At 64.3% G+C, this 52,723-nt stretch carries 62 protein-coding genes and 1 riboswitch (2 of these 63 cut by a window edge); of the genes, 31 read left to right on the plus strand and 31 right to left on the minus strand.

The window, feature by feature from the left end:
* The 6 genes from XH89_RS07935 to XH89_RS07960 all read left to right on the plus strand — a co-directional run.
* Positions 1–40 carry the 3' portion of an ABC transporter permease gene (locus XH89_RS07935; RefSeq protein ID WP_194466535.1) on the plus strand. Its footprint begins 836 nt before the window's first position, so 40 of the gene's 876 nt are visible here — the last part of the coding sequence; its start codon lies beyond the left edge, outside the window; its stop codon occupies positions 38–40.
* Between the two features lie 52 nt (positions 41–92).
* Positions 93–1,421 (plus strand): FAD-binding oxidoreductase, encoded by a 1,329-nt coding sequence (locus XH89_RS07940; RefSeq protein ID WP_194466536.1) that lies wholly within the window; start codon positions 93–95, stop codon positions 1,419–1,421.
* 9 nt (positions 1,422–1,430) lie between these two features.
* Positions 1,431–2,357, plus strand: a complete 927-nt coding sequence (locus XH89_RS07945) for a glyoxylate/hydroxypyruvate reductase A (protein ID WP_194466537.1) — start codon at positions 1,431–1,433, stop codon at positions 2,355–2,357.
* 9 nt (positions 2,358–2,366) lie between these two features.
* Complete coding sequence (locus tag XH89_RS07950) at positions 2,367–4,235, plus strand: ABC transporter ATP-binding protein (protein ID WP_194466538.1); 1,869 nt, start codon at positions 2,367–2,369, stop codon at positions 4,233–4,235.
* Positions 4,236–4,569: 334 nt separating this feature from the next.
* Positions 4,570–5,085 (plus strand): hypothetical protein, encoded by a 516-nt coding sequence (locus XH89_RS07955; RefSeq protein WP_194466539.1) that lies wholly within the window; start codon positions 4,570–4,572, stop codon positions 5,083–5,085.
* A gap of 313 nt (positions 5,086–5,398) precedes the next feature.
* A complete protein-coding gene (locus XH89_RS07960; protein ID WP_194466540.1) occupies positions 5,399–8,728 on the plus strand; it encodes an adenylate/guanylate cyclase domain-containing protein in 3,330 nt (1,109 codons plus the stop codon).
* A gap of 48 nt (positions 8,729–8,776) precedes the next feature.
* Here XH89_RS07960 and XH89_RS07965 read toward each other — a convergent pair whose 3' ends face one another.
* Positions 8,777–10,000, minus strand: a complete 1,224-nt coding sequence (locus tag XH89_RS07965; protein ID WP_194466541.1) for a polyhydroxyalkanoate depolymerase — start codon at positions 9,998–10,000, stop codon at positions 8,777–8,779.
* A 121-nt stretch (positions 10,001–10,121) separates the two neighbouring features.
* On the opposite strand from XH89_RS07965, the gene XH89_RS07970 reads away from it, so the two are divergent.
* Positions 10,122–10,778 carry a glutathione S-transferase family protein gene (locus XH89_RS07970; protein WP_194466542.1) on the plus strand — a complete coding sequence of 219 codons (657 nt, stop codon included), beginning with the start codon at positions 10,122–10,124 and terminating at the stop codon, positions 10,776–10,778.
* A gap of 281 nt (positions 10,779–11,059) precedes the next feature.
* Here the strand turns inward: XH89_RS07970 and XH89_RS07975 are convergent, their stop codons facing one another.
* Positions 11,060–11,284: a hypothetical protein gene (locus tag XH89_RS07975; protein ID WP_194466543.1), complete on the minus strand. Its 225-nt coding sequence runs from the start codon at positions 11,282–11,284 to the stop codon at positions 11,060–11,062.
* Positions 11,285–11,479: 195 nt separating this feature from the next.
* Between XH89_RS07975 and XH89_RS07980 the strand changes: the two genes are divergently transcribed.
* The 5 genes from XH89_RS07980 to XH89_RS08000 all read left to right on the plus strand — a co-directional run bounded on the left by XH89_RS07980 (position 11,480) and on the right by XH89_RS08000 (position 16,389).
* Complete coding sequence (locus tag XH89_RS07980) at positions 11,480–11,830, plus strand: hypothetical protein (RefSeq protein WP_194466544.1); 351 nt, start codon at positions 11,480–11,482, stop codon at positions 11,828–11,830.
* A 221-nt stretch (positions 11,831–12,051) separates the two neighbouring features.
* A complete protein-coding gene (locus XH89_RS07985) occupies positions 12,052–12,897 on the plus strand; it encodes an AraC family transcriptional regulator (RefSeq protein WP_194466545.1) in 846 nt (281 codons plus the stop codon).
* A 131-nt stretch (positions 12,898–13,028) separates the two neighbouring features.
* Positions 13,029–13,955 (plus strand): SMP-30/gluconolactonase/LRE family protein, encoded by a 927-nt coding sequence (locus XH89_RS07990; protein ID WP_194466546.1) that lies wholly within the window; start codon positions 13,029–13,031, stop codon positions 13,953–13,955.
* Between the two features lie 177 nt (positions 13,956–14,132).
* Complete coding sequence (locus XH89_RS07995; RefSeq protein WP_194466547.1) at positions 14,133–14,726, plus strand: GNAT family N-acetyltransferase; 594 nt, start codon at positions 14,133–14,135, stop codon at positions 14,724–14,726.
* Positions 14,727–14,742: 16 nt separating this feature from the next.
* Positions 14,743–16,389: a GMC family oxidoreductase gene (locus tag XH89_RS08000; RefSeq protein ID WP_194466548.1), complete on the plus strand. Its 1,647-nt coding sequence runs from the start codon at positions 14,743–14,745 to the stop codon at positions 16,387–16,389.
* A gap of 1,072 nt (positions 16,390–17,461) precedes the next feature.
* On the opposite strand, the gene XH89_RS08005 is transcribed toward XH89_RS08000, so the two are convergent.
* Positions 17,462–18,304 (minus strand): MoxR family ATPase, encoded by an 843-nt coding sequence (locus tag XH89_RS08005; protein WP_018641030.1) that lies wholly within the window; start codon positions 18,302–18,304, stop codon positions 17,462–17,464.
* 105 nt (positions 18,305–18,409) lie between these two features.
* Entirely contained in the window at positions 18,410–18,655 is a 246-nt protein-coding gene (locus tag XH89_RS08010) for a GlsB/YeaQ/YmgE family stress response membrane protein (protein WP_194466549.1), read from the minus strand.
* A 123-nt stretch (positions 18,656–18,778) separates the two neighbouring features.
* Between XH89_RS08010 and XH89_RS08015 the strand changes: the two genes are divergently transcribed.
* The 3 genes from XH89_RS08015 (at position 18,779) to sseA (ending at position 21,612) form a co-directional block, all read left to right on the plus strand.
* Positions 18,779–19,954: a VWA domain-containing protein gene (locus tag XH89_RS08015; protein WP_194466550.1), complete on the plus strand. Its 1,176-nt coding sequence runs from the start codon at positions 18,779–18,781 to the stop codon at positions 19,952–19,954.
* A 217-nt stretch (positions 19,955–20,171) separates the two neighbouring features.
* On the plus strand, positions 20,172–20,585 hold the full coding sequence (locus XH89_RS08020) for a rhodanese-like domain-containing protein (RefSeq protein ID WP_092297737.1): 414 nt from the start codon (positions 20,172–20,174) through the stop codon (positions 20,583–20,585).
* A 172-nt stretch (positions 20,586–20,757) separates the two neighbouring features.
* The gene (sseA, locus tag XH89_RS08025; RefSeq protein ID WP_194466551.1) at positions 20,758–21,612 is read left to right on the plus strand and encodes a 3-mercaptopyruvate sulfurtransferase; all 855 of its coding nucleotides are present in this window, start codon (positions 20,758–20,760) and stop codon (positions 21,610–21,612) included.
* A gap of 2 nt (positions 21,613–21,614) precedes the next feature.
* On the opposite strand, the gene XH89_RS08030 is transcribed toward sseA, so the two are convergent.
* Entirely contained in the window at positions 21,615–22,397 is a 783-nt protein-coding gene (locus XH89_RS08030; protein WP_194466552.1) for a hypothetical protein, read from the minus strand.
* A gap of 368 nt (positions 22,398–22,765) precedes the next feature.
* Between XH89_RS08030 and XH89_RS08035 the strand changes: the two genes are divergently transcribed.
* Positions 22,766–23,962, plus strand: coding sequence for a L,D-transpeptidase (locus XH89_RS08035; RefSeq protein WP_194466553.1), 1,197 nt, complete (start codon positions 22,766–22,768; stop codon positions 23,960–23,962).
* A gap of 58 nt (positions 23,963–24,020) precedes the next feature.
* On the opposite strand, the gene XH89_RS08040 is transcribed toward XH89_RS08035, so the two are convergent.
* A complete protein-coding gene (locus tag XH89_RS08040; protein WP_194466554.1) occupies positions 24,021–24,983 on the minus strand; it encodes a D-2-hydroxyacid dehydrogenase family protein in 963 nt (320 codons plus the stop codon).
* Positions 24,984–25,131: 148 nt separating this feature from the next.
* Positions 25,132–25,341 carry a hypothetical protein gene (locus XH89_RS08045; RefSeq protein ID WP_194466555.1) on the minus strand — a complete coding sequence of 70 codons (210 nt, stop codon included), beginning with the start codon at positions 25,339–25,341 and terminating at the stop codon, positions 25,132–25,134.
* 234 nt (positions 25,342–25,575) lie between these two features.
* On the opposite strand from XH89_RS08045, the gene ettA reads away from it, so the two are divergent.
* Both ettA and XH89_RS08055 read left to right on the plus strand, forming a co-directional pair.
* The gene (gene ettA, locus XH89_RS08050; protein ID WP_194466556.1) at positions 25,576–27,225 is read left to right on the plus strand and encodes an energy-dependent translational throttle protein EttA; all 1,650 of its coding nucleotides are present in this window, start codon (positions 25,576–25,578) and stop codon (positions 27,223–27,225) included.
* 7 nt (positions 27,226–27,232) lie between these two features.
* Entirely contained in the window at positions 27,233–28,459 is a 1,227-nt protein-coding gene (locus XH89_RS08055; protein ID WP_194466557.1) for a lytic murein transglycosylase, read from the plus strand.
* Positions 28,460–28,541: 82 nt separating this feature from the next.
* Here XH89_RS08055 and XH89_RS08060 read toward each other — a convergent pair whose 3' ends face one another.
* Both XH89_RS08060 and XH89_RS08065 read right to left on the minus strand, forming a co-directional pair.
* Entirely contained in the window at positions 28,542–28,826 is a 285-nt protein-coding gene (locus XH89_RS08060) for a hypothetical protein (RefSeq protein ID WP_188108359.1), read from the minus strand.
* A gap of 241 nt (positions 28,827–29,067) precedes the next feature.
* Positions 29,068–29,391 carry a hypothetical protein gene (locus XH89_RS08065; protein ID WP_194466558.1) on the minus strand — a complete coding sequence of 108 codons (324 nt, stop codon included), beginning with the start codon at positions 29,389–29,391 and terminating at the stop codon, positions 29,068–29,070.
* A gap of 137 nt (positions 29,392–29,528) precedes the next feature.
* Between XH89_RS08065 and XH89_RS08070 the strand changes: the two genes are divergently transcribed.
* Positions 29,529–29,825 (plus strand): hypothetical protein, encoded by a 297-nt coding sequence (locus XH89_RS08070; protein WP_194466559.1) that lies wholly within the window; start codon positions 29,529–29,531, stop codon positions 29,823–29,825.
* Between the two features lie 4 nt (positions 29,826–29,829).
* Here XH89_RS08070 and XH89_RS08075 read toward each other — a convergent pair whose 3' ends face one another.
* Positions 29,830–29,994, minus strand: a complete 165-nt coding sequence (locus tag XH89_RS08075) for a hypothetical protein (RefSeq protein WP_194466560.1) — start codon at positions 29,992–29,994, stop codon at positions 29,830–29,832.
* On the opposite strand from XH89_RS08075, the gene XH89_RS08080 reads away from it, so the two are divergent.
* Together XH89_RS08080 and bfr are read left to right on the plus strand one after the other, a co-directional pair.
* Entirely contained in the window at positions 29,993–30,265 is a 273-nt protein-coding gene (locus XH89_RS08080) for a bacterioferritin-associated ferredoxin (protein WP_194466561.1), read from the plus strand. The genes XH89_RS08075 and XH89_RS08080 overlap by 2 nt on opposite strands.
* 132 nt (positions 30,266–30,397) lie before the next feature.
* Positions 30,398–30,886, plus strand: coding sequence for a bacterioferritin (gene bfr / locus XH89_RS08085; protein WP_011089420.1), 489 nt, complete (start codon positions 30,398–30,400; stop codon positions 30,884–30,886).
* 165 nt (positions 30,887–31,051) lie between these two features.
* Here the strand turns inward: bfr and XH89_RS08090 are convergent, their stop codons facing one another.
* Positions 31,052–32,113, minus strand: coding sequence for an alpha/beta fold hydrolase (locus tag XH89_RS08090; protein WP_194466562.1), 1,062 nt, complete (start codon positions 32,111–32,113; stop codon positions 31,052–31,054).
* A gap of 169 nt (positions 32,114–32,282) precedes the next feature.
* Entirely contained in the window at positions 32,283–32,690 is a 408-nt protein-coding gene (locus XH89_RS08095) for a nuclear transport factor 2 family protein (protein WP_194466563.1), read from the minus strand.
* A 141-nt stretch (positions 32,691–32,831) separates the two neighbouring features.
* Between XH89_RS08095 and XH89_RS08100 the strand changes: the two genes are divergently transcribed.
* The 3 genes from XH89_RS08100 (at position 32,832) to XH89_RS08110 (ending at position 34,203) form a co-directional block, all read left to right on the plus strand.
* On the plus strand, positions 32,832–33,524 hold the full coding sequence (locus XH89_RS08100) for a helix-turn-helix transcriptional regulator (RefSeq protein ID WP_194466564.1): 693 nt from the start codon (positions 32,832–32,834) through the stop codon (positions 33,522–33,524).
* 99 nt (positions 33,525–33,623) lie between these two features.
* Complete coding sequence (locus XH89_RS08105) at positions 33,624–33,890, plus strand: DUF2277 domain-containing protein (protein ID WP_194466565.1); 267 nt, start codon at positions 33,624–33,626, stop codon at positions 33,888–33,890.
* Positions 33,891–33,978: 88 nt separating this feature from the next.
* A complete protein-coding gene (locus XH89_RS08110; RefSeq protein ID WP_194466566.1) occupies positions 33,979–34,203 on the plus strand; it encodes a hypothetical protein in 225 nt (74 codons plus the stop codon).
* On the opposite strand, the gene XH89_RS08115 is transcribed toward XH89_RS08110, so the two are convergent.
* Entirely contained in the window at positions 34,200–34,736 is a 537-nt protein-coding gene (locus XH89_RS08115; RefSeq protein WP_194466567.1) for a collagen-like protein, read from the minus strand. The two genes, XH89_RS08110 and XH89_RS08115, sit on opposite strands and share 4 nt — an antisense overlap.
* 156 nt (positions 34,737–34,892) lie before the next feature.
* On the opposite strand from XH89_RS08115, the gene XH89_RS08120 reads away from it, so the two are divergent.
* On the plus strand, positions 34,893–35,168 hold the full coding sequence (locus XH89_RS08120) for a hypothetical protein (protein WP_194466568.1): 276 nt from the start codon (positions 34,893–34,895) through the stop codon (positions 35,166–35,168).
* Here the strand turns inward: XH89_RS08120 and XH89_RS08125 are convergent.
* A complete protein-coding gene (locus XH89_RS08125) occupies positions 35,165–35,413 on the minus strand; it encodes a helix-turn-helix domain-containing protein (RefSeq protein WP_194466569.1) in 249 nt (82 codons plus the stop codon). The two genes, XH89_RS08120 and XH89_RS08125, sit on opposite strands and share 4 nt — an antisense overlap.
* Before the next feature lie 211 nt (positions 35,414–35,624).
* Entirely contained in the window at positions 35,625–36,392 is a 768-nt protein-coding gene (locus XH89_RS08130; protein ID WP_194466570.1) for an SDR family NAD(P)-dependent oxidoreductase, read from the minus strand.
* Between the two features lie 111 nt (positions 36,393–36,503).
* Between XH89_RS08130 and XH89_RS08135 the strand changes: the two genes are divergently transcribed.
* Positions 36,504–36,989 carry a J domain-containing protein gene (locus tag XH89_RS08135; RefSeq protein WP_194466571.1) on the plus strand — a complete coding sequence of 162 codons (486 nt, stop codon included), beginning with the start codon at positions 36,504–36,506 and terminating at the stop codon, positions 36,987–36,989.
* A gap of 6 nt (positions 36,990–36,995) precedes the next feature.
* Here the strand turns inward: XH89_RS08135 and XH89_RS08140 are convergent, their stop codons facing one another.
* The 4 genes from XH89_RS08140 to XH89_RS08155 form a co-directional block, all read right to left on the minus strand.
* Positions 36,996–37,628, minus strand: coding sequence for a hypothetical protein (locus tag XH89_RS08140; RefSeq protein ID WP_194466572.1), 633 nt, complete (start codon positions 37,626–37,628; stop codon positions 36,996–36,998).
* Between the two features lie 93 nt (positions 37,629–37,721).
* Entirely contained in the window at positions 37,722–37,973 is a 252-nt protein-coding gene (locus tag XH89_RS08145; RefSeq protein WP_188107460.1) for a hypothetical protein, read from the minus strand.
* 245 nt (positions 37,974–38,218) lie between these two features.
* On the minus strand, positions 38,219–38,479 hold the full coding sequence (locus XH89_RS08150; protein WP_194466573.1) for a hypothetical protein: 261 nt from the start codon (positions 38,477–38,479) through the stop codon (positions 38,219–38,221).
* A 143-nt stretch (positions 38,480–38,622) separates the two neighbouring features.
* Entirely contained in the window at positions 38,623–39,006 is a 384-nt protein-coding gene (locus tag XH89_RS08155) for a RidA family protein (RefSeq protein ID WP_194466574.1), read from the minus strand.
* 472 nt (positions 39,007–39,478) lie between these two features.
* Between XH89_RS08155 and XH89_RS08160 the strand changes: the two genes are divergently transcribed.
* Complete coding sequence (locus XH89_RS08160) at positions 39,479–39,913, plus strand: hypothetical protein (protein WP_194466575.1); 435 nt, start codon at positions 39,479–39,481, stop codon at positions 39,911–39,913.
* A 175-nt stretch (positions 39,914–40,088) separates the two neighbouring features.
* Here XH89_RS08160 and XH89_RS08165 read toward each other — a convergent pair whose 3' ends face one another.
* Positions 40,089–40,481, minus strand: coding sequence for a hypothetical protein (locus XH89_RS08165; protein ID WP_194466576.1), 393 nt, complete (start codon positions 40,479–40,481; stop codon positions 40,089–40,091).
* A 178-nt stretch (positions 40,482–40,659) separates the two neighbouring features.
* On the minus strand, positions 40,660–41,160 hold the full coding sequence (locus tag XH89_RS08170; protein ID WP_194466577.1) for a hypothetical protein: 501 nt from the start codon (positions 41,158–41,160) through the stop codon (positions 40,660–40,662).
* Between the two features lie 233 nt (positions 41,161–41,393).
* On the opposite strand from XH89_RS08170, the gene XH89_RS08175 reads away from it, so the two are divergent.
* Both XH89_RS08175 and XH89_RS08180 read left to right on the plus strand, forming a co-directional pair.
* The gene (locus tag XH89_RS08175) at positions 41,394–41,831 is read left to right on the plus strand and encodes a VOC family protein (RefSeq protein ID WP_194466578.1); all 438 of its coding nucleotides are present in this window, start codon (positions 41,394–41,396) and stop codon (positions 41,829–41,831) included.
* 267 nt (positions 41,832–42,098) lie between these two features.
* Positions 42,099–42,827, plus strand: coding sequence for an SDR family oxidoreductase (locus XH89_RS08180; RefSeq protein ID WP_194466579.1), 729 nt, complete (start codon positions 42,099–42,101; stop codon positions 42,825–42,827).
* Between the two features lie 108 nt (positions 42,828–42,935).
* On the opposite strand, the gene XH89_RS08185 is transcribed toward XH89_RS08180, so the two are convergent.
* Both XH89_RS08185 and XH89_RS08190 read right to left on the minus strand, forming a co-directional pair.
* The gene (locus XH89_RS08185; protein ID WP_194466580.1) at positions 42,936–43,583 is read right to left on the minus strand and encodes a glutathione S-transferase family protein; all 648 of its coding nucleotides are present in this window, start codon (positions 43,581–43,583) and stop codon (positions 42,936–42,938) included.
* Between the two features lie 376 nt (positions 43,584–43,959).
* The gene (locus XH89_RS08190) at positions 43,960–44,493 is read right to left on the minus strand and encodes a mismatch-specific DNA-glycosylase (RefSeq protein ID WP_194466581.1); all 534 of its coding nucleotides are present in this window, start codon (positions 44,491–44,493) and stop codon (positions 43,960–43,962) included.
* 107 nt (positions 44,494–44,600) lie between these two features.
* On the opposite strand from XH89_RS08190, the gene XH89_RS08195 reads away from it, so the two are divergent.
* Together XH89_RS08195 and XH89_RS08200 are read left to right on the plus strand one after the other, a co-directional pair.
* The gene (locus tag XH89_RS08195; protein ID WP_194466582.1) at positions 44,601–45,050 is read left to right on the plus strand and encodes a hypothetical protein; all 450 of its coding nucleotides are present in this window, start codon (positions 44,601–44,603) and stop codon (positions 45,048–45,050) included.
* 48 nt (positions 45,051–45,098) lie between these two features.
* On the plus strand, positions 45,099–45,644 hold the full coding sequence (locus XH89_RS08200; protein WP_194466583.1) for a phosphohydrolase: 546 nt from the start codon (positions 45,099–45,101) through the stop codon (positions 45,642–45,644).
* Positions 45,645–45,982: 338 nt separating this feature from the next.
* Here the strand turns inward: XH89_RS08200 and XH89_RS08205 are convergent, their stop codons facing one another.
* The 8 genes from XH89_RS08205 to XH89_RS08240 form a co-directional block, all read right to left on the minus strand.
* Positions 45,983–46,495: a mismatch-specific DNA-glycosylase gene (locus XH89_RS08205; protein WP_194466584.1), complete on the minus strand. Its 513-nt coding sequence runs from the start codon at positions 46,493–46,495 to the stop codon at positions 45,983–45,985.
* A 76-nt stretch (positions 46,496–46,571) separates the two neighbouring features.
* Complete coding sequence (locus XH89_RS08210; protein WP_194466585.1) at positions 46,572–47,138, minus strand: hypothetical protein; 567 nt, start codon at positions 47,136–47,138, stop codon at positions 46,572–46,574.
* Positions 47,139–47,340: 202 nt separating this feature from the next.
* A complete protein-coding gene (gene thiC, locus XH89_RS08215; protein ID WP_194466586.1) occupies positions 47,341–49,239 on the minus strand; it encodes a phosphomethylpyrimidine synthase ThiC in 1,899 nt (632 codons plus the stop codon).
* Between the two features lie 171 nt (positions 49,240–49,410).
* Positions 49,411–50,019, minus strand: coding sequence for a thiamine phosphate synthase (locus XH89_RS08220; protein WP_194466587.1), 609 nt, complete (start codon positions 50,017–50,019; stop codon positions 49,411–49,413).
* Positions 50,006–50,788: a thiazole synthase gene (locus XH89_RS08225; RefSeq protein WP_194468404.1), complete on the minus strand. Its 783-nt coding sequence runs from the start codon at positions 50,786–50,788 to the stop codon at positions 50,006–50,008. The genes XH89_RS08220 and XH89_RS08225 overlap by 14 nt, the downstream gene beginning before the upstream one ends.
* 155 nt (positions 50,789–50,943) lie before the next feature.
* Positions 50,944–51,141 carry a sulfur carrier protein ThiS gene (gene thiS, locus XH89_RS08230; protein WP_194466588.1) on the minus strand — a complete coding sequence of 66 codons (198 nt, stop codon included), beginning with the start codon at positions 51,139–51,141 and terminating at the stop codon, positions 50,944–50,946.
* On the minus strand, positions 51,132–52,142 hold the full coding sequence (locus XH89_RS08235; protein ID WP_194466589.1) for an FAD-dependent oxidoreductase: 1,011 nt from the start codon (positions 52,140–52,142) through the stop codon (positions 51,132–51,134). Before XH89_RS08235 ends, thiS begins: the two co-directional genes overlap by 10 nt.
* Positions 52,130–52,258, minus strand: a riboswitch (TPP riboswitch). (Overlaps the previous gene by 13 nt.)
* A gap of 27 nt (positions 52,259–52,285) precedes the next feature.
* A protein-coding gene (locus XH89_RS08240; RefSeq protein WP_194466590.1) for a lytic transglycosylase domain-containing protein crosses the window boundary here: on the minus strand, positions 52,286–52,723 show its 3' portion. It continues 102 nt past the right edge of the window; 438 of the gene's 540 nt are visible here — the last part of the coding sequence; the start codon falls outside the window, past its right edge; its stop codon occupies positions 52,286–52,288.

The following is a 52,723-nucleotide window of genomic DNA, read 5'->3' on the forward strand; positions in this document are numbered from 1 at the left end:
CCTGCGCGATGCGCTCGATCCGCGGATGAACATCCCATGAAACAACCGATGACGAGCAAGGTCTCGATCGAACCGAAGTCCAGGAGTGTCCCATGTCCCCGCCGCTCAACCGTATAAACAGCGACGAACGGCTGCCGGCGCAGGCCGATGTCGTCGTCATCGGCGGCGGCGTCATCGGTGTCTCTGCGGCCTATCATCTGGCGAAGAAGGGCTTGTCCGTCGCGCTGGTCGAGAAAGGCCATGTCGGTGGCGAGCAGTCGAGCCGCAATTGGGGCTGGTGCCGCCAGCAGGGCCGTGCACGCGAGGAGATTCCGCTGGCGCGCGAGGCGCTGCGGCTGTGGGAAGACATGCAGAACGACGCCGGCGTCGATGCCGGCTTCCGCCGCACCGGCGTGCTGTTCCTGACCAAGAGCAAGGACGAACTCGCCGGCTGGGAACGCTGGGCCGCGGTGGCGCGCGAGATGCAGGTGCACTCGACCGTGCTGACGCCGGCCGAGGTCGCCGAGCGCATGCCCGGGAATACCGATGAATGGGTCGGCGGCCTGCATACGCCGAGCGACGGCCGCGCCGAGCCGTCGATGGCGGTACCGGCGCTTGCGACGGCCGCGCGGAAGCACGGCGTCACCATTCACCAGGGCTGCGCCGCGCGCGGGCTGGAGACGACGGGCGGGCGCGTCAGTGCCGTCGTCACCGAGAAGGGCACCGTCAGAACCCAAGCGGTGCTGCTGGCGGGCGGCGCGTGGTCGTCGCTGTTCTGTCGCCGCCATGGCATCGAGCTGCCGATCGGCCTCGTCAACGCCACTGCCTGCCGGACCACGCCGGCACCGGAGATCACCTCAGGCGCGCTCGGCACCGATCTCTACTGCATCCGCCGCCGCCTCGACGGCGGCTTCACGCTGGCGCTGCGCAACCGCGGCACGGTCGAGCTGTCGCCCGACCTGTTCCGTTACGCCCGCACCTTCTGGCCGACCTATCAGCATCGCAAGAATGGATTGAAGCTGTCGTTCGGCAAATCGTTCTTCGACCAGATCATGCGCGGCACCAGCTGGAGCTTTGACAAGCCGTCGCCGTTCGAGACCGAACGCGTGCGCGATCCCGCGCCCGACATGTCGCTGGTCGGCGCGGCGCTGGCCTCCCTGATCAAGGCCAACCCGGAATTGAAAGACATCGAGATCGCGGAAGCCTGGGGCGGCACCATCGACTGCACGCCGGATACGATCCCGGTGATCTCGCCGGTCGACGCGTTGCCGGGCTTTTTCCTCGCCACCGGCTTCTCCGGCCATGGCTTTGGCATCGGCCCGGCCGCCGGCAAGCTCGCCGCCGACATCGTCACCAATGCAACGCCGCTGGTCGATCCTGCCGCCTACAGCCACAAGCGCATGATCGACGGCCGGAGGCTTGCGCCGGTCAGCCCGTTCTAAAGGCGCGGCATGACGGTTCTCTACAAGGCCAACATGGCGCGCGGCGCGGAATGGGCGCGCCTCTTCGCGGAGCGCGCGCCTGACGTGCCGTTCCGGCTGTGGCCCGACATCGGGAGTCCCGCTGAGGTTCGCTATCTCGTGGCGTGGGTGCCGCCGGACGATATCGCAACGACCTTTCCAAATCTCGAGCTGGTGTTCTCGGTCGGCGCCGGTGTCGATCAGTTCGACATCACGAAGCTGCCGCCGCATGTTCCGCTGGTCCGCATGATGGAGCCGGGCATCACGGATCGCATGGTCGAATATGCCTGCATGTCGGTGCTCGCATTGCATCGCGATCTCGTTCAGTTCATCGGCCAGCAGCGTGAGCAAGTCTGGCGCGAGCTGCCCGCGACCTACACGAGCGAGCGGCGTGTCGGCGTGATGGGGCTGGGCCTGCTCGGCCAGGCCGTGCTCGAACGGCTCAAGGCGTTCGGCTTCCCGCTGCTCGGTTGGAATCGTTCACTGCGCAGCATCGCGGGCGTCACCTGCTATGCGGGCGCGAAAGGCTTGCAGGATTTCCTCGGGCAGGCCGACATTCTCGTCTGCCTGCTGCCGCTGACATCGGAGACGCGCGGCATTCTCAACGCAGATCTGTTCGGGCGGCTGCCGCGCGGTGCGCGGCTGCTTAATGTCGGGCGGGGCGGGCACCTGGTCGAGGCCGACCTCATCGCGGCGCTCGATAGCGGGGGGCTGTCGGCCGCCGTGCTCGATGTCGCCGAGCCGGAGCCGCTGCCGGCGGGCCATCCGTTCTGGAGCCATCCGCGCATCCTGCTGACGCCGCACATCGCCAGCACGACGAAGCCGGAGACCGCGGTCGACTACGTGCTCGACACCATCGCGCGCCACGGCCGTGGCGAGGAATTGCCGGGGCGTGTCGACCGTGACCGCGGCTACTAGGGTTCTTGCATGAGCATAAGCGCAAGCAGTCCTGACCGAGTCGCCGCCGACGCGCAGGCGCCGGTGCTGTCGGTCGAGGGCCTGACCACGTCCTTCATGCTCGAACGCCAATGGATTCCCGTCGTCCGCAACGTCTCCTTCGCCATCGCGCCACGCGAGACCGTGGCGATTGTCGGCGAATCCGGTTCGGGCAAGAGCGTCACCGCGCTGTCGATCATGCGGCTCATCCCGAAAGAGATTGGCCGCATCGAGGGCCGCATCACGCTCGCCGGCCGTGATCTGCTGGCGCTCCCTGAAACGGGCATGACGGACATCCGCGGCAATGAGGTCGCGATGATCTTCCAGGAGCCGATGACGAGCCTCAATCCGGTGCTCACGATCGGTTTCCAGATCGCGGAAGCGCTGATCCAGCATCGCGGCCTGTCGCGCGCCGCGGCCGAGGCCGAGACCATCCGTCTGCTCGATCGCGTCCGCATTCCCGCGGCCAAGTCGCGCTTCCACGAGCATCCGCACCGTTTCTCCGGCGGCATGCGCCAGCGCGTGATGATCGCGACGGCGCTGGCCTGCAAGCCAAAGCTCCTGATCGCGGACGAGCCGACCACCGCGCTCGACGTCACCATCCAGGCGCAGATCCTGGAGCTCTTGAAGGAGCTTCAGCAGGAGGAGGGGATGTCCATCCTCTTCATCACGCACGACATGGGCGTGGTCGCGGAGATCGCCGACCGCACTGTCGTGATGTATGGCGGGCAGGCGGTCGAGACGGATGGGACCGCGCGCATCTTCGCGGCGCCCTCGCATCCCTATACCCGCGCGCTGCTGGCGGCCGTGCCGCGGCTCGGCTCGATGGATGGCCGTCCGCGCCCGATGCGTTTTCCGATCGTCGACAAGGTCACGGGCACCTCGGACGAACCGGCCGAGACGCCCGACACGGTCTCGACCGCGGAGCGGCCGTTGCTGGAAGTGTCGAACCTCACCACGCGCTTTCCGATCCGCTCGGGTCTGTTCGGCAAGGTCTCGGGCCGCGTCCATGCGGTCGAAAACATCTCCTTCACCTTGCGCGCCGGCGAGACGCTGGCGCTGGTCGGCGAGTCCGGTTGCGGCAAGTCGACCACGGGCCGCTCCATCCTCAAGCTGACCGAGCCCGACAGCGGCACGGTTCTGATCGACGGCCAGGACGTGCTCGCCATGAACGGCCGCACCTTGCGTGAGTTCCGCAAGCACATGCAGATCGTGTTTCAGGATCCGTTCGCCAGCCTCAATCCGCGCATGTCGGTGGGCACGGCGATCGCAGCTCCGCTGCTCGCCAACGGCCTCGCGACGGCACCGCAGGCGCGCGACAAGGTCGCCGATCTCCTGGTGCGCGTCGGCCTCACTGCCGACATGGCCGCGCGCTTCCCCCACGAATTCTCTGGCGGCCAGCGCCAGCGCATCTGCATCGCACGCGCTCTCGCGCTCGGACCAAAGCTGATCGTGGCGGACGAGGCGGTTTCGGCGCTCGACGTCTCCGTCAAGGCGCAGGTCGTCAATCTGATGCTCGACCTTCAGGCCAGCATGGGCCTCGCCTATCTGTTTATTTCCCACGACATCGCGGTAGTCGAGCGCATGAGCCACCGCGTCGCCGTGATGTATCTCGGCGAGATCGTCGAGACCGGCCCGCGCGCAGCCGTGTTCGGCAACCCCCAGCATCCCTATACGAAGAAGCTGATGGCCGCCGTGCCGGTGCCGGATCCGTTGCGCCGCGGCGCGAGGCGCAACGTCGCCAACGACGAGATCAGAAGCCCGGTGCGCGCGCCGGACTACCAGCCGCCGGTGCGACAATATCGCGAAGTCTCGCCGGGGCATGTCGTGCAGGTCTGGGGCGAGGAGTGGTCGGTCTGACTGCGAGCTTCACACGTCCTCCGGAGATTGTGACCGGATGGAGAGGCAGAGAACAGCAATCTGTGAACCGCTTCATAGTCCTTCCGTCGCGTTTTGAACTACCACTCCCGCAAGAAATTGCCGCACCCGGCGCTAGCTGACAGACACGGGTGAGTTGCAATGTCTGCGCAGCCGCGTGCTCGCAGCTTTGGATTGGCTCTCGTCTTCGCGAGCAAGTCAGTCCCATCACTCAGCACAGATCTTTCTGAACCTGGAAGGGCATCGAGAACCGCGTCCCGGCAGATTCTATTTGGGGTCGGCCAGTAGGCTGCCAATTACTCAGAAGGAGCCCCTCATGAAGGTAAGCAGCACAATTTCCAGCGCATTTTCCCTCACACGGTACGTGGGCGGTCTTCGGATCGCCCGCTCCAGTCTGATCAAGTCGGCCCATATCCTTGAAAGAATCGGGCTGGCGGCCGTAGGAGCGTCCTGCGGCCTCTATGTGGGTGCGACCCTGTTGCGTCAGAAGGACGGACTGTTTGAAAGCGGCTGGATCGTGCTGATAACAATGCTGTACGGCGCTCTGAGCTATTACGTCGGGATAGACCTCTGCGGCAATGTCGCACGGCGGCCGAAGTTGGGTATCTCGGAAGAATGGAACGGTTCCGAGCCGGCTGAAATTATGAGTGCGGCCGGAACGTTCGGCGCGGCGATTGCCGCAGCTCTGTCCGTCAGTATTCTTGTCCTTGATCAGGATCTATCGAACGCTCTGACAGGTTTTGTTGCGGGCTGTTGGGCAGTCGGCTCTTCGCTTCAGGTTGCGGCGGGCACTATGGCTCGCAGCCATGAAGCACCGACAAACGAGCAATGAAGGTATTGCGCGCACGAAAGATGGTCGCGTGGCGTTGTATGCGACCAAAAGCCAGCAGCGCTGATCGGCTTCAGATCTGGAGTGAGGTCGTGACGAATTGCCGCAACCCCCGCCGTCAAACGCTGCGCGCCAACAATGTTGGACGCGCAGCCGTTCGCATCGAGCCGCGTCTCGACGGAAACGTCATCGGTAACGAGTAACCTAATTTTCGCAAAACAAAACAAGGCGTGCCATCATAGTGCCGTTGGCATATTGTCTCGGCGCGGCCGTGGTCCAAGTGTCTGCTAATTGCCAGCCATGAGATGGGTGAGCCATGCAGATTGCGGAGTGGCTCGGGAAGCTCGGGCTTGGGCAATACGCGGAGCGTTTTGCCCAGAACGGGATCGATGTGGACGTCCTCCCCGAGCTGATGGACGAGGACTTTGACAAGCTTGGAGTCCTGCTCGGTCATCGCCGCAAAATGCTGCGTGCCATCGCCGATCTCGATCCGGCCGCATTGATTGCATCGCCGGCTCCCGCTCACGACGCCGAGCGGCGCCACCTCACCATCATGTTCTGCGATCTGGTCGGCTCGACTGCACTCTCGGCGCGTCTCGATCCCGAGGATATGTGGGAGGTGATCCGGACCTACCGCGCTGCGTGCGCGCGCGTCATTGCCGCTTACGACGGAAGGATAGTCAGGTTCGTCGGTGACGGAATACTGGTCTATTTCGGCTATCCGCGAGCCCACGAAGACGATGCGGAGCGCGCAGTGCGCACCGGTCTCGACATTATCTCCGCAATTCGTCAGCTCAAGATAGGCGCCGGCGAACGGGTTGAGCTGCGGATTGCAATTGCGACCGGGCTGGTGGTGGTCGGCGATCTCATCAGCGGAGATGCGTCAGAGGAGAACGCGACCATCGGCGACACGCCAAACCTCGCTGCCCGGCTTCAGAGCCTTGCCGAGCCGGGGGTGGTCGTCGTTGCGTCATCCACTCGCCGGCTGCTTGGGGATCTCTTCGCTTTTCGCAATCTAGGCCGCCGTGAAGTCAAGGGGATAGGCGAGCCCATCGCGGTGTGGGCGGTGGAGGGAGCGACCGCATCCGAGAGCCGCTTCGAAGCGGTCCGTGCCGCGCGCTCGATCGGCTTTGTCGGCCGCAAGGATGAGATCGAATTCATTCTCTCGCGCCAGCGGAAGGCATGGCAGGGCCAGGGCCAGATCGTATTGATTTCCGGCGAAGCAGGCATCGGCAAGTCGCGCATCGTCGCAACGCTGTCCGAAAGTCCCTCGTTGGGGACGCATCGTCGGGTTCGGTATCAGTGTTCGCCTTACCATACAAACAGCGCGCTTCACCCGTTCGTCGCGCAGCTCGAACGCGCCGCCGGAATCCGCTCGCACGATACGCCGGAACAAAGGCTCGACAAGCTCGAGGCCATGCTGGCGCTTGGAACCCAGCAGGTCGCTCGGGCGACACCGCTCATTGCGGCTCTGCTTTCGATTCCAACCGGCGACCGTTGCCCGCCCCTTGGCTTAAGTCCGGCGCAGCAGCGGCGACAGACATTTGCCGCCCTTCTCGATCAGCTTGAAGGGTTGGCGCGAGGTCAGCCTCTGCTTATCATCTGCGAGGATTTGCATTGGGCCGATGCCACGACTCTCGAGCTGTTTGATCTCGCGGTCGATCGGATCAGGGCGTTGCCGATCCTCGTGCTCATGACATCCCGGCCGGAATTCGAGCCTTCCTGGTCGGGCCTTGCCAATGTCAGCCTGTTGCGGCTCGACCGGCTCGATCGGCAGGACACTCGCGCGCTGGTGGAACAGGTGGTTGTCGGCCGCCAGCTGCCACGCGAGATGATGAAGCAGATCATCGACAGGACGGATGGCGTCCCGCTTTTCGTCGAGGAACTGACCAAGATGGTGCTGGAGTCCGGCCTGCTGGTCGAAGATGCCGGGCGCTATCGCCTGAATAGTCCGCTCCCGCCGCTCGCTATTCCCGCCACGCTACAAGATTCGCTGATGGCGCGGCTCGACCGGCTCGCTCCAGTCAAGGAGGTGGCGCAGATCGGCGCCGCCATCGGCCGCGACTTTTCATACGCGCTGTTGAAATACGTGGCGGGACGCGATGATCTGACGCTGAGTGCCGCGCTGGAACAACTTGAAGAGGCCGAACTGCTGCTGCGCCGTGGAGCTCCGCCCGACGCAAACTATAGTTTCAAGCATGCCCTTGTTCAGGAAGCGGCCTACGAGAGTCTGCTCAAGAGCAAGCGGCAGCTGCTTCACACGAGAATTGGCGAGGTCCTGCGTGAGAGGTTTCCCGTCGTGGCGGAGACCGAGCCGGAAGTTCTGGCGCGTCACTTCAGTGAAGCGGGGGTGAGCGAGGTCGCCCTCGAATGGTGGCGCAGGGCGGGCCAGCAGGCGCTGAAGCGCTCTGCCTATTCCGAGGCGGTCGCACATCTAGGCAAGGCCGTTGCGATCGCTGACGAACTGCCTGACGAGCCCCGCCGGATGATGACCAGGCTACATCTTCAAATCTCATATGGCCGTGCACTGAGGGGGAGCCTCGGGCACAGCGCTCCCGAAACGATCTCGGCATGGACGCGTGCGCGCCAGTTCGCCGCCGACATTGATGATCCCGTTGAACTTGCGCCGGTTCATTCGGGCCTCTTCAATGCCTGCCTGACGCATGGCGAATTCGCTCCGATGCGGGAGCTGGTGGATACCATCAGGAGCGCCGCTGACCGACGACCGGACTCGTCGGTGGCGGCTGTGGTTGCCCATTGGACGGACGGCGTCACCTGCTGGTTCGGCGGCGAATACGTGAATGCGCGAACGCATCTTGAGCAGGCGCTGGCCATCTATGGTGCCGAACCGGATCCCGCGACATTCCGAGCCTCGGCGTTGGATCTGCCGTTTGTGATCATGAGATTCCTTGCCCTGGTGCTCTGGCCGCTCGGAATTACCGCTCGCGCACGCAAGCTCGCCGCCGAAGCGGTGGGTGCCCCGGGGGAGACCCGGGCGCTCTCCCGGGCCAATGCGCTGGTTCATCGCGCCGTGTTCGATGGGGTCTGCGGCGGCATGTTGCAGCAAACAGAGACGATCCTGGCGCTCGGTCTCGCGCGCGACCACACGATGCCGCTGTATGTGGCCGCGGGCACCTACCTGAATGGCCTCGCCAAGTGGCGTGCAGGCGACCGAATGGCCGGACTGGCGGACATGCGGCACGGCTGGACTTTGCTGCACGAGAACGATTGTTATCTCTGCGAACCATTTTGGGGGATGCACGTCGCCGTGGCGAATGCAGAGGTGGGCGAGGTCGGAACGGCGCTGGAAATCCTGAACGACGTGATCGCCCGGACCGCACAGTCCGGCCAGCATTGGCTTGATGCCGAGCTGCATCGTGTCCGCGGAAGACTTTTGTTGCGCTATGGTTCTTCGGACGAATCCAGTGCCGAAGACGACCTCAAGCGATCGATCGAGATCGCGCGACACCAGCAGACGAAGACCTTCGAGCTGCGCAGTGCCCTTGGACTTGCCCGCCTGCACAAGGCAAATGGCCGGGCAGGTGCGGTATCCGAAGTGCTCGCGCCCGTGCTCGCTCAATTCGAAGCGCAGCATGGCCTTCCTGAGCTCGTGGAAGCGAAAGAGCTGCTCGCGCAAGAGCATTAGACACGCGCCGTCTCCCTGGCAGGCCGTGTTGGCGGCTGGGAATGATGATCACGAATTCACGTGCACGAAATCCCGCAAGAGCGGGTAGATCTCGTTGTTCCAGCGCTTGCCGGAGAACACGCCGTAATGGCCGACGCCGGCCTGCATGTGGTGGACGCGGCGATAGGCGCGCACGCTGGTGCAGAGGTCTTGCGCGGCGAGCGTCTGGCCGATCGAGCAGATGTCGTCCTTCTCGCCCTCGACCGTCATCAGCCCCATGCGGCTGACGGCCCTGGTGTCGACGGGACGGCCGCGATGCATCAGCTTGCCCAGCGGCAAGAGGTGTTCCTGGAACACATCGCGCACGGTCTCGATGTAGAACTCGGCCGGCAGATCCATCACCGCGAAATATTCGTCGTAGAAGGTCTTGATGCTCGCGGCTTTCTCCTTCTCGCCCTTGGCGATGTGGTTGGCGAGATCCATGTGTTGCTTGATGTGGCGCTCGAGATTCATCGAGACGAAGGCGGTGAGCTGCACGAAGCCGGGATAGACTTTGCGGTACGCGCCGCGGCACTGCACCGGCACATAGTTGATCAAATTGCGCTCGAACCATTCGATCGGCTTGCTCTTGGCGAACGCGTTCACCTTGGTCGGCTGGATTCGCGTGTCGATCGGCCCCGCCATCAGCGTCAGCGTCGCGGGCCGCGAGGGATGGTTGCCCTCGCACATGATCGCGGCGGCGGCGAGCGCCGAGACCGACGGCTGGCAGATCGCCACCATATGCGGGCGCGGGCCGAGCTGGCCGAGGAAGTCGATCAGGTGCTCGGTGTAATCGTCGAGCCCGAAGCGGCCCTCGCTGCGCGGAATGTCGCGCGGGTTGTGCCAGTCGGTGATGTAGACGTCGTGGTCCTGCAGCAGCGTCTTCACGGTGCCGCGCAGCAGCGTGGCGAAATGGCCGGACATCGGCGCCACCAGCAGCATGCGCGGCTGCTCGGCGACGCCGTCTTTCCTGAAATGCAGCAGCGAGCCGAACGGCGTCGCGTAGGCGATCTCCTCGGTGACGCCGACCTCGCGATTGCCGACCCTGACGCTATCAATGCCGTAGGCCGGACGATCATAGGTGAGGGTGGAGCGCGAGATCAGCTCCAGCGCCGCCGAGAGCCGGCCGACGACCTGGTCCGACATTCCCTGCGGCACCAGATTGAGGAATTTGAGCGCAGACGAGGCGCCCGCCCGAAACGGTGCCGTCAGGTCCATCTGGTTCTGAAACGCCTGATAATACATCGACATCATACGGAAGCGCCCATCTATCCCCCACCGTCATGCAATATCGGAGCCAGACGGGAGGCCGCCGCCCCTCAAATTGGCACGTCGCTTGCTGCGCGTTTGGTTGGAAACGTGAGGGAAGGGCCCTATGGCGAAGGCGACACTGACCATCAGCAGCAAGAACTACTCGTCCTGGTCGCTGCGTGGCTGGCTGCTGACGAAATTCTCCGGGCTCGACTTCGAGGAGATCATCACCGCGCCTGATGACGCCTCGGCGCGCGCGGAAATCCTGCTGCTGTCGTCCTCGATCCTGGTGCCCTGCCTGCGGCACGACGGCGCCACCGTCTGGGATACGCTGGCGATCGCGGAATATCTCAACGAGGTGATGCCGTCAGCCGGCCTGTTGCCGGATGACCGGGTCCAGCGCGCGCATTGCCGCTCGATCTCGGGCGAAATCCATTCCGGCTTCACCACGCTGCGCGCCTCGCTGCCGGTGAACCTGAAGGGGCATTTTCCCGGCTTCAAGATCTGGTCGCGCGCGCAAGCCGACATCGACCGCGTCTGGTTCATCTGGCGTGATTGCCTGGAGAAGTCCGGCGGCCCGTTCCTGTTCGGTCAGCAGCGCACCATGGCGGATGCGATGTACGCCCCCGTGGTGACGCGCTTCGTCACCTATGACGTCAAGCTCGAGCCGCGCCTGAGGGCCTATGCCGACACCATCATGGGGATGGAAGAGATGAAGGAATGGATCGCGGCAGCGCGGGAAGAGCCGGCCGAGATCGAGGAGCTCGAGGTCGAATATTAGGCAGGGCTCGCACGCCCCTGCCTGTTTCCGGGGCGGCGGCGCCCAGCGTCCTCGCCCGCCGCCATGTGCTTGCTATCGTTAACCTTTGGCGACTGTTACCGGCGACGGACCGCAGCGGCATTGCGCAGATCTTGTGCGCCTCGAGGACGCATTGTCGACATCTAGCCGTGAACATCAGCGTACGGAGCTATCAGGCTGATTCGGACGTGATTCGTTCGGGCCGCGTTCCGTTCGTTAAGTCGGAGCGCGGCCCCGTTGCAATTTGGGACAAACACGCGCCGTCAGGCCGCGCCGGACTGCTTCGCGCGCGGCACGCGCCAGCCGATCACGGTCGCTTCCACCGCGATGCCGGCCTCGTGGTTCCGCCAGCGCCCTTCGACATAGCGGCAGGCGAAGGGCAGTTGATACGTCCCGCTGTGGTCTTCGCACAAAACCTCGAGCGGCAGGCCAGGCGGTGGTTCTCCGGCGCCATCGAATTCCGCCAGACGTCTTTCGCGCGTTGCCATTCCAAAAATCTCCCCTAATCAAAGCCGCGGAAAGAGCGCCCACTTCTTCCGCGCGCGGTTTACGGCTCCCCGTTCAAAGCATCGTCCAAGGGAACACGCCAAGCTCAACGCGAGAATGCGGTACGAGTGTGGTAGCCTCAGGCGGCTCTGCGCAATCGGCGCACATTGCCGTGATCGATTTGAAGAGGAACCAGAATGCCGCGCCGGATCGCCACCGTTTGTTTCGCCATGTTACCGCTCCTCGTGCATATGCCGGCGCTGGCGCAGGACGTTCCGGGCATCGAGATCTGCACGGTCGAGAAGACGATGGAGCGGCGCACCAGCTGCCTGCAGAGCAACGTCGATTTCCTGCAGAAGACCGTCACCAAGCTCAACCTCGATCACCAGCAGAAGATCGATGCAGCCACCAGACAGATCGATGCGCTGAAAGTGGCGCTTGCCGGCTTGCAGAAGACCATCGGCGATCTCCAGGCCGCACAGACGAAGCAGGCGGAGGATCTGAAGAAGAAGCAGGACGCGCCGCCGCCGAAGGATGCGGCGAAGTAGTGGTTGCCGTGTCCCGGACGCGTCGCGGCATGAAATGACGCGACGCAGAGCCGGGACCCAGGGGCCACGCGTGACGCGTCGACATGGGCCCCGGCTTAGCAGCGCACCACGCCGCGAAGTGCGGCGCGCTGCACTGCATCCGGGGCTCGAGAGCAATGCCGATCAAGCGCGGCGGAGAGGGCTGGCGCATCATTGCCACGCTTCGAACGAGAGCCGTAACCATGAACCCAGCCCAGCGTGCGCTCTGGTACATCGAAAGCCATCTGGCCGAGCCGATGACGCTCGACGAGATTGCTGGCGTTGGTGGCGTGTCGCGGTTCCATATGGTGCGCGCGTTTGCCGCAGCCACCGGTTTGCCGGTGATGCGTTACGTGCGCGCAAGGCGGCTGAGTGAGGCGGCGCGCAGCCTCGCCAGGGGCGCGCCGGACATTCTGAGCATCGCGCTGGAGGCGGATTACGGCTCGCACGAAGCATTCACCCGCGCGTTCCGCGATCAGTTCGGCACCACCCCCGAAGCGGTGCGGGCGGCGGCGCGCATCAACGATCTCCAGCTTCAGGAGCCGATCCTCATGGACTCCACGCTATCAGACAATCTCAAAGCCCCGCGTTTCGAAACGGCGAAGGCCTTCCTCGTGGCCGGAATTGCCGAGCGCATCTCCTGCGACAATGGCGCCATCATCCCCGGAATGTGGGCACGCTTCCATCAGGAGGTCGCCGACATTCCCGCGCGCATCGGCCAAGGGAAAAATCAAGTCGCTTACGGCGTCTGCTGCAACGGCGACGATTCCGGCAATTTCGATTACATCGCCGGCGTCGAGGTCGCTGACTTCTCCGATCTGCCACGCGGGCTCGGTCGCATCCGCATTCCCGAGCAGCGCTACGCCGTGTTCACCCACACCGACCACGTCGCCTCGATCCGGCGCACGGTCAACACGATCTGGAATCAGTGGCTGCCCGCTTCGGGCTACAAGGCCGCCGATGCGCCGAACTTCGAGCGCTACGACGAAAAGTTCGATCCGGTGACCGGCAATGGCGGCTTCGAGATTTGGATACCCGTAAGGGAGTAGCGCGCAACGCAGCATTGCGCCCGCTTGCTTGGCAAGGGGGCCCTACTTTGTCATAACCGCTGGCAAATCTTGCCAGCGGGGCCCGTGCCGGACATCCCGCGCAAGCCATAACAAGCCGGGAGGCCCCCACCATGTCGAACGTCCGCGTTCTCGCCACCGACCTCGAATTTCCCGAAGGGCCGGTCGTGATGCCAGACGGTTCGGTGGTGCTGGTGGAGATACGCGGCCAGCGCCTGACCCGCGTTTATCCTGATGGCCGCAAGGAGATCGTCGCGAAGGTGCCGGGCGGCCCGAATGGCGCCGCGCTCGGCCCCGACGGCAAGATCTACATCTGCAACAATGGCGGCTTCTCCTGGATCCCGACCGGCAAGATGATCATGCCGGGTCCGCAGCCCGAGGATTATCTCGGCGGCTCGATCCAGCGCGTCGATCTGCAGTCGGGCAAGGTCGAGACCGTCGTGACCAGATGCGGCGCGCACGATCTGCGCGGCCCGAACGATCTCGTCTTCGACAAGCAGGGCGGCCTGTGGTTCTCCGATCTCGGCAAGCGCCGTCCCCGCGAGATGGATGTCGGCGGCATGTATTATCTCAAGCCCGGGATGACCGAGATCGTCGAGATCGTGCACGGCATCTTGCCGGCCAACGGCATCGGCCTGTCGCCGGATGAGAACACCGTCTATATCGCTGAGACGCCGACGGCCCGGCTCTGGGCCTATGAGCTCTCGGCGCCCGGTACGCTGAAGCCGCGCGAGGTGATCTATCGCGGCGAGCGGGGCAAGCCGATCTGCGGCCTCGGCGGCTACCAGATGTTCGATTCCCTCGCGGTGGAGGCAAACGGCAATGTCTGCGTCGCGACCCTCATCTCCGGCTGCATCTCGGTGATCGCGCCCGACGGCACCCTGGTCGAGCAGGTCCCGACCGGCGACCGCGCCACCACCAACATCGCCTTCGGCGGCCCCGAGCTGAAGACCGCCTACATCACGCTCTCAGGCAAGGGCGAGCTCGTCGCGATGGACTGGCCGCGCGGCGGTTTGCCGTTGAATTTTCTGAACAAGTGAGAATGTGTTGAGCCTGCATTCTGAACGTGCTGTACAAATTCTTCCGTCATTCCGGGATGCGTGCGCAAGCACGCAGGCCCGGAATCCATAACCCCGGTTCGTGGTTATGGATTCCGGGCTCACCGCTTCGCGTCGCCCCGGAATGACGACCAGTCGTTTTCCTTGGAGACAATACCAATGCCCTGGCCCGATCCCATCACCCTGCGCGGACAACATGCCCGTCTCGAGCCGCTGTCGAAAGACCATCTCCCGGGGCTGACCGAGGCCGTGAAGGATGGCGAGCTGTCGAAGCTCTGGTACACGGCGATCCCGCTGCCGGAGAACATGGGCAAGGAGATCGATCGACGCCTCGCCCTCCAAGCCGCGGGCTCGATGCTGCCGTTCACGGTGTTCGATGCCGGCGGCAACATCGTCGGCATGACGACCTACATGAACATCGATGCCAACAACCGCCGCGTCGAGATCGGCTCGACCTGGTATGGCAAGAGCGCGCAGCGCGGCCCGCTCAATACACAGTGCAAGCTCCTGCTGCTCGGCCATGCCTTCGAGGCGCTGAACTGCATTGCGGTGGAATTCCGCACGCACTTCTTCAACCATCAGAGCCGCCGCGCCATCGAGCGTCTCGGTGCCAAGCAGGACGGCATTTTGCGCAGCCACCAGGTCGCGCCCAACGGCACGCTGCGCGACACGGTCGTGTACAGCATCACCGCGGCGGAATGGCCGACGGTGAAAACGCATCTCAACTATCAACTCAACGAAAAGCCGCGCTAGGAGCGGCCGGGGCACTATGGATAGATTTGACTATGTGATCATCGGCGCGGGCTCCGCCGGTTGCATCCTTACCTCCAGGCTCAGCGAAGATCCGAACGTGAGTGTCTGCGTGCTCGAGGCGGGCCCGAACGACTGGCACCCCTACATCCATCTGCCGGCGGGTTTCATCAAGACCTTCCACATGAAGAGCATCAACTGGGCCTATCAGCAGGAACCCGGGCCCTACACCAACGGTCGCAGTATCTACGCGCCGCGCGGCAAGACGCTGGGTGGCTCCTCCTCCATCAACGGCCACATCTATAATCGCGGCCAGCGCATGGATTTCGACACCTGGGCGCAGATGGGCAATCGCGGCTGGGGCTACGCCGACGTGCTGCCTTACTTCAAGCGGCTGGAGAAGCGGGTCGGCGAGGGCGACGACGCCTTCCGCGGCCGTAACGGCAATCTCACCGTCACCACGATGGATTGGCGCGATCCGCTCTGCGAGGCCTTCATGGAAGGCGCGGTCTCGCTCGGCATTCCGCGCAACCCCGACTACAACGGCAAGACGCAGGAAGGCGTCTCCTACTGCCAGCGCACGATCAACAACGGCCTGCGCGTCTCCGGCGCCACCGCGTTCCTCAAGCCCGCGATGAAGCGGCCTAACGTGCATGTACACACCCATGCGCATGCGACCGAGATCATCTTTGAAGGCAAGCGCGCCGTCGGCGTGCGCTACAGCAAGGGCGGTCGCCGCGGCCAGCCTGTCGAGGTGCGCGCCAACAAGGAAGTGATCTTGTCCGGCGGCACCTATAATTCGCCGCAGCTTTTGCAGCTCTCCGGCGTCGGCTCGCCCGAGTTGCTGAACGCCCACGGCATCCAGGTGCGCCATGCGCTGCCGGTCGGCGAAGGCCTGCAGGACCACTACGCTCCGCGCACGGTGGCGCGCGTCAAGGACATCAAGACGATCAACGAGCTTCGCCGCGGCTGGCGGCTCTGGGTCGAGGCGATGAAATGGGCGACCCAGCGCAAGGGCCTGCTCTCGCTGTCGCCGACCATGGTCTATTGCTTCTGGCATTCCGGCGAGAGTGCGGAGTCGTCCGACCTCCAGCTCACCTTCACGCCGGCGAGTTACAAGGAAGGCGTGCAGGGTCAGCTCGAGGACGAGCCCGGCATGACGGTGGCGTCCTGGCAGCAGCGCCCGGAGAGCCGCGGCTATGTCCGCATCCGCTCCAACGATCCGTTCGCGCCGCCGATCATCCAGACCAACTATCTCGATGCCGAGCTCGATCGCCGCGTCATCGTCGGCGGCATGAAGCTCGCCCGGCGCCTTTTGAAGAGCGCACCGCTATCGCCCTATTACGCCTATGAGGATTTCCCAGGCCCCAACATCAACACCGACGACGAATTCCTGCACGCCGCCACCGAGCGCGGCACCACCACCTTCCATCCCGGCTGCACCTGCCGCATGGGCCCCGCGGATTCCACCTGGGCCGTGGTCGACGACCAGCTCCGCGTTCACGGCCTCGAAGGCCTCCGCGTCATCGACGCCTCGGTGATGCCGCGCATGATCTCGGCCAACCTCAACGCCTCCACCATGATGATCGCCGACCGCGCCTCGGACCTGATCCGCGGCAAGGCCCCGATGGAAGCGGCGCGGATACCGGAAGCGGCGGTGGCGTAGGCGTCTCGTGCCCCGGACGCAGCGCTTCCCTGGCGATGCGAAGCATCGTCCAGAGCGGTGCGCTGCAGAGCCGGGGCCCATGTCTCCGAGCAATCCGTGTCGCCTTCTGGGTCCTGGCTCTGCGCAGCAGCGTTGCACGCTGCTGCGCGTCCGGGACACGAGAGTGTGCCCCTGGTCCCGTCGGGCAAAACACCTCGCCGCCCGTCAACCCCTCCGCGCAAAAATATTCCACTTTACCGAAATTCGGAATTGCGGCATAAATCGAAACAGCCCGGCCCGACGATGAGGGGCGGTTCGCGAGTCGTTCGAAACGCGGGCCGGGTTGCGGTGGACGCGGCAGCGTCGGCACGAGATGGGACGGGCAGGGCGGGTAGTCCCTGTGAGCCTGAGACCCGCGTGCGGACGAGCGGGCTGTTAGGTTCGTCTCGCCAACATTCTTGCCGCGCGTGTGCACACAGCGGCAAGACCCTGTGGCGTCGGGCGAACGTGCGTACGGCAAAACCGTGTGGTCCTGGCCGTCGTCGCTACGGTCAAGCTTCCGCGAAGGTGCGAGCGAGCCCAACCGGGCAGACTGCATCATCCAATTCGCGGCGCGAGGGAGGCCAAAACGAATTCGGCTCCCGGGAGAGCACGGCATAAGCCGTCCAACCACTGTGCAGGGAAGGCCGTGTGTTCGGCTTCACCTGTATGCCGCTGTGCATTTCTCATTGCGCTACACGCGCACAGCGGACCATGGGTGCCGGTCGGCACCCGGCCTTCCCTGCGCCCTCTGTTTGAAGAGGGGGCGAGAGATGAAGCAAAGCTCGGGTGGATCAGCCGCGAGGCTGCGAAGGCGTGTCTGCGAGTCAAAGTGCGAACTGAAAGATTGGCGCTGTGGCCTCATAAGAGCGCGCTCAAATCTCTCACCGTCACCCTGAGGTGCGCGCTCAGCGGCGCATTAGCGCCGTTGAGCGAGCCTCGAAGGGCGACGGCCCGGCTGCATCTCGGCCGTTCATCCTTCGAGGCTCCCGGCGCAATGCTGTGCATCGCGCCACTCGCACCTCAGGATGACGGAACAAGCAGCGTCGCGCCTCTACACTTCCCGTCGGCTCAAGAACGCCAGCCGCTCGAACAGGTGCACGTCCTGCTCGTTCTTGAGCAGCGCGCCGTGCAGCGGCGGGATCAGTTTGCGCGGGTCGCGTTCGCGCAGTTGCTCGACGCTCATGTCCTCGTTGAGCAGCAGCTTGAGCCAGTCGAGCAGCTCGGAGGTCGAAGGCTTCTTCTTCAGGCCGGGCACCTCGCGCACCTCGAAGAAGATGCGCAACGCTTCCTCGACCAGGCGCTTCTTGATGCCGGGGAAGTGGACGTCGACGATGCGGCCCATCGTGTCGGCGTCGGGGAACTTGATGTAGTGGAAGAAGCAGCGGCGCAGGAAGGCGTCCGGCAGCTCCTTCTCGTTGTTGGAGGTGATCATCATGATCGGGCGCTGCTTGGCCTTGATCGTCTCGCCGGTCTCGTAGACATGGAATTCCATGCGGTCGAGCTCAAGCAGGAGGTCGTTCGGGAATTCGATGTCGGCCTTGTCGATCTCGTCGATCAGGAGCACCGGACGCTGCTCGGCCGTGAAGGCTTCCCACAGCTTGCCGCGCTTGATGTAGTTCTTGATGTCGGATACGCGCGCATCGCCGAGCTGGCTGTCGCGCAGGCGCGATACCGCATCGTATTCGTAGAGGCCCTGTTGCGCCTTGGTGGTGGACTTGATGTGCCAGGTCAGAAGCGGCGCGTTCAGCGCCTTCGCCACTTCCTCGGCCAGCACCGTCTTGCCGGTGCCGGGCTCGCCCTTCACCAGGAGCGGGCGCTCCAGCACGATCGAGGCATTGACGGCGACCTTGAGATCGTCGGTCGCAACATAGTCCTTGGTGCCGGTAAACTTCATCGCACGTCCTTGTTGGTCGTCGTCCCCGACATCGCCAATTTTTTGGCCCCGGTCGCGACATGGGAACGGCCGCGCATGGCGGCCGTTCCTGGTTCGGTCAGGCTTTCAGACCCGTCTTATCAGCGAAAGGATGACCAGCACAATCACCGCGCCGATCGTGGCATCCACGATGGCGCCGATCGTGCCGGTGGCGAGCTCGATGTGCAGCTGGGGCAGCACCCAGCTCGCCACCAGCGCGCCGATGATACCGACGACGATGTTGCCGATCAGCCCAAATCCCGCCCCGTGGACAATCTTGCCGGCAAGCCAGCCGGCGATCGCGCCAATGATCAGCGCTGCGATAATTCCCATGACATCAGTCCCCAAAACGACCCTGTGAGGCCCTCAATTCTAGAGCAAATAGCCTCCGGGTCCAGCGCCCGGCGCTGCCCTGCGCCCCTTGACGTCCGTCCCCCGACGGGCAATCTGTCACCCATGTTCCTGCAATTCTTCACGTCTCTGCGCGATGCGCAGGTCCCCGTCACGCTGCGCGAATACCTCACGCTGATGGAGGCGCTCGACGCTGACCTATCGGACTATTCGGTCGAGAATTTCTATTATCTGTCGCGCGCCTCGCTGGTGAAGGACGAGCGCAATCTCGACAAGTTCGACCGCGTGTTCAGCACGGTGTTCAAGGGGCTGGAAAGCCTGCTCGACGCCATGGAGAAGGCGGAGATCCCCGAGGAGTGGCTGAAGAAGCTGGCCGAGAAATATCTCAGCGAGGAAGAGAAGAAGCAGATCGAGGCCATGGGCTGGGACAAGCTCATGGAGACCTTGAAGAAGCGCCTCGAGGAGCAGAAGGGCCGGCACCAGGGCGGCTCGAAATGGATCGGCACGGCAGGCACCTCGCCGTTCGGCGCCCACGGCTACAATCCCGAAGGCGTTCGCATCGGCCAGGAGAAGAACCGCAACAACCGCGCCGTGAAGGTGTGGGACAAGCGCGAGTTCAGGGATCTCGATGGCAATGTCGAGCTCGGCATCCGCAACATCAAGGTGGCGCTGCGCCGCCTGCGCAAATTCGCGCGCACCGGCGCGCCCGACGAGCTCGATCTCGACACCACCATCCGCGAGACCGCCAATCACGGCTATCTCGACGTTCATATGCGTCCCGAGCGGCGCAATGCGGTGAAGCTCCTGGTGTTCTTCGACATCGGCGGCTCCATGGATTCGCATATCGAGCAGGTCGAGGAGCTGTTCTCGGCGGCGAAGAGCGAGTTCAAGCACATGGAGTATTTCTACTTCCACAACTGCCTCTATGAAGGCGTGTGGAAGCAGAACAAGCGCCGCTTCACCGATCGCACGCCGACCTGGGACGTGCTGCACAAATACCCGCACGACTACAAGGTCGTGTTCGTCGGCGACGCCTCGATGTCGCCTTACGAGATCATGGTGCCCGGAGGCTCGGTCGAGCATGTCAACGAGGAGCCCGGCTCGGTCTGGCTCGACCGCATCATCCGCACCTATCCGCATACGGTGTGGCTGAACCCGGTCGCGCAGAAGCACTGGGACTATTCGGAATCCACCACCATCATCAAGCGCATCTTCGCCAACCGCATGTACCCGATCACGATCGAAGGTCTGGAGCATGCGATGAAGGAATTGACGCACTGACTCATGACGTGGGCGCTCCATCCACGACGGGACCGCGCTCCCTCCCCCGCTTGCGGGGGAGGGTTGGGGAGAGGGTCTCTCCGCCAGCGACGCTCCCCCAGAGGAGCGAGCCCTCACCCGCGTCGCTCCGCTCCGCGACCTCTCCCGCAAGCGGGAGAGGTGACCTTCACCTCGGGCAGTTCGCCCGGAATGGCGACGTAACAAGAGGGAGAACCACATGCCCCAGAACATCACCCGAGGCATCAAGGCGCTGATCGACGAGGCCAATGCCGAGATCGAGACGCTCTCCGCCAAGGACGCCATCGAGATCTCCAAGAACGGCGACGTCGTGATCGTCGACATCAGAGACCCCCGCGAGATCGAGCGCGACGGCCGCATCCCCGGTGCGTTCTCCTGCACCCGCGGCATGCTGGAATTCTGGATCGATCCGCAGAGCCCCTATGCCAAGCCGATCTTCCAGGAGGACAAGAAGTTCGTATTCCACTGCGCCGGCGGCCTGCGCTCCGCGCTCGCGGCCAAGACCGCACAGGACATGGGCCTGAAGCCCGTCGCCCACATCGCCGGCGGCTACGCCGCCTGGCGCGACGCCGGTGGTCCGACGGAGAAGTGGGAGCCGAAGAAAAAGGGGTGAGCCTCGCTCTCTCCACTCGTCATTCCCCGCGAAAGCGGGGAATCCAGTACGCCGCGGCCTACCGGTTGAATCACAGACGTCTCGGCGTACTGGATCGCCCGGTTGAGCCGGGCGATGACAGCGGAGTTTGATGCGCACTGCCTCAACTTCGGAACGACAAGAAAGACATCAGATGACCGCAACCGACCCCCTCGTCTCCACCGAATGGCTCGCCGCCCATATCAACGACGCCAACGTCAAAGTGCTGGACGCTAGTTTCAAGCTGCCGGGCGTGCTGCCGCTGCCGAAGGATGATTATCTCGCCGCGCATCTGCCCGGCGCTGTGTTCTTCGACGTCGATGCGGTGTCGGACCATTCCAACCCGCTGCCGCACATGTACCCGACCGCCGAGCAGTTCGGTCGCGATATCGGCAATCTCGGCATCTCCAACGCCGACACCGTCGTGCTGTACGATGCCGGCGGCTGGGTTGCAGCTCCCCGCGCGTGGTGGATGTTCCTGGCCTTCGGCCACAGCAATGTGCGCATCCTCAATGGCGGCCTGAAGAAATGGCGCGCCGAGGGACGTGCGGTCGAGAGCGGCGAGGTGAAGCCGAAGCCGGCGAGCTTCAAGGCGAGCTACGATCCGAAGCGCGTGCGCAGCATGCAGCAGCTGATCGCGAATGTTGAAATCCGTGCCGAGCAGGTGATCGACGCCCGTGCCGCCGATCGTTTCGAGGGACGCGCACCCGAGCCGCGCGCGGGCATCCGCTCGGGCCACATCCCCGGCGCGCGCAACGTGCCTTATAGCCAGCTGTTCGATGCCGCGACCGGCGTGATGAAGCCGCTCGAGGATCTGCGCGCCGCCTTCACCGGCGCGGGCGTCAAGCTCGATGCGCCGATCGTGACGAGCTGCGGCTCGGGTGTCTCCGCCGGCGTGCTGACGCTCGCACTCTATCGCCTTGGGATTACCGACACGGCGCTCTATGACGGCTCATGGTCGGAATGGGGCCAGGAGGGCGGTCCGGCGATCGCGACCGGGCCGGCGTAAGATCAGCGCGTGCGTGCGGCCGTCGTGGCGAGCGTTTGCTGTTGCTGGCCGAACGGATCGAGCGCCTGGTTGACCTGCTGAGGCGGCGGGCGGCGCACGATGCGGTGACGCTTCTTCGGCTTGTGCGCCCGCGGCTTGCTCTCTTGCGTCGCGCTGTCGGCCTTTGCCGGCGAGGCCTTGCCGGCCGTGGTCGCAAGCTCGTTCAGCGCAGCCACCCGGGCCGCGGCAAGGTCGCTCACGCGCGTGGCCAGTGCCGGTGTTGCGGTTCGTGGCACGTCGGTGGCGGACACGGCCGGGGGCGGCGTCGTCGTGGCGATGGAAGCGATCGTGTCGGCCGGCGTGAGTGTATCGGTGGGCGCGGAAGCCGCCGCCTGGATCTCGGCTGGCTCTGGGGCAGGCGCTTCAGTGGTGGGCGGAGCCGTCTCGACCGGCGATGCGATGGCCGCAACCTGAGGCTCAGGCTGGGGTGCGAGCGTCACGGCGGCCATCTGCTCGGGATCGGTTTCGACCGCGGGCAGGCCGATGCTCGGGATCTGGTCCTGCATGACGGGCGTCGCCTCATCGGCGACCGGCACCGGCGGCTCCACGCGCAGCGCCGCGAGCACTGGCTGGTCCGGCTCAGGGCTTTGCGCGAACACCTGCTCCTGCGGGCCGTTCCGCCAGGACGGATTGTTGACATACTGCTCGTGGCTCGCCCGCACGAGCGCGGCGGCTCCCAAGCCGAACACCAGGATGGAGGTAGACAGCAAGATCGCGCCAAGCAGGAAGCGGAAGCCGGGAAGCATTGACGGGTTATGAATTTCCGCCCCGGCAGCGTGTGGCCAGGGCCCATGAGCCATCTGAACGCGGTGACGGGTACTGGTTGCCGCGTTCGCCACGCGGGAATTCGAGCTCAAAGCGGTGGCGAATCAGGCTGATTCGACCATATCGCAACGTCTCGACGCCGTTCCGTAAAAAACGGGGTGGAGGACTCCGGCAATCTACGGCTTGATGCGATTTCCGCCCCGTGATGCAACGGGGCAACTGTGTGCGATTGCATCACAAATCGCTAAATCAGGCACAAATCAACCTGTTATGTCTTGAATGTGCCGCTATCTTCGGTCATCTGGCCGTCATCGGCTCGGACGGGGCCCGGGGACTTACAAGAGCGATGATGATCAAACATTTTCTGACGATATGCGCTGCCGCAACAGTCGCTGCGGCGGGAACCTCGCTCGCACAGGCCCAGCAGAGCTATCCGGTCCAGCAGGCGCCGAGCTATGGCGCCCCCGCCGAATACCGGCCCGGCGACCGCACCCCGAATTTCGACTCGCTGGAGGATGACGACGACGCGATGCCGCAGGCCTCGCTGCCGCCGCCCGGACCCGCCGGAGATCCGCGCTACGCCCACCCGGCCGGCGCTCCCCCGGTCTATTCGGCTGCCCCGCCGCAGGGGCCGGTGATGTCGCCGGATGATCCGCGTTATGGCCGTCCGGCCGGCGCTCCGCCGGTCTATTCGGCCGCCCCGCCGCAGGGGCCGGTGATGTCGCCCGACGATCCCCGCTATGGTCGCCCCGCCGGCCCGCCCCCGGTGATCTATGCTGACCGCCCGGCCCAGGCGCCCGGCAATGATGGCATGCGTCCGCCGGAAGCTGTCGGCGGCCCGGCTGCGACCGGTGCAGTCTCGCAGCCGCCCGCTGCTGGCGCCGATGGCCGGCCGATGTCGGTCGCCTCGCTGCCGCCCGAAGAGCAGCCTGACGCCGCACCGGCGCAGCTGCCGCCGAACCTGCGCCGCCAGGAGGTTGCGTTCCAGACCAAGGAGCCGGCCGGCACCATCGTCGTCGATACCCCGAATACCTACCTCTATTACGTCCTCGGCAATGGCCGCGCGATCCGCTACGGCGTCCGCGTTGGTCGCGACGGCTTCACCTGGACCGGCGTGCAGAAGATCACCCGCAAGACCGCGTGGCCGGATTGGCATCCGCCGCCGGAAATGATCGAGCGCCAGCCCTATCTGCCGCGCTTCATGGCCGGCGGCGAAGGCAATCCGCTTGGCGCCCGTGCCATGTATCTCGGCTCGACCGTGTATCGCATCCATGGGACCAACCAGCCCTCGACGATCGGCAAGTTCGTCTCCTCCGGCTGTATCGGCATGCTGAACGACGACGTCTCGGATCTGTTCGAGCGCGCCAAGGTCGGCACCCGCGTGGTCGTGCTGCCGGGCGGTCCGCCGCCGGGCACGGCGACCGCATCGGCGGCACCCGCCCCGGGTGCTTCTGGTCCGGCTCCGATGGCTGCTCAGGCGGGTCCGGTCCCCGGCACCCAGCCGACGGTGGTGCCGCCGCTGCCTGCGCCGGTCACCGTGCGCTGAGCGCTTCGAAAGAACTCGGATTGTGACAGGGCGTGCCGTTGGCACGCCCTTCTTCATTTCAGACGAGCTTGCGCGGCAACTCATTGCCCTTCGTGAAAGCGTCGATCGCCTCGACCATCTGGCCGTAATGGATGCGCAGGCCGTCCTCGGTGGCGTAGCCGAGATGCGGCGTCAGCACGAGATTGTCGAGCTTGCGGAAGGGATGGTCGCCCGGCAGCGGCTCGACCGAGAAGACGTCGATGCCGGCGCCCGCGATCTTGCGCTGCTGCAAGGCTTCCAACAGGGCCTGCTCGTCCACGATCGGCCCGCGCGCGGTGTTGACGAGGAACGCGGTCGGCTTCATGCGTGCGAGATCGGCGCGGCTGACCAGGCCCCGCGAGCGATCGCTCAGCACCACATGGATGGTGACGATGTCGGCCTTGGCGAATAGCTCCTCCTTGGTGGCGTAGCCGACGCCGGCGGCCGCACACTTCTCCGGCGTCAGGTTCGGGCTCCAGGCGGTCACGTTCATGCCAAAGGCCTTGGCGATGCCGGCCATCTTGGTGCCGAGCTTGCCGAGCCCAACGATGCCGAGCGTGAGGCCCTCGATCTCAACGCCGGCAAAGGTCTGCCAGGGCTCACCGGCATGCATGCGCGCGTTCTCGCGGCCGATGCCGCGGGTCAGCTCCAGGATCAGGCCCATGGTGAGCGGCGCGGTCGGGTCACGCGAATATTGGGTGCCGCCGAGCGCGACGCCGCGTGCCTTGGCGGCCTCCATGTCGATCGCAGCGTTGCGCATGCCTGACGTGAGCAGCAGCTTCAGCTTGGGCAGCTTGTCGAACATGCCCTTGGGAAACGCCGTGCGCTCGCGCATCGCGCAGATGATCTCGAAATCGGCGAGCGCGCTGGCCGCGGCCTGTTCCGAGGTGAAAGGATGGCTGAACACGGTGGTGTCGATGCGGTCGGACAGTTTCGACCAGTCGGCGACGTCGAGGGCGAGGTTGAAATAGTCGTCGAGAATTGCACAGCGCAGCCGCGTCATCAGCGTTCATCCAAGGCCAGGGTTGACGGCAAGAGGTGGCGGCGCCGGGCGGGTGGGCGCCATCGTCGGAACCGGGCCATGGTTGCGCGCAATCAGCCTCGCGCGCAAGCAGTCTGGGTCTTCAAAAAACCGACAGGGACGGGGCGATTCAGCGAGGCTTCAGCCGGATCGGCGCATCCATACCGTGCTTGGCGCGCCAGGCAGGGCCGGGGCCGCGCATGTAGTGCAGTTCGGGCCGGTAGGGGTTGAAGGCGGTGGCGAAGAAGCGCTTCCAGAAGCCTTTGATCTCCAGGACGAGCGCGTTGGCGCGACCAGCTTCTGCCGGAACGGGAAGGGAATGGGTCTCGATCAGAGCCATGATGTGGGCCTCGCTGTACTCCCCGCTCATTCTGGGCGGGCGGCGCTGTTTCCGCGCGAAACCGAGCTTTGGCCTGATTGATTAAAAGATGGTTTCAATTGTCCGGATCGGGGTCAGGATGGTGTCTGACCAGTATTCATCCGTGGTGAACGGAGGGAAAACATTGCCCTTTGGGGGCGGGATCGCTACATCGGCGGCAGCAAAACTCCTCAAATTGAAGGTTTCACGGGACCGATGGCGCGCCAGTTCATCTATTTCATGCAGGGCCTGACCAAGAGCTACCCGACCCGGAAGGTGCTCGATAACATCCATCTGAGTTTCTATCCGGATGCCAAGATCGGCGTTCTCGGCGTCAACGGCTCGGGCAAGTCGACCCTGCTCAAGATCATGGCGGGCCTCGACAAGGAATATACCGGCGAAGCCTGGGTCGCCGAGGGCGCCCGCGTCGGCTATCTCGAGCAGGAGCCGCAGCTCGATCCGAAGCTCTCCGTTCGCGAGAACGTCATGCAGGGCGTTGCCAAGCAGAAGGCGATCCTCGATCGCTACAACGAGCTCGCCGTCAATTATTCGGACGAGACCGCCGACGAGATGACCAAGCTGCAGGACGAGATCGAGGCCCAGGGCCTCTGGGATCTCGACAGCAAGGTCGACCAGGCCATGGACGCGCTACGCTGCCCGTCCGACGATGCCGATGTGACGAAACTCTCCGGCGGTGAACGCCGCCGTGTCGCGCTGTGCCGACTGCTGCTCGATCAGCCCGACCTGCTGCTGCTGGACGAACCGACCAACCATCTCGACGCCGAATCCGTGTCGTGGCTGGAAGGTCATCTTCGCAATTATCCCGGCGCCATCCTGATCGTCACCCACGACCGCTACTTCCTCGACAACGTCACGGGATGGATTCTCGAGCTCGATCGCGGTCGCGGCATCCCCTATGAGGGCAATTACTCGTCCTGGCTGGTGCAGAAGCAGAAGCGCCTCGAGCAGGAAGGCCGCGAGGACGCCGCGCACCAGAAGACGCTCGCCCGCGAGCAGGAATGGGTCGCCTCGTCGCCGAAGGCACGCCAGGCCAAATCGAAGGCGCGTTATCAGCGCTATGAGGAGCTGCTCAAGCAGGCGAGCGAGAAGCAGACCCAGACCGCGCAGATCGTCATTCCCGTGGCCGAGCGGCTCGGTGCCAACGTCGTCGATTTCGAGGGCCTCAGCAAAGGCTTTGGCGATCGGCTCCTGATCGACGATCTCACCTTCAAGCTGCCGCCCGGCGGCATCGTCGGTGTCATCGGTCCCAACGGCGCCGGCAAGACCACGCTGTTCAGGATGATCACGGGGCAGGACAAGCCCGACAAGGGCACGATCACGATCGGCGAGACCGTCCATCTCGGCTATGTCGACCAGTCGCGCGATGCGCTCGACGGCAAGAAGACCGTCTGGGAGGAGATCTCGGGCGGCAACGAGCTGATCCTGCTCGGCAAGAAGGAAGTGAACTCGCGGGGCTATTGTTCGTCGTTCAACTTCAAGGGCGCCGACCAGCAGAAGAAGGTCGGTGCGCTCTCGGGCGGTGAACGCAATCGCGTCCATCTCGCCAAGATGCTGAAATCGGGCGCCAACGTGCTGCTGCTCGACGAGCCGACCAACGACCTCGACGTCGACACGCTGCGCGCGCTCGAAGAGGCGCTGGAGGACTTCGCCGGTTGTGCCGTTATCATCAGCCATGATCGCTGGTTCCTCGACCGTATCGCGACCCACATCCTGGCCTTCGAGGGCGACAGCCACGTCGAATGGTTCGAAGGCAACTTCCAGGATTACGAGAAGGACAAGATGCGCCGGCTCGGCCAGGACAGCATCATTCCGCATCGCGTGAAGTACAAGAAGCTGACGCGGTGATTTCGGCATGATGCGGCGGGCGCTCATCGCTGCGGTGATTGTCCTCACCTGCGGCTGGTCGTCCGCCCGCGCCACCGACGCCGCCTTCACCCAGTTCATCGCCGCGCTCTGGCCGGAAGCGCAGGCAGCCGGCGTGTCGCGCGCGACGTTCGATCAGCAGACGCGCGGGCTCGAACCTGACTACAAGCTGCCTGACCTGATCCTGCCCGGACGGCCCGCGACCGGCGCGCCGTCGCAGGCCGAGTTCGTGCAGGTGCCGGCGGATTACGTCAGGGAAGCCTCGATTGCCAATCTCGCAGGCGAGGGACAGCGGCTGCTGCAAAAATACAATGCCGCGCTGACGAAGATCGAGAAGAGCTCCGGCGTGCCGGCGACCGTGATGCTGGCGATCTGGGGGCGCGAGACCGATTACGGCCGCTATAAGCTGCCTTACGATCTCGTCCGCGTGCTGGCGACGCAGGCCTATGTCGGCCGGCGCAAGGACACCTATCGCAACGAGTTCATCCTCGCGCTGAAGATCCTCGGCGAGGGCGTGGTGACGCGCAAGGACATGACCTCGTCATGGGCCGGCGCCACGGGGCTGACGCAGTTCCTGCCGTCGGAATACTACAAGCACGGCGTCGATTTCGACGGCGACGGCCGCATCGACATCTGGCACTCGGTGCCGGATGCGCTGGCGTCTGCCGCGCAGCAGCTCGTCAACAAAGGCTGGCAAAGCGGCGTGCGCTGGGCCTACGAGGTGCAGGCGCCGGCGAAGGTCGATTGCACGACGGGCGTGCCCGAAGTGACCAAGCCGATCGGCCAGTGGTTGCGGGAAGGCTTTGTGCCGGTACGCGGGCAACGCTTGAGTGCTGCCGAGCAGGCCCAACCGGCCTCGCTGCTGCAGCCGGAGGGCATCTATGGTCCGGCATTCCTGACCACGAAGAACTACTTCGTCATCAAGGAATACAATTTCTCCGACCTCTACGTGCTGTTCGTCGGCCATCTCAGTGATCGCATGACAAGCCCGCTTCCGTTCGCGACGCCTTGGGCGACATCGAAGCAGTTGCGCACGAAAGATGTCGAGGCGATGCAGCGCGGGCTCACGCGCGTCGGGCTCTACAAGGACAAGATCGACGGCAAGGCTGGCATGCAGACGCGTGCTGCGCTCGGCGCCTATCAGAAGTCGGCAGGGCTCAAGGTCGATTGCTGGCCGAGCGAAGAGGTGCTGCGCTCGATCCAGGCGGCGCGCTAGACAAGTCGTCAAAAAGAAAAAGCCCGGCCGAAAGCTTCGGCCGGGCTTCGATCGTGGCGCTCATGAGCGCCGTGCGATCAGATCAGTAGCAAACGCGAACCGGGCGAATGACCCAGCCATAACCGTCCCAATAGCGCTGGCGCTGCCAGTAGCAGGGCGGCGGGGGCGGGCCGGGCTCTGCGACGTAAACCGGGCCACCATAGGCCGGACGGCTCGACGCGATGGCGCCGCCGATGATGGCGCCGCCGAGCAGGCCGGCAGCAATGCCGACGCCGACGCCGTCATGGGCCTGGGCGGACGGCGTGGCGGTCACCAGCGAACCGGCGATCGTCGCAACCGTGAGGGCGGCAACAATAGTCTTCTTCATGCTCTTGGCTCTCCTGGGAGAAGGACGTCCCTTGTTAGGAACGTTCGGGGTTCTAAAGGTTCACGCACACTCTGATGGAATTGGGCCTTGCAGGTAGGAAGCGCGCAAATGGTCAATCCACGGTAAACGCACACGGAGCTGTGACGAGAAAAAGCGGTCTTTTTCAGGCCTTGAGATGAACGGCGCATCCGTAGTGAACCGGCCCAACTGAACAGGTTTGGGCGAACCGGCCTAACGCGCCTCAGCCGCAGACTCGGACGCGACGGACCCGCCAGGCATAACCATCCCAGAAGCGCTGCCTCTGCCAGACGCAGCCGCTCCCGTAATAGTCGTCGGCGACGTAGCCCGGGCCGGGCGCGTAGTAACGGGGCGGGTAATAGCCCGGCTCATAATAGCCCGGGCCGGGTCCGTAATAATACGGAGAGGCCAGCGCGCCGCCTACGATCGCGCCGCCGATGATGCCGGCGGCGACGCCGGCAGCGACACCGCGCTGTGCATGGGCTGGCGTTCCCACGGTCAGGACCAGGGTGGCGGCGGCCGCGATGGCCATCAGCGTTTTCGTCATTGGCGTAACCTTTCAAGCCGGACGCGGAACTCTTGCGGCCAGAGTTCCACATTTCGCTTGAACGATCAATGAACGGTCCATCTGCCGGGTGCGACCAAATTAGTAGAAGTGGCGGCTTTCTAGCCCGGGAGGCAACGATGAATGTCCTGACCAACGCCCTGATCGCCCTCGGGGCCGTCGGTGTGGTGGGCTATGCCCTGATGACCCATTTGCAGAGCCGTGCTCCGCGTCCGCGCGCCAGGGCGGGCAGCGACGGCGGCGGCAGCGACACCTATTCGGATACGACGAATGACGGCTTCTCGTTCGGAAGCTGGTTCTCCAGCGACAGTTCCGGAAGCTCAAGCGAGAGCAGCAGCTGCTCCACGAGCGATAGCGGCGGGGGCGGCGATTGCGGTGGTGGCGGGGACAGTGGGGGAGGCGGTGGCGGCGATTAGGGCCTTATCCGGGATTATTTTGATCCAGCGCAATTTCCTGTCTTAGAGCCGTTCTAGGCTGTTCTCGGGCCAGTTTGGAATAGCTTGAAATACCGGTTTTTCCTTTTGCATCCGGACCGCTCGTTAAATATCGATGATGGCGCATCACCGAAGGGCCTACCACTTCCATGATCGTTTGTTCCTGTAACGTGCTGAGCGATGACGACATCCGCGCCGCCGTCGCCGAGTCCGACGATGCTGTGCGTCATGCCAAGCAGGTCTATGGATGTCTCGGCTGCAGCGCCGAATGTGGCCGCTGCGCGCGCACCATCAAGACGATCATTGATGAAGCGCTCGGCCCCTGTGCTCAGTCCTGTTGCGCTGGCTGTCCGCACAGCCACACTGTTGCCGCCAATGACGAGACGGTCGAACCGGCTGAGTTCGCTCTCGCGGCCTGCTGAAATCTTTGGACACTTTCGGCTGAGCTTTTCCCCGACCGCGTCTCCGGAGCCGGTTGCCCTCGTATTTGATCTGACTTAGAAGCATTCTAAGTCGGATAGGGCCGATTTGGACTGCAAGAGCTGGAGTGAACCATGCAGGGCGACGCAAAAGTCATCGACTATCTCAACAAGGCGCTGCGTCACGAGCTGACTGCGATCAACCAGTACTGGCTGCACTATCGTTTCCTCGACAATTGGGGCCTCCTGGACATGGCCAAGGTCTGGCGCAAGGAGTCCATTGAGGAGATGGAGCATGCCGACAAGCTCACGGCGCGCATCCTGTTCTTCGATGGTTTCCCGAACATGCAGGTGCTCGATCCCCTGCGCATCGGTCAGAACGTCAAGGAGATCATCGAGTGCGATCTCGCTGCTGAAATGAGCGCGCGGGCGCTCTACCAGGAAGCAGCGACCTACTGCCATGGCGTCAAGGACTACGTCACCCGTGACCTGTTCGAGAAGCTGATGAGCGACGAGGAGCACCACATCGACTTCCTGGAAACCCAGCTCGATCTGATCGGCCGCATCGGTCTTGAGCTCTATACCCAGAAGCACGTCGGCGGGCTCGAGGGCGAGGGGCATTAAGCCTCATCTAGGCTGCCACAAACTCGGCTGTCGTCCCGGATCTGCGCCTCGCTTGTCCGGGACGACACCGTTGTGGCATCAGCTGCAGTTGCGTCTTGTCACGCGCTTCCACGATCTCCTGGCTCTCCGGCTCATCGAGGCTGGTCTGGTCGTGATCCGACATAGCTACATCGTTCGCTGCGGCGCGGTCTGCAGCAATTGCCTGATTTGCTCGCTGTAGAACTTTGCGTTGCCCGTGGTGCCGTGGCCGCGCGTCTCGGTGCTTGCGGGGATGAGGTACAGCTTGCCGTTCTTCACCCGCTTCATCGCGGCATCCGTGATCCCGGTCTCGGGCGGGTTGCGCTCGTCGTCGGCGGAATTGATCAGCAGCAGCGAGGCCTCGATGGCCTCGAGCTTCTCGGCAGCGTTGTAGTCATGCGAGGACTCCCATTGATAGACGTAGTCGTTGGCGTCCGCCGTGATCGGCGTCGCCAGCCGCTCGTCGACGATCTTGTCGGCCTTGGCCGCGGTCGGCGCCTGCTGCTGATAGGCAAGCGTGCCGCCGATGCTGGCGATGCCATAGGCCGTGATGGCATATTTCATCATGCGCGGCTGGCTGGTGTAATTGCCACCATTGTAGTCGGGATCGTTGCGGATGGTGTCGAGCATGATCCGGCGCAGCATCCAGTTGCGTGACGCCATCTCGGTCGGCTGTGAGGCCATCGGCACCAGCGCGTCCATGTCCTTCGGATATTTCTCGCCCCACAGCCACGTCTGCATGCCACCCATGGAGTTGCCGATCACGAGTCGCAGATGCTTGACGCCGAGGCCTTCGGTGACGAGGCGATGTTGCGCCTCGACCATGTCGTCGTAATTGTATTTCGGAAAGCTCGCCTTCATGCCATCGGACGGCTTGGATGATTTGCCGTGGCCGATCGCATCAGGGAGGATGATGTAGTATTTCGATGCATCGAGCGGCTGGCCGGCCCCGAACAATTCGCCGGCGAAGGCGGGCGTCAGCATGCTCGCGCCCGAGCCGCCTGTGCCGTGCAGCACCAGCACGGGCTGACCGCTGGGGTCACCGACGGTGGTGTAATGCAGCTTCAGGTCCGGCATGACCTCGCCGGTGTGGAATTTGAAATCCTTGGCGACCCAATCGCCCTGTTTCGGCGACGGATAGTCGGCGGCCACTGCCGGCACCGAAAACGACAGCAAAGCCGCGATAAGCAGCGCGCCCGAGATCCTCATGATTTCCTCCCCGCTGCGGCCACTGGCATCCGGGCCGCTTCGCGCTCGATCTTATCAGGGCGACCCGAGCGATCGAGAGCGGATATGCGGCCGGCCGCCAAAACATTTCGCCGATGGTGCATCGCGCAAGTGGAATATTCCGGAAGCCGGCGAGCGAAGGGGCGCTTGCTCAGTGCTTCCGGATGAAACTGAGGGCGTACCAGCCCCAGTAAACCCTATGACGCTGGATCAGCCCCTTGTCGATCTCCATGATCTCGACCAGCTCCATCTGCTCGCCGTCGGGAGCGACGCGCGGATATTCCCAGGTGACGATCCGGCCATTGGTGAAGAAGCCCTGCTTGAAGCGCTTTCGCTGCGGCGGATTGGTCTGGAATACGCGCGAAATGAAGATGCGCAGATTGTCCTTGCCCTGGACGATCCCGGTGGGCGTCTTCATGAGATGTTGGACCAGTGGGCTTTCGATGGATGCGTCATCAGCATAGAGCGCGACAGATGCCTCCAGATCCTTGTTGCCGAGGGCTTCATCCCACAATGTGCAGATGCGTTCTGCCTCGCTCTGGCGTGTTGGGTCGGTCATGTGTAATTCTCCGAGTTCGGGCGACGTCTCGGTGTCATCGCAGAGAGCGCGCCGTCCAAGTTTCACCGAATTCTGAAATGACCGGTTCCCGAATGATTGCGATGACGGGACGGCGGACCCACCTCGGTGGAGGGAGTTTCGATGGTCGCAGCCAGACAATCGGTCCACTCGGGATTTTCCCGGCTCACCGACGCGTTGAGCGATCCGGCGCGCGAGGCCATGGTGAGTGCGCTGTTCGGCGGCAAGGCGCTGCCTGCGGGCGAGCTGGCATCGCTTGCCGGAGTGTCGCCGCAAAGCGCCAGCGCGCATCTGCAGAAGCTGACGGATGCGCGCCTGCTCTCGGTGTGGCAGCAGGGTCGGTTCCGCTACTATCGGATCGCGGACGACGAGGTCGCGGGCCTGATCGAAAATCTCGTCAATGTCGCCGCCAGGACAAACCATGCGGAACGCGCGCGAGGCGTGCCGGCGCTGCTTCGTCAGTCGCGGACTTGTTATTGCCATCTCGCCGGCCAGCTCGGTGTGGCGCTGAGGGACGGCCTGGTGGGCAAGAAGCTGATCGCACTGCGCGGCCGTGAGGCTTCGGTCACGGATCAAGGGCTCGCTTGGTGTCGCGCGGAGGCGATCGACTTCAAGCCGGGTCGTGATCCTCACATGCGGCTCTGCAACGATTGGACCGAGCGTGTTCCGCATCTGGCGGGTCCGTTCGCCAATGCGATCTTGAAGCGGCTGACCGCGACGCATGCGCTGGTTCCGGACCGCGTTCCACGCGCGCTTCGCCTCACCCCGAAGGGACGCGCCTTCTTCGAGCGGCTCGGCGTTTCGATCCCGTTCTGACGCGCCTGCGGCGGGTGACGATGACAGCGGCAGGTCCGGCATGTAGCATTCGGCCGTCGCCGAACGTCCTTGAGCAGGATCGTTGTCCAGGAGGAACTCATGTGCCGCAACATCAAGACGCTGTTCAATTTCGAGCCGCCGGCGACGGAAGACGAAATCCACGCCAGCGCGCTTCAGTTCGTGCGAAAGCTCTCCGGCTTCAACAAGCCCTCGCAGGCCAATGAGGTGGCATTCGACTGCGCGGTGGCCGAGGTCTCGGAAGCGGCGCGAAAGTTGCTGACCTCGCTTCACACCCACGCGCCGGCGCGCGATCGTGAGATCGAGGCAGAAAAGGCGCGGGAACGTTCGCGACAACGCTTCGGGTAACCAGATGGCACCGTGATCTGGCTCACGGAAAATGCGATCTCAGCACGCGATGATGTCCGCCGGGGTTTTGACAACCCGGAGCACGATCATGAGCCGCCCCCTTCTTCCGCTGAAAGCAGGTGCCATCGTTTTCACGCTGTTGTGGACCGCGTGGATGATGTGGTGGAGCGGCTCGTTCTCGAGCGCGAATGTGGTGATTCTCGCCTTTTGCGGCGCGGCGGTCGGCTATCTCTGGTACCGCGCCATGCGCTGGCAATTCGAGCGCATGGGCATGCTGCCGCGTCGTGAGGATCAGGCGAAGAGGGCGCCCTAGTCCTTCTGGCCGTGCTTTTTCTTTTTCTTCTTTTTCTTATGCGTGTCGTCGTCGTCGCTTTCGCGGCCTTCGTCGGACGACGCATCGTCAGCCTCGTGCACGGCGGCCTCTAACGCTGCGCGCTCGGCCGCCTCCTGTTCGCGCTGGCGGCGGCGTTCGTCCCAGGCATCGAATAGCTGGTCCAGCCACGGCAGCACCTGCTCGATCGACGGCAATTGGCCGGGCGGACCGGCCTCGCCGCGCGGGCCCTGAGGACCGGCGGGGCCCAGCGGACCGACAGGGCCTTGCGGGCCGGCGGCACCTTGCGGTCCCACTGCACCCCGTGGGCCGGCGTCGCCTTGCTTGCCCGGCAGGCCAGGCTTGCCCTGCGCTCCGGCCTTTCCGACCGGCCCGGGCTTGCCCTGAGGTCCCGGCTTGCCGCGTGCGCCGTCCGGACCGCGCTTGCCCGGATGACCCTGCGGCCCCGGCCGTCCCGGTTCGCCCTGCCGTCCGCGCGGGCCCTGAGGTCCCGGCCGTCCCTGATCATCTGCCACGCGCTGCTCCTTCTCGCGAACGCAGGTTACTTAGCGGCGTTTGACGACAGCAGCAATTCCGCCCGCGCATCCCCGCTGGCTTGATCAACATCAATCGGCACCACAGGGCGCCGTGGCATTGATGACCTGTGGCCACGATCCTGCGAGGAGCGACCGATGCGCGCAGCCTGGAAAATCTTTGGCCTGTCGGCGATCATTCTCGCGGCGGCGATCGGTCTCGCTCATCTGCTGGTGCCCGATGTCGTGCCGGTCGGCTACGCCGAGGAGCCACAGGCATCATGGGCGATCCTGACCGCCTTCGTCCTGCGCGCGATCGCGCTGACCGCGGCCTGGGTCGCGATCATCACAATGTCGCTGCTCGTGGGCGTCAAGCTGTATCAGATGGTCTTCCGCGCGGTTGGCACGGGGAATGATCACGCCGTCATGCGCTAGTCCTGATAGGCCGGCACCTCGATGCCGGAGGCCGCATAGAGCCTGATCTTGTTGCGCAGCGTGCGCACTGACAGGCCGAGCACGCGCGAGGCGCGTGTGCGGTTGCCGTCGCAGCGCGCAAGTGTCTGGAGCACGAGTTCGCGCTCGACCTCGCCGACGGTCGCGCCGATCAGCAGTGGGACGATCTCATTGGGTGCAAGGAATTGCGCGCCGTGCTCGGACGTCGCGACATGAACAGTGGTCATCAACACACTCCCCGATCAACGCCCGCTTCCATCGTTGGAAGCGGATCGAGAACAAACGACCCCCAAGCCGTAAATCCTAAGCCTTAGATCCACGGTGGGCGGGTTTGGTTAACGAAAGGTTAATTGCGCGCCATCGCACCAGATGACCTTGGGAATGCCGCCGGGTTGCCGCGATTGGCACGAGATGCACAGCGATGCGGACCGATCTTGCTCACACCGTGCGATAGCCACCGTCCACCATCACGATCGTTCCTGTCACGTAGGACGACAGGTCCGAGGCGAGAAAGATCGCGGGGCCCACGATGTCCTCGGGCTTGCCGGTGCGCGCGAGCGGGGTGTGGTCGACGAAGGCCTGCACCAAGGCAGGATTGGTGGCGCGTACATTGGCGTTGATGTTGGTCTCGATGAATCCAGGGCCGATCGCATTGACGCGCACACCTTCCTTGCCGAGCTCGACCGCGAGCGCCTTGGTGAAGCCGAGGACGCCGTGTTTCGAGGTGGTGTACGCCGCCGAGCTAGGCGTGCGCAGATGCACGAAGGACTGGATCGAGCCGATATTGACGATGCGGCCCTTAGCTGCGCGCAAGGGCGCGAGGAAGGCCTGCGTCATGTTGAAGACGCCGTTGAGATTGAGCGAGATGATGTCGTTCCAATCCTGCGCGACTGTCTCAGTTTCGGCGGTGAAGGCATTGCGGCGGGTAATGCCGGCGTTGTTCACGAGGATCGAGACCTGCCCGACCTTGTCGGCGACCTGCCTCGCCAGCGCGAAGCAATCCTGGCGCCTCGTCACATCAAGCGCAAAGCTCTCGGCTCTTCCCCCGGCCTTGCGGATCTCCTGCGCGGCTTCCGCGACCGTGTCGGCATTGACGTCGAGCAGCACCATCTGCGCGCCCTCGCGGGCATAGCCGGCGGCGATCGCCCGGCCGATGCCGGAACCGGCGCCAGTGACGACGGCGATGTGATTTGCGAGCAATGCCATGGCAATTTCCTTCCGGATTCGTTTCTAAGTTTCATGAAAGGCTAACCCGAAATTAAGGGGTCGGAAACGGCGGCCTTGGCATACTGATCGTCATTGCTAAACGTTGCGCGCATGATGGAACGGCTGGAATCCTGGAAACTCACTCTCGAGCGCCTGCGGTCGGCGGACGAGGCCGATTGGGCCGAAGCCGGCCGGCTGGTGGCCGAGATCGCGCGGATGAGCACGGATGCCACGCTGCGGCAGGCGGCCGAGCAGGCGCTGCCTGTGCTGCGCCAGGCCGCGGACAATGACGATCACGGCGTCACGCTGGCGGCCCGGCGCCGCATCGGCGTGGTCCTCGATGTTGTCCATGATCTGACCGCGCCGCGCTTCGGCCGCCGCAACGCCGCGCCGAAGAAGCTGTCGAGCGAGGATCGCGCCCGCAAGATGCTGGGCCTGCCGCTCGCGGTGCAGCTCACCTGCGACGACATCAACCAGGCCTATCGCCGCGCCGCCAAGGGCATGCATCCCGACCAGGGCGGCAGCGCGCAGGCCTTCATCGATCTCGCGGCCGCGCGTGATGTCTTGATCCATCCCGGCGCGCACAAGGACGCCTGACGGCGCTCAGCTCTTGTTCACGCAGCTCGGATAGGGCGCGGCTTCGCCCGGGATGATCGGGCAGAGGTCGATCGGCCCGAGATCGCGCAGCCGCGCGTCCCAGCTGATGTCGTTGACCTGCGGGTCGTCGCTTTCGGGGCCGCGCTCCGCCCATTGGATGGTGTAGTAGTCGGTCGCGCCCTTGAGCGCGATCAGAAGGGCGGTCTCGCTGTGCCGCGTCGGACCGCTGTCGATGCGGCCGCAACCGATCACCGCGACGAAGCCCTCGTAGCGGCCGAACTTCGTCTCGCCCAAAGGCCTTGCGGCAAAACTGTCGGGACAGGCCGATTTGAAGCCGCCTGCGATCGTGCCCGCAAGCATCTGCGGCGAGGCGCCTGGCGTCAGCGTCATGCCCTTCTCGCCGGTGACTGTGATCATCTGGGTCCAGCGCTCGGGCGTCTCGCCCCGCAGCACCGCTTCGCGGATGTAGTGGCCGCCCTTGGTGTTCTCGAACACCACCGTGAAATTCGACGGCATCGTGAACGAGACGAGCTGGCCGAAGATCGGCGAGATCACGCGGAAGGATTGCGGGGCTTGCGCCTGCGCGGCTGCGGCGAACAGGAGCGATGCGGCCAGTCCTGCTGTCGTGGTTGCACGCATCGACCTGCTCCAGATTCAGCGAGTTAAAAGAAGACCGGGCAGGGATGCTAGCATCGCATCCTTGCCCGGCCCTGTCGTCCGCCGAACGAAATCCTACCAGCTGCAGTGGCCGGCCTTCAGCGCGTGATCCTTCAGCGCGAGCGCGTCGAGGAAGGTCGGCACCGAGGCGCTGGCGCGATGATAGCCGGCCGGCCACGGCGTGGTCGGAATGCTCTCGTCCCAGATCTGGCACACGCCGCTGTCGTGCCAGCGGATCAAATGATAGCCGGCCTCGGCCGGGCTCGCGGCAACGAAGGCGGCAGCGGCGAGACCGGCGGCAGCGCAAAGCATGGAAAGACGACGCATGGATCAGCTCCTCAAATTGAAAGATGTGATGCGCCTCCCGGCAATGCGGGGAGGGTGGTGCGGGACGCTTCCTCAGCCAGCGCCCCGGACAAGAGGTGAGTAGTTCCGTCTGCGGATCAGGTTCAAACCGCGCGCGCGGGAAATGGCGCGATTTGCGGCGAAAAGCCGGGCGCGGGGCCAGCGCAAAAGCAAAGGGCGGGCTGCTCGCGCAGGCCCGCCCTTTCGGAATTGGATGACCTGGAGGCTCAGAGCGTGCAGCGGCGCTCGGCGCGCATCTTGATCTGGAGTTCGGAGGCCTGGGTGAAGGTGGGGAGCGGCTTGCTGACGACCTTGTAGGTCGACACGCCCCACTGGAACGGCTTGTACTTCAGGTCCTCGTTCCAGACCTGGCAGATGCCGGTGTTGTCCCAACGGATCACGTAATAGCCGACCTTCGCGGACGCGGGCACGGCGAAGACGGAACTGGTAATGCCGGCAACGGCACAAAGGGCGAGAACGCGACGCATGAAATATCTCCTTGTGGGGCGGGTGAGCCGAAAATTCGTGCGGTAAAAACAGCCCCTTTGCAAGCCGGGGAGCCGCCTTTCACGGACATGTCAGGCCGAGGCGGACACTTGGTTTGGCTGCGTGCCCCGCAGGACACACACGCTCACTTCGCCAGCGAGGCCACCGCCTCGATCTCGATCAGCATCTTCGGATCGGGCAGCGCCTGCACCACGCAGGTGGTGCGTGCGGGATAGGGCGGCGGGCCGAACGCGCCGGCATAGAGCGCGTTCATCGCGGCAACATCAGTGGCGCGGGTCAGCAGCACGTTGATCTTGGCGAGATCGCGCATGGTGGCGCCGGCCTCGTCCAGCACGCGCTTGATGTTGACGACGACATTGGCGAACTGTGCCTCGAACCCGTCGGGCAGCGCGCCATGGGCGTCGAAACCGGGAATGCCCGATACGAACAGCAAGTCGCCGACGCGGGTCGCGAAGGACAACGGCGGCGCCTTGACATGCGGCGGGGGCGCGAAGTGCTGGATCGGCATGGGGACCTCGGATGCTGCTGGTGATTGGAGCTTGCGGGAAGCGTAGCGGTGTGCGGGGCGTGGTCCAACACAAAACGCGAAAACAACCCCATGCACAGTAGAAATCATTGGCGAAACGGAAATTCTGTAATTCAGAAATTTGGATTGACCCGTCGGGCAAAACAGGAGCAGAATGGCATGGTGGGTGAGACGGGTGTGTGCAGACGCTCGGTCTTGCTTCGCCTCTCCCCGCGTGCGGCCCTCTCGGGGGAGAGGCGGGAATCCATCCACCCCGTCATTGCGAGCGCAGCGAAGCAATCCAGACTGTCTCCGCGGAAGGATTCTGGATTGCTTCGCTGCGCTCGCAATGACGGAGAATGAGGAACGGTCTGAGGGAAACGAGCCCCATCATGTTGCCGCCGTGATCGATCGGATAAATTACGGCGCCTGATTCGTTTTCCCTCCCTTGAAAAATAGCCCCCGGAGACGCCCCATGAAGATTGCTTCCACCTTGCGTGCCGCGCTCGTCGCCATTGCTGCCCTCGCCGGCCTCTCGACCGCGGCGCAGGCCGACGACGGCACGGTGGTGCTGACGATCTACAAGGCGGGCTGGTTTATCGGCGGTTCGGGCGGCTCGGGCGTACTGAACTTCCACGGCCGCTCCTATGCGCTCTCGACCGGCGGGCTCGATTACGGTCTCGTGTTCGGCGGCTCCAAGACCGTGCTGCGTGGCCGCGTCTCCAACATCGTCCGTCCCTCCGACGTCGCCGGCGTCTACGGCGCCGCCGGTGCCGGCCTTGCCGTCGGCCGTGGCGCCCGCGCCATCGTGCTGACCAACCAGAAGGGCGCGGTGCTGGAGCTGTCGGGCTACCAGACCGGCCTGATGGCGAATGCGGATCTCAGCGGTCTTGCCATCACGATGCGGTAGCACGCGGTGCCGTCGGGTGGGCAAAGGCGCGTAGCGCCGTGCCCACCACTCTCCGTGAATGCGCAAGAACGTGGGCACGTCGCGCGAAGACGCGCGCCTTTGCCCACCCTACGAAATCCCGAGTGTGTCGACGCTCTGCTCGCCACTGCATGTGAGCTGCGCGCAAGACGCGCGCTCAACGCGCCGATTGCTTGGCCTTGTCGTCGGTCGTGCTGGCCTGCGCGCGCTTGCCGGAGCGGATCATCAGGAACGATCCTGACGTATCCGGCAGCCGCCAGCGCCCGTCGATCTCGGTCGCCTCGCCGTTCATGATGCCGTCGTAATGGACGATGCCGAAGCCGTAGCCCGGCGGCTCGTAGCGCTTGACGAACGACACGACGCTGCCGGCACGATGGCCCGTGATCGAGGCGCTGTGGGTTCGCACCGGGCAGTGCGGATTCGAGCATGGCTCGGTGACGCTGCCGCTGAGCGCGCCGCCGGTCTCGACCAGCGTCGCCGTGAACGTGACCATTCCCGTGCCGGGTTGAATGTAAGTGCCGTCCCAGACACCGGAGAGATCGTCGCTCACAGCAGTGGCTTCCTCTATGTGCGCCGGTTGAAGCCCGGACCTTCCACCCTCCACGGTCTTCCACTCGAAGTCGTATCGCTGCGATCACGCCCTTGCAATAGTCCGCGCACGACGTCGATGGATCGGAGGATGCGCGGGCATCAACCGTTTGGCGGAGGGGCGCTGCCGATCGGGATCGCTACTGCGGTTTGGCGAAGCTGAGTTGCCGGAATTCGGCAGGCGGTGCGTCATTCGCGCCCGTGACCTGGACCGAGAAGGTGCTGTGGTTGATGCCGGTCTTCTCGGGGACGACGGACGCGCCAACCATCGTGTATCTGTAGCCTCCATCCTCGCTCCAGGATTTCGGCAGCAGATAATAGGACTTGCCGGCCTCCACCGTGAATTGCGCCGGATGCGGTGTGCCCGAGATCACCCGCGTCCAGTATTCGTCGGGCGAACTCACATTGTGCGGCCCGGGCGGCAGATCGACGGTGGTGTACTGTCCGGGCGGAAGCGACATCAGCCGCTTGCCGTCGACCTCGATCGGAAGCGCGAACACGCTGGTGTTGAAGCCGAAGGGCCGCCCAATATTGACGGATGCGTGGCCCGCCTTCGGCGGTGCCGGCAAGGCGGACGCCACCGTCGTTTGCTCCGGAGCGGACAGGCAACCGGAGAGCAGGCTTGCGACGAACCCAACCATGCAAGGGCCCGCAAGCCGATGCCACGCGATATGCTTCAAGACGCCCCGCCCCCCGAATTGCACCAGATGTGCATATGCCCCGATGCTCGTTTTGCGGGAGCAAGCGGCGCGAGTCAAGGCGCCGAATGGGTCTAGAAAATGATAAGGCCTGTCGGATTGCCGTGCTGGCGTTCGTCCTTCGGAAAGCCGCGCGCATCCACGCTTGCGGTCCCAGCGCGAAAGGAACTCCGCATATGACCTCCATCACGCCGTTTCTCTGGTTCGACAACAACGTCCCCGAAGCCGTCGCTTTCTACAAATCGGTGTTCCCCCGCGCAAAGGTCGAGACCGTCAGCGACTTCATGGCGGTGTTCGAGCTCGAAGGGCAGCGCTTCCACGCCCTCAATGGCGGACCGCTCCACCGCTTCAACGAGGCGGTGTCGTTCTTTATCAGCGTCGAAACGCAGGAGGAGGTCGACTATTTCTGGGGCCGCCTCACCGCCGACGGCGGCGAAGAATCCCGCTGCGGCTGGCTCAAGGACAGGTTTGGCCTGTCCTGGCAGGTGATCCCGACGGCGCTCGGCCGCTATCTCGCCGATGCTGACAGGACCAAGGCCAACCGCGTCATGCAGGCGATGATGGGGATGAAGAAGATCGTGATTGCGGAGTTGGATAGAGCGTATGCGGGGTGAGGCGGATGGCGGCGTGCCCCGGACGCAGTGCAGCGCGCCGCTTTTTGCGGCGTGATGCGCTGCAGAGCCGGGGCCCATGCCGCATCCGTGCTGGAGCCTCTGGGTCCCGGGTCTGCGCTACGCTTGCCCGGGACACGATACCAGATGGCGCAGCGCTATCAGCATCGTGGGGTAGCCAATGGCGCTTCGTGCCCACGAGGCCAGTGTTCCGCATCGCCAATCTGCCTCGCACCGCTATACTGCCTGCATCAGCAGGATGGTGATCTCATGGCAAGAAAACTGGAAGGCAAGGTCGCGGCCGTAACCGGAGCGGCGTCGGGCATTGGGCTCGCAAGCACTGAAGCGATGCTGGCCGCGGGCGCGCGGGTGGTGATGGTCGACCGCGACGAGGCTGCGCTCAACGCGCTCTGCAAAAAGCATGGCGACGCGATGATCCCGCTGGTCGTCAACCTCCTGGACCCCAAAGACTGCGCAACGCTGCTGCCGCGCGTGCTGGAGCAGGCAGGCCAGCTCGACATCTTCCACGCGAATGCTGGGACCTATGTCGGCGGCGACCTCATCGATGCCGACACCATTGCGATCGACCGCATGCTGAACCTGAACGTCAACGTCGTGATGAAGAACGTGCACGACGTGCTGCCGCACATGATCGCGCGTGGCAGCGGCGACATCATCGTCACGAGCTCGCTGGCGGCGCATTTTCCGACGCCATGGGAGCCGGTCTATGCCTCGTCGAAATGGGCGATCAACTGCTTCGTCCAGACGGTGCGGCGTCAGGTCTTCAAGCACGGCATTCGCGTCGGCTCGATCTCGCCCGGCCCTGTCGTCACCGCGCTGCTCGCGGACTGGCCGGCCGAGAAGCTGCAGGAAGCCAGGGACTCCGGCAGCCTGCTGGAGGCCAGCGAAGTGGCTGAAGTCGTGATGTTCATGCTGACGCGCCCGCGCGGCATGACCATCCGCGACGTAGTGATGATGCCGACGAATTTCGATCTGTAACGTGCTCTCGTAGGGTGGACAAAGGCGCGCGTCTTCGCGCGACGTGCCCACGTTCTGTCGGACCCATGGAAAGGTGGTGGGCACGGCGCAAGGGCGCCTTTGCCCACCCTACGAAATCGCCGCCGCCGTGAACACTGCCAGCTGCGCCTCGAACGCGCGGCGGAAGGCCGGGCGTGCTTCGCCGCGGGCGACGTAGGACGACAGCGTCGGATAGCCCTCGAGCATGCGCGAGGCATTCAGCCGGCGCAGCACCGTCACCATCAGGAGATCGCCGGCGCTGAACGCGCCATCGAGCCAATCGGCGCCGCCGAGGTGGCGGGCCAGCTCGTCGAGCCTGGTCGCGACGCGCTTCCGCAGCATCGGCTGCCGCTGCTCATACCAGCTCTCGTCGCGCTCCAGCAGCGTCGCCATCCCGAGCTCGACGATCGGCGGCTCCATCGTGTTGAGCGCAGCAAACATCCAGGCGATCGCGCGGCACCTCGCATTCGCATCCCTCGGCAGCAAACCGTAATGACGCTCGGCGATATGGAGCACGATCGCGCCGGTCTCGAACAGGACGAGATCGCCGTCCTCATAGGTCGGGATCTGCCCGAACGGATGCAGCGCCAGATGCGCCGGCTGCTTCATGGCCTCGAACGACAGCAGGCGCACGTCGTAGGGCTGGCCGACTTCTTCAAGTGCCCAGCGCACGCGCATGTCGCGCGCCTGTCCCTTGCCGCGGTCGGGCGAGTTTGCGAAGGCGGTGATGGTGGGCATGGGCGGGCTCCGGGGCGGCTTTATCTCTGGACCTAGGACGAACGAACGGAGCGAATTCCGACAGCATCGTAGGGTGGGCAAAGCGACTTGTCCGCCGTAGCTTGAGGAGCGGAGGCGGAGGCGTGCCCACGTTCCATCGGATTGGTGAGAGATCGTGGGCACGGCGCAAGAGCGCCTTTGCCCACCCTACGGGACCGCGTGGCACGAAGCGATCACGTAGCCCAACCCTCAGTGTCGTCCCGGCGAACGCCGGGACCCATACCGCGGAATCTATCGGTTGTGGCCGATAGACGTACCGAACGACGAGTCTTCGCCAAACCTCTGTCTGTGGCTATGGGTCCCGGCGTTCGCCGGGACGACAACCGAATGCGGGGCGCTATCGTCCATCCACCTCCGCAGCGATCCACCGCGCCAGCTCCCGCCACGGCTCCAGCGTCCAGTGCCCCGACGCCGCCCCCGACGGCGACGGCAGCACAAAAATCTCCGGCAAGCCCGCATCGCGCACCTGCCGCCCCAGCGCAATCGCAGCTGACGGCCGGCCATAAAACAAGCTCGCCGCCTTCTTGCTCGTGAATGCAATCGTCCGCGGCCGATACTTCTCGATCTTCGCTCTGAAGCCTGGCACGTCGATCGTCTCCGCCGCGATCTGGTGATCCATCCCAGCGCCCGATTTGGAGAGATCGGTGAAGCCGATCCCGAGCTCAATCAGCGCGGCGAACTCGCCCGGCTGATACCGCCGCGCCGTGATCCCGGCCTCATGGATCGCCCGCCAGAAGCGGTTGCCGGGATGGGCGTAGTAGTGACCGAGCTCCGCCGAGCGAGTCGAGGCGGCGGTGCCGACGAAGACGAGGCGGAGGTTGGGACGGAGCTGGTCGGGGAGGCGGTGAGGGGCGTTCAACACGTCAATCATCCGCGGCTGTAGCCCGCACGAGCGGAGCGATATGCGGAACGACAAAGGCACCAAATCTCGCTATATCCAGCTTCGCTTGCCGGCGGCAAATCGGGAAGACTATAGAAATGGCGATTGGTTTTAGCGAACGCTTTGATTTTGGTCCCATCATTGGATGGGAACTCTACCAAGTGACGATCGACAAGTATCACATCATGTTCTGGTTTGAAGACGAAAATGCCTTGTTGAATGTCGCGGACCGTTTCTCGTTCCGATCGTCCGACGGAGCAGTCAATTTCTCTTACGAGATTTATGGCGATCATAAGTCCCTGAATGTTGACCGCATTCTACGAACGAAAATCGCCGGAACGACGATTGTGAGTAAGGACCAACTCGATCTTACGTTTGAAAATGGCGACGTGCTGTCGATCTACGATAATCCGGAACTCAGATCGTGGTGGTTCCTCGGGGGGCGGCAAAACGACCCGGTTCGCCAGAGAATGAATTGGTCATTTGCAATCTGCGATCACGATCCGGAGGACCTCACTGGGCAAGAGTATCAAGATCGACGCACTTAGTGTTCGAATGTCTCGCCCATTCCATCCCTTGCATCCTATGCTTTGATAATGGACCGCGAAGAATTAGCTACCGCCTATGCGGCACCTGCCCGCCACTATCACAACCTCGCGCATATCGAGGATTGCTTGGCCGCGCTTGCGCAGGTGCATGGTCTCACGTCGCTCGAGCGCGAGATCCTCACCGAAGCGATCTGGTGGCACGACGTCGTTTATGACCCGACCCGATCGGACAACGAAGACCTCAGCGCTCAACTGGCCGAACGGCACGTGCACGCCGATATCAGTCACGAGGTCGGTCGCCTGATCCGCCTGACAAAGTCTCACGAGGTCGCGGCGGATGATCGCCTCGGCGCCATCCTGATCTCGATCGACCTCAGTATCTTGGGCGCGGAGCCGGCGCGCTACGACGCCTATGCCGCCGCGATCCGCCAGGAATTCATTCACCTCAGCGCGGATGATTATCGTATCGGTCGCGCCCGCGTGCTCCGCCACTTCGCGGCACGCGAGGTGATCTATCCCGATCCGGATTTCGCCGCGAGCTTCGACCGGCAAGCCCGCGTCAATTTCGCGCGCGAGCTGGCGGCGCTGGGCTGAGGCGGTGGCGGGGGGCGCACAGCGCGGCGTGATGTGCGCGAATTATGCGTGATGGCGTGCCCCGGACGCAGTGCAGCGCGCCGCAACTTGCGGCGTGATGCGCTGCAGAGCCGGGGCCCATCACGGACGCCGTGCCGGAGCTTCTGGGTCCCGGGTCTGCGCTACGCTTGCCCGGGACACGAGAGCAGGCCCCGTAGGGTGGGTTAGCCGCCCACAAGCGCGGTCCATCGACACGGAATGGCGCAAGGCGTAACCCACCGCTTGCGCCTCCGCGACGACAGAAGCGGTGGGTTACGCAGCGCGGCCCGCGCTTCGCGCAGCCGTACGTCTAACCCACCCTACGCAGCAATCCACTTCGCCAACTCCCGCCACGGCTCCAGCGTCCAATGCCCGGACGCCGCACCCGACGGTGACGGCAGCACGAAGACCTCCGGCAAGCCCGCATCGCGCACCTGCCGCCCCGGCGCAATCGCAGCTGACGGCCGGCCATAAAACAAGCTCGCCGCCTTCTTGCTCGTGAATGCAATCGTCCGCGGCCGATACTTCTCGATCTTCGCTCTGAAGCCTGGCACGTCGATCGTCTCCGCCGCGATCTGGTGATCCATCCCAGCGCCCGATTTGGAGAGATCGGTGAAGCCGATCCCGAGCTCGATCAGCGCGGCGAACTCGCCCGGCTGATACCGCCGCGCCGTGATCCCGGCCTCATGGATCGCCCGCCAGAAGCGGTTGCCGGGATGGGCGTAATAGTGCCCGACCTCCGCCGAGCGCGTCGAGGCGGCGGTGCCGACGAAGACGAGGCGGAGGTTAGGGCGGAGCTGGTCGGGGAGGCGGTGGAGAGGGACTTCGGGCAACTCAATGATCCACGTATGACCCGCATGATCGGAGCGATATGCGGGACAGCAATGTCCCGCGCTCATCCGGCCTACGCTAAGAACTATATTGTCCGCCCGAAGGCCACAGGGTTGGATAGGCACTTCTCAAACTGTCCAATACGCGCACGACAGGATCGGCGTCCGTCCAGACATAGCCTTCGGCCGTCTTCTCGACATAGTGGATCAAAGCCAAGGCATCCAAAACGGATGTCAATCGGCCATTGCGTCCGAAGGGAACGCCTATCTCACTCGAAAAGTCGTGATATTCCTTACCGTAGTTTTCGAAATGAAAGATAAACGTCTCGAGTAGCTCCGGCAGGCTCGGACCGTGCTCCCAGTTCCGCTCAGCGATATGATCGGCCTCCTTCACGTCGCACTCGAATGCGAAATGATAGGCCGAGTTCTTCTCCGTAGGATCGAGTGGCCGGAGAATGCGGAGCCGCCAGAGATCGCGTCCGAGATACTTGAAGACCGATTGTCTGAAGATTGGTCGCGGCGCATCGGGGAAATGCGAAGCCAGCGATGCTGCAAGCGTGGGCGATTCGCCATCTGCGATTGAGAAGGCTCTCTCTGCGAGTGCCTGTGCGATCTTGCCGTAAGCACGCTGTTCCAAATCGTTCATGCGATCCCGGGACATCGATCAATTCACTCGCTCGTGAGGATAGAGGAAACTTGTCTGGGCGAGGTCGGAGGGGACCATAGCAGAATGAATGCTAACGACCTGCGAAACTGCAGTCCAATTCTTGCTTGCGCTTGCTCAAAGAGAAGCCGGGCTCTCGCCCGGCTTTGGTCTGCTCTGAACTTGCGATACTTGGAGCGAGTTCTCACAACACCCGATTACTCTCCTTCACCTTCTCCGCATCCAGATAAACGCTTGAGCCCATCTCCTTGAACTTCGCGCTCATCCTGGCCATGCCGTCCTCGGCGGTGCCCTGCATCGACATGCCGACGCTGTTCGGATCATTCAGCGTTGCCGCATAATCCCGCACGTCCTGCGTGATCTTCATCGAGCAGAACTTTGGGCCGCACATCGAGCAGAAATGGGCAACCTTGTGGGCTTCCTTCGGCAGGGTCTCATCGTGGAAGCTTTTTGCGGTGTCCGGATCGAGGCCGAGGTTGAACTGGTCGGTCCAGCGGAATTCGAACCGCGCGCGGGAGAGGGCGTCGTCGCGCAGTTGCGCGGCGGGGTGGCCCTTGGCGAGATCGGCGGCGTGGGCGGCGATCTTGTAGGTGATGACGCCGGTCTTGACGTCGTTGCGATCGGGCAGCCCGAGATGCTCCTTCGGCGTGACGTAGCAGAGCATGGCGCAGCCGAACCAGCCGATCATGGCAGCGCCAATGCCTGAGGTGATGTGGTCATAGCCCGGCGCGATGTCTGTCGTCAGCGGTCCAAGCGTGTAGAACGGCGCTTCGCCGCACTCCCTAAGCTGCTTGTCCATGTTGATCTTGATCTTGTGCATCGGCACGTGGCCGGGGCCTTCGATCATGACCTGGCAGCCCTTGTCCCACGCGATCTTTGTGAGCTCGCCGAGCGTCTCCAGCTCCGCGAACTGCGCGCGATCGTTGGCATCCGCGATCGAGCCCGGACGCAGGCCGTCGCCGAGCGAGAACGAGACGTCATACTTGCGCATGAGGTCGCAGATCTCGTCGAAGTGCGTGTAGAGGAAGCTTTCCTTGTGATGCGCGAGGCACCACTTCGCCATGATCGAGCCGCCGCGCGAGACGATGCCGGTGACGCGGCTGGCGGTGAGGTGGATGTATTGCAGGCGGACGCCGGCGTGGATGGTGAAATAGTCGACGCCCTGCTCGCACTGCTCGATCAGCGTATCCTTGTAGAGCTCCCAGGTCAGCTTGACCGGATCGCCGTTGCACTTCTCCAGCGCCTGATAAATCGGAACGGTGCCGATCGGCACCGGCGAGTTGCGCAAGATCCATTCGCGGGTGGTGTGGATGTTGCGCCCCGTCGAGAGATCCATCACGGTGTCGGCGCCCCAGCGGATCGCCCACACCATCTTCTCGACCTCTTCCTCGACCGACGAGGTCACCGCCGAGTTGCCGATATTGGCGTTGATCTTGGTCAGGAAGTTGCGGCCGATGATCATCGGCTCGAGCTCGGAGTGGTTGATGTTGGAGGGGATGATGGCGCGGCCGCGCGCGATTTCGTCGCGGACGAACTCCGGGGTGATGAAGGCCGGCACCGCGGCGCCAAAGCTTTCGCCGTCGGCAAGCGCCGCTTCCGCGCGCTCGAGCTGTTGCTTGCGGCCGAGATTTTCGCGGGCGGCGACGTAGATCATCTCCTTGGTGACGATGCCGGCGCGGGCGAATTCGAGCTGGGTGATCTTGTGGCCGTCGAGGCCGCGCAGCGGCTTGTGATAGGCCGAGAAGGCGCGCGCGGCCTTGTCGGTGGAGACGCTGCCATTGTCCTCCGGCTTGATCTGCCGGCCGTCATATTCCTCGACGCCGCCGCGCTCCAGCACCCATTGCTTGCGGTTGCGCGCAAGGCCGGCGTTGACGTCGATGGTGACGGACGGGTCGGTGTAGGGGCCGGAGGTGTCGTAGACCGGCAGGTTCGGTTCGCCGGCGCCCTCGGAGAGGATGATCTCGCGCAGCGGCACGCGCAGATCGGGCGCGGCGTCGGGCGAGGCGAAGATCTTTCGCGAGGAGGGAAGGGGGCCGGTGGTGACGGCGGGGATGGTCTTGTCGGGGTTGGAGCGGATGTTCATGGGATCCTCCGGTTTACTCTTAATTCCTGGGTGCAATGTCAATCTCGTCATCCTGAGGTGCGCGCACTTGCGCGCCTCGAAGGATGAAAGAGCCGGGCCGTCGCCCTTCGAGGGCCGCTGAAGAAGCGGCCACCTCAGGGTGACGGATCGTCGAATAGGGGCGGACATGCATCATGCCGCCTCCTCTGACTGGCCGAGCCATTGCCGCACCCGCGCATCCGGGTCGGCGTTCTGGGTGACATCGGACACCACCGCGATGGAATCCGCGCCCGCGGCGAAGATCTCCGCGGCGTGCTCGAACTTGATGCCGCCGATCGCGACCAGCGGGATCTCGCCGATGCGCTGCTTCCACTCCGTGATCTTCGGAATGCCCTGCGGTTCGAAGCGCATCGATTTCAGTGTGGTGAAGAAGATCGGGCCCAGCGCGACGTAGTCGGGTTTTGCCTTGAGCGCGGTTGCAAGCTCCGCATCGTCGTGCGTGGAGACGCCGAGCGAGAGGCCGGCTTCGCGAATGGCCTTGAGGTCGGCCTCCGCCAGATCTTCCTGGCCGAGATGCAGGTACTTCGCGCCGGCGACGATCGCCGCGCGCCAATAGTCGTTCACGACCAGCTTGGCTCGCGTGTCCTTGGTGATCGCCAGCGCGTCGGTGACGATCTGCAGCGCCTCGGCGTCGTTGAGGTCCTTCGCGCGCAGCTGGATGGTGCCGACGCCGAGTTTTGTCAGGCGTTCGACCCAGTTAAGGCTGTCGACGACGGGATAGAAGCGATCAGGAAACGGCATGCCAGAACGGGGTCCCAACGACAGGGGTGGAAGGGGAGGCGAAATCGCGGGCGTTCATCAGCCCGGCTTCGTATGCGGTGCGGCCGGCCTCGCAGCCGAGGCGGAACGCCCTGGCCATCGCGACCGGATCGGCCGCCTTGGCAATCGCGGTGTTGAGCAGCACGGCGTCATAGCCGAGCTCGAGCGCCTCGGCCGCGTGCGAGGGCGCGCCCAGGCCGGCATCGACCACCAGCGTGATGTCGGGCAGCCGCTCGCGCAACAGCTTGAGGGCGTCGCGGTTGATGATGCCTTTCGCGCTGCCGATCGGCGCGGCCCATGGCATCACCACCTTGCAGCCGGCATCGACGAGGCGGTTGGCGACCGAGAGGTCCTCGGTGCAATAGGGGAACACCTCGAAACCGTCCTTGATCAGGATAGTGGCGGCTTCGACCAGGCCGACGACGTCGGGCTGCAGCGTGTCGTTGTCGGCGATGACCTCGAGCTTGATCCAGGAGGTGCCGAACAGTTCGCGGGCGAGCTTCGCGGTGGTCACGGCTTCGCGCACGCTGCGGCAGCCGGCGGTGTTCGGCAGCACGGATACCTCGAGCTCGCGGATCAGCTTCCAGAACGCATCGCCAGTCCTGCCGCCGGCGGATTCGCGCCGCAGCGACACCGTGACGATGTTCGAGCCCGAGGCGCGGATCGCGTCCTGCATGATCGCGGGCGACGGATAGAGCGCGCTGCCGATCAGCAGGCGCGAGGGGAAGGATTTGCCGTAGAAGGTCACCATGTGCGAGGTGTCTCCTTGAATGACGGTGTCATCCCCGCGAAAGCGGGAATCCAGTACTCCGCGGCGGCGCGGCTGGAATCGTGAGGCCGCGGCGTACTGGATCGCCCGATCAAGTCGGGCGATGACAGCGGAGTGCTTCGTGAGAGCATCATCCATCACCCTCCCTGCCGCGGCGTGATGATCTCGATCTCGTCGCCGGCCTTCAGGCTCGTCTCGGCCCAGCGGCTTTTCGGCACGACGTCGTAGTTGAGCGCGATGGCGAAATGGGTGCCCTCGTAGTCGAGCTCGGAGAGCAGCGCGTCGACGCTGGCCGAACTGATCTCGCGCTGCTCGCCGTTGACGGTCACACGCATTGCATCACCTCATTGTCGATCTGGCCGCGCTCGACGTAATTGAGCGTCAGCTCGGCGAGCGCCGGCGCGATCAGGAAGCCGTGGCGGTAGAGCCCGTTGACGCTGATCTTGCCGTCGCGCACGCCGATGCGCGGCAAATTGTCGGGAAAAGCCGGGCGAAGGCCGGAGCCGAACTCGACGATGCGGGCTTCGCCGAAGGCCGGATGCACGGTGTAGGCCGCGCCCAGCAGCTCCAGCGCCGAGCGGACGCTGACGCCCGTGTCCTCGGCCTCGATCGAGGTCGCGCCCAACATGAACAGATTGTCCTCGCGCGGGATCACGTAAAGCGGCCAGCGCGGATGGATCAGCCGCACCGGGCGCGACAGCTGCACCTCAGAGGTCTCGATCAGGATCATCTCGCCCTTGACGCCGCGCAAGTCCGGCTGCTCGTCGCGGGCGCCGAGGCCGCGGCAGTCGATCACGATGCCGTCGAGATCAGAAGCACTGACGTCGCTGCCGAACTTGATGGTGCCGCCGGCCGCCTTGATGCGCTCGTGCAGCTTCGGCAGCACCCGGCGCGGCTCGACATGGCCTTCGTTCGGGAAGAACAGCGCATCGCGGAAACGCCCCTCCAGCGATGGCTCGAGTTCGGCGAGACCGGCGGCGTCGAGCCGGTGGTGCTCCTCGGTCATCCGCGCAAAGCGTTCGAAATCGTTGCGCTCGCGCGGATGGGCCACGACGAGCGAACCGTTGAAAGGCGTATCCGGCAGTTCGCGCCGCCAGATGTCGAGCGAGCGCAGCCCCAAGCGGCTGATGATGGGTTCGGCGACCTCCGCCTCGCAATAGGGCGCGAGCATGCCGCCGGCCCAGTGGCTGGTGGCGTCGGTCATGGTGGCGTCACCGCGCTCGTGTAGCGTCACGGTGTGGCCGGCCTGCGCGAACAACAGCGCCTGCCAGGCGCCTGCGATGCCTGCGCCGATGATGGATACCGGGGAATCCGGTCGCTTGGTCGTCTGGTACATCCCTGTCCCTTCGCCGGCATGACCCGGATCAGGTTCAAAGGGTCACCGCGGTCCTGGGCGGTATTGCCCATTTAGCGGTATCTCAGCTCCTCCTCGGAGCACCCCTCGGAACGGTGCTAATGTAGGCTAGTGAGGCAGGGTGGTCAACGCATGTTCCCGGGAACCTGCGCCCGCGCGTTGCGGATCTGCTGGGCCAGCTTGCGATGCGGCGTGGCGCCGAACATCGGCTGCGGATTGCCGTTGGGCTCGAGCTGAGGCTCGAAGCTGGCCTGTTGCACGGCTTCCTGGCGCTGCCGCTTTGCAATGTAGTAATAGCCGCCCGCGAAATAACGCACGGCTCGGTCGTGGTCGCCATTGGCGGCGCGATAGGCGCCGGCGAGGTACTTTACGGCATAGGTGAGATTGGTGTTGGGATCGCGCAGGCCGCTCGCATCGCCGGTGTAACCGAGGCCGCGGGCGGTCGCGAGCTTGATCTGCATCAGCCCGATGGTGCCGCCATGGCCGACCAGGCCCGGCTGATAGCGGCTCTCGCGCATGATGACGCGATGCACCAGCGCCTCCGGCACGCCGTTGGCGCGCGC

The organism is Bradyrhizobium sp. CCBAU 53340 (assembly GCF_015291645.1).
Classification (GTDB): Bacteria; Pseudomonadota; Alphaproteobacteria; order Rhizobiales; family Xanthobacteraceae; genus Bradyrhizobium.

Bases quoted from the DNA above. Each gene is read 5' to 3' on its own strand.
- XH89_RS07940 (WP_194466536.1), top strand. From the start codon at position 93: ATGTCCCCGCCGCTCAACCGTATAAACAGCGACGAACGGCTGCCGGCG.
- XH89_RS07945 (WP_194466537.1), top strand. From the start codon at position 1,431: ATGACGGTTCTCTACAAGGCCAACATGGCGCGCGGCGCGGAATGGGCG.
- XH89_RS07950 (WP_194466538.1), top strand. From the start codon at position 2,367: ATGAGCATAAGCGCAAGCAGTCCTGACCGAGTCGCCGCCGACGCGCAG.
- XH89_RS07955 (WP_194466539.1), top strand. From the start codon at position 4,570: ATGAAGGTAAGCAGCACAATTTCCAGCGCATTTTCCCTCACACGGTAC.
- XH89_RS07960 (WP_194466540.1), top strand. From the start codon at position 5,399: ATGCAGATTGCGGAGTGGCTCGGGAAGCTCGGGCTTGGGCAATACGCG.
- XH89_RS07965 (WP_194466541.1), bottom strand. From the start codon at position 10,000: ATGATGTCGATGTATTATCAGGCGTTTCAGAACCAGATGGACCTGACG.
- XH89_RS07970 (WP_194466542.1), top strand. From the start codon at position 10,122: ATGGCGAAGGCGACACTGACCATCAGCAGCAAGAACTACTCGTCCTGG.
- XH89_RS07975 (WP_194466543.1), bottom strand. From the start codon at position 11,284: ATGGCAACGCGCGAAAGACGTCTGGCGGAATTCGATGGCGCCGGAGAA.
- XH89_RS07980 (WP_194466544.1), top strand. From the start codon at position 11,480: ATGCCGCGCCGGATCGCCACCGTTTGTTTCGCCATGTTACCGCTCCTC.
- XH89_RS07985 (WP_194466545.1), top strand. From the start codon at position 12,052: ATGAACCCAGCCCAGCGTGCGCTCTGGTACATCGAAAGCCATCTGGCC.
- XH89_RS07990 (WP_194466546.1), top strand. From the start codon at position 13,029: ATGTCGAACGTCCGCGTTCTCGCCACCGACCTCGAATTTCCCGAAGGG.
- XH89_RS07995 (WP_194466547.1), top strand. From the start codon at position 14,133: ATGCCCTGGCCCGATCCCATCACCCTGCGCGGACAACATGCCCGTCTC.
- XH89_RS08000 (WP_194466548.1), top strand. From the start codon at position 14,743: ATGGATAGATTTGACTATGTGATCATCGGCGCGGGCTCCGCCGGTTGC.
- XH89_RS08005 (WP_018641030.1), bottom strand. From the start codon at position 18,304: ATGAAGTTTACCGGCACCAAGGACTATGTTGCGACCGACGATCTCAAG.
- XH89_RS08010 (WP_194466549.1), bottom strand. From the start codon at position 18,655: ATGGGAATTATCGCAGCGCTGATCATTGGCGCGATCGCCGGCTGGCTT.
- XH89_RS08015 (WP_194466550.1), top strand. From the start codon at position 18,779: ATGTTCCTGCAATTCTTCACGTCTCTGCGCGATGCGCAGGTCCCCGTC.
- XH89_RS08020 (WP_092297737.1), top strand. From the start codon at position 20,172: ATGCCCCAGAACATCACCCGAGGCATCAAGGCGCTGATCGACGAGGCC.
- sseA (WP_194466551.1), top strand. From the start codon at position 20,758: ATGACCGCAACCGACCCCCTCGTCTCCACCGAATGGCTCGCCGCCCAT.
- XH89_RS08030 (WP_194466552.1), bottom strand. From the start codon at position 22,397: ATGCTTCCCGGCTTCCGCTTCCTGCTTGGCGCGATCTTGCTGTCTACC.
- XH89_RS08035 (WP_194466553.1), top strand. From the start codon at position 22,766: ATGATCAAACATTTTCTGACGATATGCGCTGCCGCAACAGTCGCTGCG.
- XH89_RS08040 (WP_194466554.1), bottom strand. From the start codon at position 24,983: ATGACGCGGCTGCGCTGTGCAATTCTCGACGACTATTTCAACCTCGCC.
- XH89_RS08045 (WP_194466555.1), bottom strand. From the start codon at position 25,341: ATGGCTCTGATCGAGACCCATTCCCTTCCCGTTCCGGCAGAAGCTGGT.
- ettA (WP_194466556.1), top strand. From the start codon at position 25,576: ATGGCGCGCCAGTTCATCTATTTCATGCAGGGCCTGACCAAGAGCTAC.
- XH89_RS08055 (WP_194466557.1), top strand. From the start codon at position 27,233: ATGATGCGGCGGGCGCTCATCGCTGCGGTGATTGTCCTCACCTGCGGC.
- XH89_RS08060 (WP_188108359.1), bottom strand. From the start codon at position 28,826: ATGAAGAAGACTATTGTTGCCGCCCTCACGGTTGCGACGATCGCCGGT.
- XH89_RS08065 (WP_194466558.1), bottom strand. From the start codon at position 29,391: ATGACGAAAACGCTGATGGCCATCGCGGCCGCCGCCACCCTGGTCCTG.
- XH89_RS08070 (WP_194466559.1), top strand. From the start codon at position 29,529: ATGAATGTCCTGACCAACGCCCTGATCGCCCTCGGGGCCGTCGGTGTG.
- XH89_RS08080 (WP_194466561.1), top strand. From the start codon at position 29,993: ATGATCGTTTGTTCCTGTAACGTGCTGAGCGATGACGACATCCGCGCC.
- XH89_RS08075 (WP_194466560.1), bottom strand. From the start codon at position 29,994: ATGGAAGTGGTAGGCCCTTCGGTGATGCGCCATCATCGATATTTAACG.
- bfr (WP_011089420.1), top strand. From the start codon at position 30,398: ATGCAGGGCGACGCAAAAGTCATCGACTATCTCAACAAGGCGCTGCGT.
- XH89_RS08090 (WP_194466562.1), bottom strand. From the start codon at position 32,113: ATGAGGATCTCGGGCGCGCTGCTTATCGCGGCTTTGCTGTCGTTTTCG.
- XH89_RS08095 (WP_194466563.1), bottom strand. From the start codon at position 32,690: ATGACCGACCCAACACGCCAGAGCGAGGCAGAACGCATCTGCACATTG.
- XH89_RS08100 (WP_194466564.1), top strand. From the start codon at position 32,832: ATGGTCGCAGCCAGACAATCGGTCCACTCGGGATTTTCCCGGCTCACC.
- XH89_RS08105 (WP_194466565.1), top strand. From the start codon at position 33,624: ATGTGCCGCAACATCAAGACGCTGTTCAATTTCGAGCCGCCGGCGACG.
- XH89_RS08110 (WP_194466566.1), top strand. From the start codon at position 33,979: ATGAGCCGCCCCCTTCTTCCGCTGAAAGCAGGTGCCATCGTTTTCACG.
- XH89_RS08120 (WP_194466568.1), top strand. From the start codon at position 34,893: ATGCGCGCAGCCTGGAAAATCTTTGGCCTGTCGGCGATCATTCTCGCG.
- XH89_RS08125 (WP_194466569.1), bottom strand. From the start codon at position 35,413: ATGACCACTGTTCATGTCGCGACGTCCGAGCACGGCGCGCAATTCCTT.
- XH89_RS08130 (WP_194466570.1), bottom strand. From the start codon at position 36,392: ATGGCATTGCTCGCAAATCACATCGCCGTCGTCACTGGCGCCGGTTCC.
- XH89_RS08135 (WP_194466571.1), top strand. From the start codon at position 36,504: ATGATGGAACGGCTGGAATCCTGGAAACTCACTCTCGAGCGCCTGCGG.
- XH89_RS08140 (WP_194466572.1), bottom strand. From the start codon at position 37,628: ATGCGTGCAACCACGACAGCAGGACTGGCCGCATCGCTCCTGTTCGCC.
- XH89_RS08145 (WP_188107460.1), bottom strand. From the start codon at position 37,973: ATGCGTCGTCTTTCCATGCTTTGCGCTGCCGCCGGTCTCGCCGCTGCC.
- XH89_RS08150 (WP_194466573.1), bottom strand. From the start codon at position 38,479: ATGCGTCGCGTTCTCGCCCTTTGTGCCGTTGCCGGCATTACCAGTTCC.
- XH89_RS08155 (WP_194466574.1), bottom strand. From the start codon at position 39,006: ATGCCGATCCAGCACTTCGCGCCCCCGCCGCATGTCAAGGCGCCGCCG.
- XH89_RS08160 (WP_194466575.1), top strand. From the start codon at position 39,479: ATGAAGATTGCTTCCACCTTGCGTGCCGCGCTCGTCGCCATTGCTGCC.
- XH89_RS08170 (WP_194466577.1), bottom strand. From the start codon at position 41,160: ATGGTTGGGTTCGTCGCAAGCCTGCTCTCCGGTTGCCTGTCCGCTCCG.
- XH89_RS08175 (WP_194466578.1), top strand. From the start codon at position 41,394: ATGACCTCCATCACGCCGTTTCTCTGGTTCGACAACAACGTCCCCGAA.
- XH89_RS08180 (WP_194466579.1), top strand. From the start codon at position 42,099: ATGGCAAGAAAACTGGAAGGCAAGGTCGCGGCCGTAACCGGAGCGGCG.
- XH89_RS08185 (WP_194466580.1), bottom strand. From the start codon at position 43,583: ATGCCCACCATCACCGCCTTCGCAAACTCGCCCGACCGCGGCAAGGGA.
- XH89_RS08190 (WP_194466581.1), bottom strand. From the start codon at position 44,493: ATGATTGACGTGTTGAACGCCCCTCACCGCCTCCCCGACCAGCTCCGT.
- XH89_RS08195 (WP_194466582.1), top strand. From the start codon at position 44,601: ATGGCGATTGGTTTTAGCGAACGCTTTGATTTTGGTCCCATCATTGGA.
- XH89_RS08200 (WP_194466583.1), top strand. From the start codon at position 45,099: ATGGACCGCGAAGAATTAGCTACCGCCTATGCGGCACCTGCCCGCCAC.
- XH89_RS08210 (WP_194466585.1), bottom strand. From the start codon at position 47,138: ATGAACGATTTGGAACAGCGTGCTTACGGCAAGATCGCACAGGCACTC.
- thiC (WP_194466586.1), bottom strand. From the start codon at position 49,239: ATGAACATCCGCTCCAACCCCGACAAGACCATCCCCGCCGTCACCACC.
- XH89_RS08220 (WP_194466587.1), bottom strand. From the start codon at position 50,019: ATGCCGTTTCCTGATCGCTTCTATCCCGTCGTCGACAGCCTTAACTGG.
- XH89_RS08225 (WP_194468404.1), bottom strand. From the start codon at position 50,788: ATGGTGACCTTCTACGGCAAATCCTTCCCCTCGCGCCTGCTGATCGGC.
- thiS (WP_194466588.1), bottom strand. From the start codon at position 51,141: ATGCGTGTGACCGTCAACGGCGAGCAGCGCGAGATCAGTTCGGCCAGC.
- XH89_RS08235 (WP_194466589.1), bottom strand. From the start codon at position 52,142: ATGTACCAGACGACCAAGCGACCGGATTCCCCGGTATCCATCATCGGC.